A 57,671-nucleotide genomic window follows, 5' to 3' on the forward strand; every position below is an offset into this window, starting at 1 on the left:
GCTTCATCAAATGATTCTGATATCCATCAATATCAAATTCAGTTCTACAGCAGTTATAAATTTCCTAATAATATGCTTGGGTCTACATTCGCAGGCTATTCTTTCGGAAAAAATAATTTAAAAACTCACGATAGTTTTAATACTATCAAGGAAAAATTCAATAACAAAACATGGAATTTTGGTGGTGCTATTGGCTATCATTGGCAAAATACCGAAGAATTTGCAATGATTCCAAGTATTGGCTTAACTTATATTTATACCGAAAACAGTGCTCACAATGTTAGCTATGATAAGATCAACTTAGTCAAATATGGTCAAGCGACAAATTCTGCTCTATTGATGCCGCTTGATTTGACCACAACATATTCTTTCTTCAAAAATAAGGATAGTCAATTAACTTTAACGGGTCAAACCGGCTATACTTTTAATTTTAGTCGCAATAAATTTGATAGTGATATTACCCTTAATGGCATTAATGGATTATCTAAAATGCATAGCTATTCATCAAACAGAACGAAAAATCAATATAATTTAGGGGCTGGAATCAATTATCAATATCAGTTGATAAATTTAAATCTTGATTATCAATACTTTGGTCAAAGTAAAAAGAATAGTCATTATTTTACAGCAAGTGCTAAGATAGATTTCTAAAATTTCAAACTTAATTGTATTAAAGTTCGCAATATAAAACTATGGTGGTAAAATGTATCACCTTAGTTTTATATTAAATAATATCTTTCAATCGTTCTTGATATTCAGTATCATTCGTAAACTGCCTTTTAATGATAAAAACGTACATTTATCACTGATGTCTTTAATAAAAATTAGCTATTTACTTATTTACTCTTCTGATTTTAGCTCTTAACACTATTATCAAACATAAGGAATGCGTTATGACAATCTTTGAAGAAAAAGCATTAGCATTAAGTACAAAACTGCAGTGTAAATTTCATCATGCTTTAGATAATCAGCCTCAATATACCACTTTAGCCACGGATAAGGTTTTATTTAAGATCCAATACTGATGATAACCTTGCTTCTGAATCTATTTTACCGAATGCATTTGAATCCAAGTTTACTAACGTATTGATGAATAAGTCAACAATACAACCCATAGCCAAAAAATCATTAATTAAATCGATAGAGTATGAAATCTGTAAATAGCGTATTTAATTAATAATTTTTATCTCATCTGCATTCATATTCTTGAACCATCAACTTTATTGCTGAAGAATAAAATATGAAATTTATGATTAATCAATTAACGCTTAAAACTAAGCTTATCAGTTTGATTTGCGCTGTATTTATATTTTCAGTTGTTGTTCAATATATTTATATTATCTATGTGATAAACAAAGAGTATTTTTATCTGTCTTCTCAACGATTTAAAGATATTGCCGAATTAGTATCAACTAATCATAATCTCATTGATCAAGTCAGTAATCCCACGTCAGACAATTTACAAGCAATCCAACATTATACCGAACAAGTTCGCCAACTTTCTTTAGTCGATTTTATTGTCATTTTTAATATGCAAGGTGTACGGTATTCGCATCCCGATATAAATAAAATAAAAGAACCTAGAGTAGGTGGCAATGAACAAAAAACGTTACAAGAAGCGCCCCATCAATCCTCATCAACAAGAACATTTGACGATTCAATTAGCGCAATGAGTCCGATATTCAATGATAAACGTCAACAAATTGGTATGGTTTTAGTTGGACAAACACGCCAAAAAATTAATTATCTGGCTTCAAAGTCAAGCCAACCTATCGGGTTATCATTATTTGTATCCTTCACGTTAGCTGTTATTTTAGCTTGTTTGTTATCGCGTCATATTTCGAAACGATTGTATGGATTTAAACCTACCCAAATGGCTCAACTTTTTGAAGAACATAATGCCATTATTAGAACCGTCAAAGAAGGCATAGTGGTGATTAACCGAAATGGATTAATTTCACAAATTAATGATGAAGCCATTAGAATATTACATATGGATAAGAGTAAGGAAAACATTATTGGCAAATCTATTAGCACCCTGATTCCTAATACACGTTTAAATGAAGTTATGAACAAGGGGATTGCTGAATATGATTGTGAGCAAAATATTGATGGTGTGGTAATTTTGATTAATCGTATTCCATTATATGTAAAAAATAAATTAGTCGGGGCCATTGCTTCTTTTCGTGATATAACAGCAATACGCCAGTTAGCAGAGAAATTAAAAGACATTAATCGTGATGCCGACACATTACGTTCTCAATCACATGAATTTAGTAATAAATTGCATGTAATTTATGGGCTAGCATATCAAGATAATAAAAAAGAATTAGTCAATTATCTAGAAGGTATTATTGGCAATAAACAACCAGAATTAGATGAGATTAGTCAGTACATTAAAGACCCCATTATTGCTGGCTTTCTTAATAGTAAATTGAGTCGAATAAAAGAATTAGGGGTATCGTTAACTTTTAACATTAATGGAATGCTCGCCCCTATTTCTAATCACTTAGTCATTCATAGTTTAATCACTATTCTTGGCAATCTAATCGATAATAGTTTAGATGCCGTTCATAGTTTAGCTGATAAAAAAATAGAGATAAATTTTACTGTCCAAAACGGCTATTTTTACATCGAAATCATTGATAACGGGATAGGTATTTCTGAAAAAGAGGTAAAGTATATCTTTCAAAAAGGCTATTCAACCAAAGGAGATAATCGTGGTATGGGATTATATTTGGTTTTATCTTGTGTTAATGAACTTGGCGGTAATATTCAGTTATTCAATCTTGGTAAGAAAAAAGGAACATGCTTTAAAATATCACTGCCATTAGCAGTCCTTTATCGAGAAGTATCATAATTGTAATGACCTGATAATTCATAAATATGTCTCATGAAAATGAAATTAAATAACATATAAGTTACCTAATTGTAGTTAACCACAATTAGGCTTTAACATTTATTATTTATCTAACGTGATTTCATCCAACGATAAACTAAAACTTGGCACAAATATTTCTAAAAAATAATTCATTTCAGGACTTCCACGTTCAGACAATGTCTTTTTCAAACGCTGCTCAGCCAATCTAAACTCATTATTACCGGCACTAAGCTCTTCAATCGTCTTAAGATAAGCACATAACGCATCAGCCTGTTTGACAATGTTTTTTTCTGTTTCATCATAAAAGTCATCATCAATGAGCGTTCTAAAATCATCTTGTAACTCTTGCGGTAACATATTAATTAGCTTGTTTTGTGCAATTTTTTCAATCTTTTTGTATTCTGTTGTAATTTGAGGATTATAGTATTTTGTCGGTGTAGGAAGGTCTCCAGTAATCACTTCAGATGCATCATGATACATAGCTAATAAAGCGATTCTTTCAGGATTAACTTTTCCATCAAAATGTTTGTTTTTGATGATTGCTAACGCATGTGCAACAAAAGCAACTTGAAGACTATGCTCAGATACATTTTCTGTTCTGACATTGCGCATTAACGGCCAACGATTAATTAATTTTAATCGTGAAAGATGAGCAAAAAAATGACTTTTATTCATATCATCATCTCATGAGTTATAAAAACAAAAACGCTCCCATTAAAAAATGGAAGCGTTTAAATTCATTTTTAAAACAAATTGTTAAGCTAAAACAAGCTGTTTTGTACCCAATGCGAGCGGAACAGTTTGATCATCAGCAAATGTAACATATTCCCATGCACTTTGTTTAGCTAACAACGCTTGTAATAATTGATTATTTAATGCGTGTCCTGATTTGTAACAAATCACTTCACCTATCATGTTGTGACCACTCATATACAGATCGCCGATAGTATCTAGCATTTTATGGCGAACAAACTCATCCTCAAATCGTAAACCATCTTCATTGAGAACTTTATAATCATCCACCACAATGGCACAATCTAAACTACCACCTAAGCACAAACCTTTAGATTGTAATGCTTCGATATCTCGCATAAAACCAAACGTTCTTGCACGGCTAATCTGACGAATGAAAGATTCAGATGAAAAATCCAACTGATAACGTTGAGAACTATTATCAATTGCTGGGTGATGGAAATCGATTGTAAAATCCAATCTGAATCCACTATATGGTCTCACTTCAGCCCATTTATCCCCATTTTCAACACGTACCGTCTCTTTGATGCGTAAAAACTTTTTAAGCGCATTTTGTTCAACAATGCCAGCATCAAGCAGCAAATAGACAAACGGGCTTGCGCTACCATCCATAATAGGAATTTCTGGTGCATTAACCTCAATAATAATATTATCAATACCCAGTCCTGCTAATGCTGAATTGATGTGCTCAACCGTCGAAATACGCACATTATCTTCATTAACCAGACAGGTACAAAGCATTGTATCGCGAACCGATTTAGCATCCACAGGAAAATCAACATAAGGATTCAAATCAGTTCGACGATATATAACACCCGTATTTTCAGGAGCAGGACGCAACGTCAAAGTAACTTTTTTGCCAGTATGTAAACCGACACCAGTTGCTTGAATTGTCTTTTTTAATGTTCTTTGTTTCATTAGCACCTACTGTTTTTTTATTTGTTTCTATTGAACTATGACAATAAAAAATCAAATAAGTTCACTTTTAATTCGCTTGTTTACGAATAAAAGCAGGAATATCTAAAATCTTATTTTCTTCAAGCGGAGAAATTGCTTGTTCATTCACTACTTTAGCTAATTTCTCTTCTTGTTGACCCAAATTGTTATTTTGGCTAAACAAAGAGTTTTGTTGAATTGGTTTGGTTATTTTCGCTTCAGGACGTTTATCCATACCAATACCCGTTGCAACCACAGTAACACGAATTTCATCTGACATATCTGGATCGAAAGTTGTACCAACAACTACTGTTGCATTATCAGAAGCAAAAGCTCTTACCGTGCTACCCACTGTTTCAAACTCTTCCAAACCAAGATCTAAACCAGCGGTTACATTAACTAATACACCACGCGCACCAGATAAGTCGATGTCTTCAAGTAGTGGACTTGAAATAGCCATTTCAGCCGCCTCTTCAGCTCGATTATCGCCACTTGCACGTCCAGAACCCATCATAGCATATCCCATCTCTGACATCACTGTTCTAACGTCAGCAAAGTCAACATTGATATGTCCTGGTTTGGTGATTAATTCTGCGATACCTTGCACAGCACCTTTTAATACGCCATTTGCTGCGGCAAATGCATCTAATAGTTTAACACCACGACCTAAAACTTTTAACAATTTATCATTTGGTATAGTAATAAGTGAATCGACGTGTTTTGCTAACTCAGCGATGCCTTGTTCAGCAAAAGCCATACGCTTTTTACCTTCAAATCCAAATGGTTTAGTCACAACAGCAACCGTCAAAATACCCAATTCTTTAGCAATTTCGGCAACAACTGGAGCAGCGCCCGTACCTGTGCCACCGCCCATACCAGCGGCAATAAACACCATATCAGCACCTTCAATTGCACTGCGGATGACCTCACGATCTTCCTCGGCAGAGTTTCTACCCACTTCCGGATTAGCACCTGCACCAAGACCTTTAGTCACATTCGTGCCGATTTGGATAGTTTGACCTACCTTAATTCTTTTCAATGCTTGCGCATCAGTATTTGCCGCAAAAAATTCAACACCTTCAATATGCTCAGCAATCATATGTTCGACAGCATTACCACCGCCACCACCGACACCAATAACTTTAATGACTGCTGCTGGTTCATCATCTGCAACCATAGGCTCAAACATAACTTATCTCCAAATATACGATCTAAGGACATTGTACATATAACCGCCAACAATGTCCACGAAGTTCTTGAAATATATTAGCTAAAATTCTTTTTTAAACCAACCGGTCAATCGTTTAGCTATCCCTTTTAATGATGACTTATGATTATCTTTGCCATCATCACTTAATAAACTTTGTTTCCCGTAATGTAATAATCCTACTGTCGTTGAACAATAAGGCTTTTGTACATAATCAGTTAATCCTGAAATATTTAACGGCTGTCCTACACGAACTTGATTTTGAAAAACTTTTTCAGCACACTCCACCATTCCTTTTATTTGTGCTGCACCACCAGTTAATACTATACCTGCAGCTAATTGATATTTTACATTTTGTTTTTTCAATTCATCTTGTAATGATAATAATTCTTTTTGTACTAACGATAATAATTCTGAATAGCGAGGTTCAATTACGTCAGCCAGTGTTTGACGTTGTAAAGAACGAGACGGTCGACCACCGACACTTGGCACATCAATAACTTCATCTTTACCGATTAATGAACCAACAGCACATCCATAACGAATTTTGATATTTTCTGCATCCATTGGAGGAGCACCAAATGCATAAGCGATATCACTCGTCACGACATTTCCTGCATAAGGGATGACAACTGAATGGCGTAATGCTCCGCCTGTGTAAACTGTCACATCCATCGTTCCACCCCCGATATCAATGATACAAACCCCTAACTCTTTTTCATCATCAGTTAATACTGCATAGCTTGATGCTAACCCCGAAAAAATAAGCTGATCAACTTTCAATCCACAACGTTCAACTGCTTTTACTATATTCCTTGCCATATCATTATGACAAGTGACTAAATGCACTTTCGCCTTCATCCGAACGCCAGATAATCCTATTGGATTTTTAATTCCTTCTTGCAAGTCAATGGAATATTCTTGCGCAATTACATGTAATATTCTGTGTTCATCTAGTATTCTTACTGATTTGGCAGTATGAACAACATTCTCAACATCTTCGGCAGTCACTTCTTCATCGGCAATTGGCACCATGCCTATCTCATTTTGACAACGTATGTGTTTGCCAGAAAGACTTAAATAAACAGAGGAAATCTGGCAATCAGCCATCAATTCAGCTTGATCAATTGCACGTTGGATTGATTTAACTACAGACTCAAGATCGTTTACACCACCTTTATCAACCCCCTTTGATGGGCAATGTCCAACGCCGATGATATTGACAATACCATCGGGAAGAACTTCGCCAACAAGAGCGAGTACTTTTGATGTACCTACTTCTAGTCCAACCACCAATTTTTTTTCTGTTGCTTTCATATTTCAGCCTTAAATTATTCCCTACTGAGCCATTTTTTCTCTTTGTACTGAAATGCCATTCTCATAACGTAAATCAGCGACCGTTATTCTTTCATCAGCTGGTATTCTTGATTGAATTTCAGGAAATAATTTGATAAATCGTTGATAACGTTGTTCGATATGTTCGTTACCTAACATCAATTTTATTTCATGATTTTCTTCACAAAAATCGGCTATACACTGTTTCACCATTAGCTGCCAAGCATTTCGCTCATCAGCTATCGCAGATTGAATATGCAAAGCTAATTGATTACTAGCTAATTTTTTTGAAAGATCATCTAATTTATAATACGTTTCTAATACTGGTTTTGCTTTACCTTCCGGACCATAAAGTCTGGGTAATTTTAACTCGCCAATACGATCTAGCGGCACACTAAATACATTTCCATTTTTATCTAGTAAAAATAAATCATTCCAATAAAAGACCGGTTTGTACTCTTCGACATAAACAATTAATTTATCTGGCCATTGCTTACGTACACTAACCTGCTTTACCCACGGAAATCTTAATATTTCTTGTTGTATATCATTTACATCTTGACCAATATAAGTATTAGGTAACCCTAATCCCAGAATCGCTTGTCTAAGGTCATCTTCGGTCGTATAAGTGTATTCGCCACTAAAATTTAATTGTGACAATACCATCTGCTCTGGATCATCCATCCAATTTTTAACACTTTGAATGACCCAAACGCTAATAACAATAATTGTTAGTAGAAACAAAAAGCCAATCAACTGCTCTTTGCTACTAAAAATAAGCAAGCGCCTAGTTTTTAGGTTTTCCCTTCTATGAGCGGCTTGCCGAATTTGTTTCATAAAATAAGGCCAGTTATATTGTTGCTGAATTCAAGATTCGACTAACAAGCTCTTTAAATGACCAGCCATATTGTTTTGCAGCCATGGGAACTAAACTATGATCTGTCATTCCTGGTGCGGTATTAACTTCTAACAAATAAGGGATTTGATTAGCATCAAACATAATATCAACTCGTCCCCAACCTCGGCAGCCAACCGCTTTATAAGCATCAAGTGCTAACTTACGGATCTCTTGCTCTTTTTCATCAGATAATCCACTTGGGCAAAAATACTGCGTAGAATCTGACAAATATTTTGCATCGTAATCATAAAACTTTGTCGCCGGTTTGATATGAATTGACGGTAAAACGTCTTCTCCAACAATAGCAACGGTAAATTCTGGGCCAGATAAAAATGATTCAACCATAACAGAATTATCATATTTAAAAGCATGTTCGAGAGCTGTCTTAAGCTCATTAGCGTGATTAACTCGCGTCATTCCTACACTTGAACCTTCATGACTTGGTTTTACAAATAAAGGAAGCCCAAGCTTTTGCACAATGGCATCAGTATCAATTGAGCAGCTCTTTTCTACCATAACATAATCAGCAACTGGTAAACCTAGCGCTTTCCAAACTAATTTAGTTTTTAACTTGTCCATAGTTAGTGCAGACGATAAAACATCACTACCGGTATAAGGAATATTTTGATAAGTCAAAATTGCTTGAACAATACCATCTTCACCACCACGACCATGAAGAATGACAAATGCTTTAGTAAAGCCATCTTCTTTTAAGTTGGTAATTGGTTGATCTTTAGTATCTATAAGATGGGCATCAACTCCACTAGCCAATAATCCTGCTAGTACAGCTTGACCTGATTTAAGCGATACTTCCCGCTCTGCAGATGTTCCACCATACAATACCGCAACTTTATCAATCATTATAGACCTTCTCCTGAAAAAATTTGAGCATCGGCTAACTGACGTGCAATACGACCTACACTACCCGCGCCTTGAGTTAATAACAGATCTCCACCTTTTAAAATTTCTTTCATCATTTCAGGTAAGAGATCTAAATCTGAAACATAAATCGGATCCACTTTGCCCCGATTACGAATTGAACGGCACAAAGAACGACTATCTGCTCCGGCAATCGGTTGCTCACCAGCAGAATAGACGTCTAACATTACAAGCGCATCAACCTGAGATAGCACTTGAGCAAAATCATCAAATAAATCACGAGTACGTGTATATCGATGAGGTTGGAATAGCATAACTAAACGACGATCCGGCCAACCATTTTTAGCCGCTTGTATCGTTGCATTAACTTCACTTGGATGATGACCATAGTCATCAACCATCATAATGTCTTTACCATTAGCATGCGGAAAAACGCCTAGTAAATCAAAACGCCGACTTGTACCAGCAAATTTTGCCAATGCATTAATGATCGATTGATCATCTATGCCATCTTCAGTCGCTGCAATAATTGCGGCCGCTGAATTTAAAGCATTATGTTTACCGGGTGCATTTAATTCGATTTCTAAATCATTACGATCTGGACGACACACAGTGTAGTAACTGACGCCTCGTTCTTGGCGATAATTTTTAATTACCACATCCGCTTCTTCACTAAAACCGTAAGTAATAATTTTACGTCCAACAATCGGTAATAATTCACGATTAATTGGATCGTCATAACACATCACCGCTAGACCATAAAAAGGTAAATTACGCAAAAAAGAGATAAATGTTTGTTTAAGATTTTCCACACTACCTTGATAGGTGTCCATATGGTCTGGTTCAATATTGGTAACAATAGAAACCATAGGTTGTAAGTGTAAAAATGAAGCATCACTTTCATCTGCTTCAGCAATAAAATAACGGCTACTACCTAATTTAGCATGCGTGCCTGCCGCTTTAACTAAACCGCCATTAACGAACGTTGGATCAAGTTTCGCTTCGGCATAAATAGCGGTGACCATGGCGGTTGTCGTTGTTTTACCATGTGTACCCGCAATAGCGATACCATATCGGAAACGCATAAGCTCGGCTAACATTTCAGCCCGCTGAATAACAGGAATACGAGCTTCCCGCGCTGCTACAACTTCAATATTATCTTGTGAAATTGCGGAAGAGATTACGACAACGCTTGAATTAATCACATTTTCAGCTGCATGACCAATCACAATTTTCGCACCTAATTTTTTTAGATGCTCAGTAACAGCATTTTCTGCAATATCTGAGCCACTAATTTCGTAACCTTCATTAGCAAGAACTTCAGCAATTCCTCCCATACCTGCGCCACCAATACCCACAAAATGGATATGTTTGACACGTTTCATTTGAGGAATAATTGCTCTTAATTCTGCTAATTCCTTTGTATTCACAATCTAACTCCTAAATATTCTGTAGTTGAGTATTTTGTTTATTTTTTATTGAGCTTTTTTAATTTTGTAAAATTCTAATTATGCATTTAAAGCTATTATTATCTAAACATTGATCTAACCTGCAACATCTTGACACGATTATTACATAAAGTTATATCAAAAACTAATTATTTTATCACTGATTTTATCGTATCCGCCACTCTTTCGGTAGAATTTGTACTAGATAGACTTTTCGCCTTAACCGCCATTTCGATTAATTTATCTCTATTTAAATTTCTTAACACACTCATCAATGATTCGCTATTAAAGTCAGGTTGTTCAATAATCTTTGCAGCATCAATATCTGAAAGCGATTTAGCATTCCAAAATTGTTGGCGATCTTTATGCATAAAAGGGACAAAAATCGCACCAATGCCGACAACTTCGATTTCACTTACCGTTAATGCCCCACTGCGACAAATCACAATATCCGCCCAACGATAGGCTTCTGCTACATCAGTAATAAATTCAGTCACTTTATTTTTTGTCATATCACAATCTTGATAGGCTCGCATAACAGGTTCTAGCATGCCTTTTCCTGTTTGATGCCAAACAACAAATTTATCGGATAATTTTGTCATTACCTGAGGAACAACATCATTGAGTACTTTTGCCCCTTGACTTCCGCCCATTACTAAAACTCTAATTGGTTCTTGACGATTTTCAAAACGTTCGTTAGGTTCAGCAATAGTTAATAAATCGTCACGAACAGGATTTCCTACTACTTCAGCTTTTGGAAAAGCTGTCGGAAATGCTTGTAAAACTTTAGTTGCAATTTTTGCAAGCCACTTATTAGTTAACCCTGCTACACCATTTTGCTCATGTAATACGACAGGAATTCCTAATGTCTTCGCTGCAATGCCACCCGGCCCAGACACATACCCTCCCATACCCAATACCACATCCGGTTGATAAGTTTTTAAGATTTTTCTGGCTTGTAGAACCGCTTTTAAGATTTTATAAGGTGCTTTTAGCATTGCACCAATTCCTTTACCGCGTAGACCTGATATTTCTATAAAATCAATCTCGATACCATTTTCAGGGACTAAATGCGCTTCCATTCGATCTGCTGTGCCAAGCCATCTGACTTGCCAGCCTTGTTTCATTAAATAATGCGCAACGGCAATACCTGGAAAAACATGTCCACCTGTACCACCTGCCATAACTAATAATTTTTTCATTACTTTATTGACCTTATTCTTGCTTGGGCTTGTTGTTGTCTAAATTCAAAATCGATTCTAAGTAGGATCGCCACAGCCACACTCATTACAATTAAACTCGATCCACCATAGCTAATGAAAGGTAACGTTAATCCCTTAGTAGGTAACATTCCAGATGTTACCCCCACATTAACAAAGGTTTGAAAACCAAACCAAATACCGATTTGGCAAGCTAAATAGCCAGAAAATTGTAATCCTTCATTTAATGCTCGATACCCAATCGCCAATCCCTTAAAAGCCAGAGAAAAAAGTAATGTCAGCAGGAAAATGACGCCAAGATAACCAAATTCTTCCGAAATAATAGCGAAAATAAAATCGGTATGGCGTTCAGGTAAATAACCTAATTTCAGAATCGAGTTACCCATTCCTTGCCCAGCAAATCCTCCATTACCAATTGCTATTAATGAATTCACTAACTGGTAACCTACACCATTAGCATCTTCCCAAGGATTAAGAAATGTTAATAACCGTTTTAAACGGTATGACTCAAATAATATTAAACTGACAACCGCTGCAACACCTGTCGATAAAATAGCGATAAATTGCCACAACTTTGCACCAGCGATAAATAGAATTCCGATAGTAACAATAAATAATACAATTACTGTGCCTAGATCGGGTTGAAGTAATAGCAAAATGGAAAGCACAGCCATAACGACCATTGGCTTAAAAAAACCCCAAAATCCATTTTGTACTTCATCTGACTTTCGAGTCAAATAACTTGCTAAAAAGACAAATAAAGCCAATTTAGCAAGCTCTGCCGGTTGAAAGTTAAAAACGCCTAGCGGAATCCATCTTGCAGCGCCATTAATGGAAGACCCCACGCCTAAAACAGCAACAAGCATGATAATTGTCATAATGAGTAATACTGTTCCAAATTGCTGCCAACGTTTCATTGGGATCGATAAGGTTATACACATTAAAACAAGTGAAATACCCAGCTGTATGAGTTCACGCTGAGTATAGAAAAAAGGATTATTATCATTCGATGACATTGATGCTGATGTCACCATAACTAATCCGAATATCATCAATCCAAATACCGTCCAAAGCAATTGATTATCAAAAGGGACGTGAGGATTAACTTGCTTTTTTATAGCCAACGAAATCATTTTTCACTCCTTTGCGCATATTGTTTAGCCAGAAGTGCAAATTGATTTCCTCGCTCTATATAGTTTTTAAATTGGTCTAAACTTGCACAAGCTGGTGAGAGTAAAACAATATCGTTAGCCTCTACTTTTTGAGCGATTATTTGCATAGCCTCAGCTAATGTCGCAGTCATTGTTGTGATGTTGGGTGCTAATTTTGCTAATAACTCACGATCTCGACCAAAACAAAAAATCTCAAGATGACTATTTTTTAAATATGGAATTAATGGAGAAAAATCAGCTGATTTTCCATCACCACCAAGCAATAAAAATAATTTTCCATGACATACGACACTTTTTAAAGCAGCTTCCGTACTACCTACATTGGTTGCTTTAGAATCATTAATCCATTTGACCCCATTTTGTTCCAAAACTAATTCAAAACGATGAGGTAAACCATGAAAGTTGGCTATTGTTGCTAAACTAGATTGTCGTGATATTGATAATTTATCTGCAATAGCTAATGCTGCTAACGCATTGAGATAATTGTGGCTTCCCGTTAGTTTCATTGTGTTAGTCGATAAAACGGGCTTTTCCTGCGCAATCAAATGTGCATAATCATCATCCAGATGATAATCGCCTGAATGTAAGCCAAATAACACATTATGACTATCTTTTTCTTTTGGAAAAGTTAGTTTATCATCATGATTTACTACACAGTATTTTGCATTCACATAAATTCGTTGTTTAGCCTCTACATATTGTTTGAGTCCTAAAGGATACCTATCCATATGATCTTCTGAGATATTCAAAATCGTTGCAACGGTTGCATGCAAACTGTGCGTGGTTTCAAGCTGAAAGCTAGACAGCTCAAGTACGTACACATCGCAATCTTGAGCCAGTAAAGATAGTGCAGGTTGACCTATATTGCCACCGACACCCACTTTGATACCTGCAGACTTAACAATTTCACCAACTAATGTCGTCACCGTCGTTTTGCCATTAGCGCCTGTGATTGCCACAATCTTTTTATTAGGTAGTTGATTAACTTCACGACAAAAAAGCTCTATATCGCCAATGATTTCGATACCTTTATCGGCAGCTTGTTTGAGTTCAGGGGTTGATAAAGCGATACCAGGGCTAACAATTATTAAATCAGCATCGAATAGCCAATCGACATTTAAATCGCCTAAATGATAGGCAACTCGTTGATCCAGTTGTTCTAATCCTGAAGGTAATAAACGAGTATCAATTACTTTAGGAATAACATTTTGCGCAAGAAAATAGTCAACACAAGAAAGCCCTGTGACACCTAACCCAATGATAACAACATTTTTACCCTGATAGCGAATCATGATTCAATCCTGATTTAATTTAATTAACGTAATTTCAAGGTTAATAAACCAATTAAGACGAGCATTAACGAAATAATCCAAAAACGTACAATAACTCGAGGTTCTGGCCACCCTTTTAATTCATAATGATGATGAATTGGAGCCATTCTAAAAATTCGTTTGCCACGCAATTTAAATGAACCTACTTGTAAAATGACAGATAGGGTTTCAATAACAAATATTCCCCCCATAATGAGTAATAAAAATTCTTGGCGTAAAAGTACGGCGATAATTCCAAGTACTCCACCTAAAGCCAATGAACCGACATCACCCATAAATACCATAGCGGGATAAGTGTTAAACCATAAAAAACCAAGCCCTGCACCAATGATAGCAGTACAGACAATCATTAATTCACCACTAAATTTGATATAAGGTATATGCAAATATTCTGCAATAATTGTATTCCCTGTCGCCCACGATACCAGCGCTAAGCCCGCTGCCACAAATACCGTTGGCATAATTGCAAGTCCATCAAGTCCATCCGTTAAATTAACAGCATTACCTGACCCAACAATCACAACATAAGTGAGTAAAATAAATACTAATCCCAACTGAGGCATGACATCTTTAAAAAAAGGGACAACCAACACGGTTACTGAGCTATCTTTTCCATATACATAAAGGCCAAAGGCAACAATAAATGCAATAACAGATTGCCAAAAATATTTCCATCTAGCGATAAGACCTGCCGTGTTTTTTCGAATAACTTTTAAGTAGTCATCAGTAAAGCCAATAATGGCATAACCAATCAGGACAAATAACGCCACCCAAACATAAGGATTACGTAAATCTGCCCAAAGAAATACTGATAACGAAATCGACGCAACGATTAGCGTCCCGCCCATTGTTGGCGTTCCTTTTTTGCTTAAATGGGATTCCGGTCCATCATTACGTATTACTTGTCCAATTTGTAATTTTTGTAACCAATCAATGACTTTTTGCCCCATTATTAACGATATCGTTAGCGAGGTTAATAGACCCAAAATAGCTCTTACGGTTAAATAAGAAAATACATTAAAAAAGGTAAAATATTTCACTAAATATTCTGATATCCAAACCAACATAATTTTAATCCTAATTTATTTTTTGTTGTTTAATTAGTTCTATAACGTCTTCCATTTTAGCACTGCGAGAACCTTTAACTAGCATGGTTAAGGTTGGATACTGACGCAATAACGTTATAAGGTAATCTGCTGCATCTTGTTTATTATAAAAATGATGACCGACTTCACTTGCTTGGCTAATGAATTGGCTCAATTTACCGACACTGACAACACAATCAAGTTTTTGTTGTTTAGCTAATGTGCCAATTTGTTGATGATATTTTTGAGCGTCTTGCCCTAATTCACCCATATCGCCAACGACGAAAACTTTATAGCCCGATTGTTTTGCCAGAACATTAATTGCAGCAGACATTGAACCCACATTGGCGTTATAAGTGTCATCCAAAATTAATTGATTTTGGTTTAATTTAATCGGGAAAAGCCTTCCTTTAACTGACTTTAATGTTGATAATCCTTGTTGAATGCAATCTAAGCTTGCTCCGACAGAAATCGCTAAAGCTGAAGCTGCAATTGCATTTGAAACATTGTGTAACCCTATTAATGGTAATTGGATTTCGCATTCACCAAACGGTGTATGTAATTTAAATGTGGTCACATCTGCCATTTTAATATGACTTGCATAGAAATTGGCTAATGGATTCTCTAATGAAAAAGTCCAAACAGCTTTATCTGTTAATTGCTCAAACCATTTATCTGAACAGCTATCTAAATTGATGATAGCAATACCATCTTTAGTCAATCCTTCAAAAATTTCACCTTTCGCTGTAGCGACACCTTCAAGTGAACCAAAACCTTCAATATGCGCTTCTGCAATATTATTAATTAATGCTGTTTGTGGATGAACTAACTGAGTTGTATAAGCAATTTCACCAATATGATTAGCACCTAGTTCTATCACAGCAAATTGATCATCTTTTGTTAATCTCAATAGTGTTAATGGTACGCCAATGTCATTATTGTAATTACCTTGAGTATAAAGCGTTGTTCCACAATTTTGTAGAATGGCTGCCGTCATTTCTTTAACTGACGTTTTACCCGATGAGCCGGTCAAGGCAACAATTTTAGCGGAACTTTGTTGACGAATAAAACCGGCAATTTGCCCCAACGCTTGACGTGTGTCTTTAACCACTATTTGTGGAATAGAATTATCCTCAATTGGGTGATTTACGATTACGGCAACGGCACCATCTTTAATTGCTTGTTCGGCAAAATGATGACCATCAAAATTCTCACCAACAAGTGCAATAAAAAGCGATTGTTTTGTAATTTTACGTGTATCAGTACTAATAACATCAATCATAAAATTACCGTCATGAATATTTAATAATTCACCGTCTACAATTGTTCTGATTTGCTTAATATTTAATGGAATCATGATTGATTCTCTACCCCTAAAAGCTGTTTCACTGTTTCTTGGTCTGAATAGTGATGTTTCGTGTGACCCACGATTTGGTAATCTTCATGACCTTTACCCGCAATTAATATCACATCATTTGGTTTAGCTTCTGCGAGTGCTTTTTTGATTGCTTGTACTCTGTCAGTAATAATCTGAACATTTGAATTATTGATGATACCTTTCTGAATATCATCAATAATTTTTGTTTCATCTTCTGTTCGTGGGTTATCATTCGTCAAAATAATTTTGTCAGCATATTGCGCAGCGATTTCTCCCATTAAAGGTCTTTTGCCTACATCTCTATCACCACCGCAACCAAAAATAACCCATAATGCACCCTTACAGTGAATACGACTTGCTTGGAGTGCTTTTTGTAAAGCATCTGGCGTGTGAGCATAATCCACAATAAATGTCGGGCTATTATTGGCATGTAAAACCTCCATTCGCCCACAAATAGGTTTGAGAAATGAAGCCATATTCACAACAGCGAAAAATGGGAAATCAAGCGTTAATAGCGTCGCTACACATAATAATAAATTTGAGACATTAAACTCACCCAGTAAACGACTGTGTATAATGGTATCGCCCCAACTAGAATGCATATGAATTTTGGCACCCTTATCATGATATTCAATCATCGACACACCAACATAAGGTATATTTAAGTTTTTTAATTTACTTAACGATTTGGGTTGGCACGATACGGCTGTTACCTGAGAAAGCTTTTCAATCCAACGTTTCCCATAATTATCATCATAATTAATAATTGCTTTGCCTGCACTTTCTACTTGTCTTTCTTTATCATTAGGCGTAAATAACGACCATTTTGACTTAGCGTATTTACCCATTGTTTTGTGATAATCAAGATGATCTCGACTTAAATTAGTAAAAACTGTTGCAGCAAACGTAACACCTTTGACACGATTCATCACTAAACCATGCGAAGAAATTTCCATGGAAACCACTTTGACATGTTTTTTAACAAAATCGGCTAAATATGTTTGAATTTCAACGGATGAAGCCGTTGTATTGTTTGACGGTTGAAGATGATTATAGATCCCATTTCCAATCGTTCCTAAAAGTGCAACTTTCTGATTTAACAGATTAACGCATTGGGCAGTAAGCTGAGTGACTGTCGTTTTACCATTAGTACCTGTCACACCAATAACAGATAATTTTTTAGAAGGTGAATGGTAAAAATGATCGGCAATGCTAGAAAGTTTTTTAGATAGTTGAAAAACTTTAACCTGAGGAATATTTCTTTTTCCATGCTTGATATAATTGATACGTAAATCATCAGATTTTCTATTTGTTTCAATTAATATAGTCACCGCACCAGCTTCTAAAGCTTGAGGAATGAATGATTTACCATCAACGACATTTCCCTTGATAGCGACAAACACATCATTTTTATTGACCATACGGCTATCAATACATATATGATTGAGCGAAAAATCTTTGATCGCTTGATCTTTGTTTCCACCTAATAAACTAAATAAAGTTTTAAATGTGCATGTAGCCATTAATACCACCTATCAATAAATAATCATTTGGCCATCAACTTGGCGATCTGGTTTGACATTCATAGTTCTTAAAACTCCCCCCATAATTCGGCTGAAAACAGGTGCTGATACAGAGCCACCGTAATACTGACCCGCTTTAGGATTATCAATCACAACAACCAGAGAATATTTTGGTGCTGTTGCTGGCGCAATGCCTGCTGTATAGGCTAAATATTGATTAACATAGCGCCCACCAGATAATTTTTTTGCCGTACCAGTTTTAACAGCAACACTATAGCCTGGTACAGAAGCTTTTGTACCACCACCAGTGACAGCAACAGCTTCCATTAATTGGACAACCGTTTTAGCAATTTTTTCGGGTACAACTCGTTCACCTTGCACTGGTTCAGTGACTTTTAATATCGAAACAGGTCGATAAATCCCATAATTCCCGATAGTTGCGTACGCTCTTGCTAATTGTAATGGCGTGACACTTAAACCATAACCAAAAGAAAAGGTAGCTCGTTCAATATCCGCCCATTTTCGCGCTCTATCTGCTGCAATTGAACCACTGACTTCACCGCCTAAACCCAGTGATGTGGGTTGTCCCAACCCGAAACGACTATAATATTCAACTAGTTCGGCGGGTTGCATTTGTAATGCGAGTTTACTGACACCAACATTACTTGATTTTTCTAAAATTCCTGCCAAATTCAGGGATTTTTGATATGACACATCTTTGATTTCATAGCGATTGACATAAAAAGGTCTGGTATCAACTATCGTATTAAGATCTGCAATCTTTTTTTCTAAAGCGGCCATTACAACCAGCGGTTTTACGGTCGAACCCGGTTCAAATGCATCAGTAACCGCACGATTTCGCAATGAATTATAATTAATTGATGATCGATTATTTGGGTTATACGATGGACTTGTTGCCATCGCTAAAATCTCCCCTGTATGAACATCAACTAAGACCGCAGTACCACTGTCAGCTTTGTTAAACTCAACAGCCTGACTAAGCTCGCTGTAAACCAAAGACTGTAAGCGTTCATCAATACTCAATACTAGATCCGATGCCTTTTCACTCTCAGTGCGCTCTAATTCCTCAATGACGCGTCCAAATCTATCTCGTCTTATTATTCGTTGACCCGATTCACCGGTTAACCATTTGTTATAACTTTTTTCAATCCCTTCTGAGCCTTTCTCATTATGGTTTTCATCGGTATCCGTTAAACCGATTAATTGGGCAATACTTTCAGCTGCCGGGTAAAAACGCTTCGAGGTCTTAGCAAATGCAACTCCCGGTAACTTTAACTTTTTCAAATAATCCGATATTGTTGGCGTAACTTGTCTGGATAAATAAACAAATCGCATCGATGGATTACTTAATTTTTGCTCCAGTATGGCTATTGGTATATTTAATGCTTTTGCTAATCCTTGCCATCTTGCATCATTCGTATTCACGCCACCTTTTTGAATAACTAATTTTGGATCAGCCCAAACATCATACATCGGTACACTCACGGCCAATGCTCGCCCGTTACGATCAGTTATCATAGCCCTTGGTGCATCCATATCCTGACGACGTAAAGAACGTTTATTACCTTCAGCAATCAGTTTATCAGGATGAATGATTTGTAAAATTGCCATTTGAATAATAAGCGCAATAATGGCAGCAATAATTAAACTGTAGACAACATAAAATCGCCCGGGTGCAAAAAACTGCTTTTTACTATTCAATTTATTAGTTTTAACCGCTTTCTTGTTTTTAGTGAGAATTTTCATTATTTACTCTTTATCACTATCACGGTTTCATTTTCAGGAGTCACGTAAGACATCCCTAGTTGATTTTTAGCTTTAGCTTCTACGCGTTTTGGATCGGCAAGTACATTTTCTTCGATAACTAAATTACGCCATTCACTTTCTAATACATCTTGCTCTAACATAAGTTGCTCACGTTCAAATAACTGCTTGCGAACTTGTTGCGTTGTAATTAGTACTGCACCAGCTGATACGACAATCATTAACAATAGAAATAAGGACATTTTTTGATGACCAAATAAATCACCAATAATTAAGCCAAACAAGCTTTTATTCGGTTTTCTTTGACTATCTACTTCAACGTAGATATTGTCTTGATAACTTTCACTGTTTGGGTTAGTGTTCATTTTTCTTTTCTGCTATCCTCAGTATTGCGCTTCGAGCACGTGGATTATGATCAATTTCATTAGGACTTGGTTTAACTTTTCCAAGTGACTTTAATTTAGCGCTGCCATATTGTTTTATTTGTTGCTCTGTTAGTGGCAATCCCGCTGGTAAAACAGGACCTTTACTTTGTTTATTTATAAACTGTTTCACAATTCTATCTTCTAAAGAATGAAAGCTAATCACAGCAAGTCTTCCTTCATTCGCAAGAATTGACAGACTATTATTTAACGCATGTTCTACTTCTTCTAATTCGCTATTAATATAGATACGAATTGCCTGAAAGCTACGTGTTGCAGGATGTTTATTTTTATCTTTTCTTGGTGTCGCTTTTTCAATGATATTCGCCAATTCCAATGTTCGGGTTATAGGCGAAACTTTATTCTGTTCAACAATTGCTTTTGCGATTCGTTTCGCAAATTTTTCTTCGCCAAAAGTTTTTAACACCCAAGCTATATCATCTTCATCACTTTTAAGTAACCATTCACTTGCGGTCAAACCCTGATGAATATTCATACGCATATCGAGAGGGCCATCACGCATAAAAGAAAAACCCCGTTCAGGGTCATCCAGTTGTGGCGAAGACACCCCCAAATCTAATAAAAAACCATCTATCTGACCTAATAGACTTAAATTATCAATGTATTGATATACATTGGAAAATTCTCCTCGAATAAAAGTAAATCTAGGGTCAACAATTTTTTTTGCTGCTAATTCAGCTCGTTCATCACGGTCAATAGCGATTAATCTACCTTGTTCGCCAAGTTGTTCAAGTATGAGACGTGAATGTCCACCTCGTCCAAAGGTTCCATCAACATAGATGCCATCTTTTTTAATATTTAGTGCGTCTATCGCTTCGTTCAATAAAACTGTAGTATGTTGATAATCCATCAATTTTTACTCATATTAAATTGTTAAACTTTTCAAATTACTGGATAAGTTTTCCATATCGGTTGGCAAAGCGGCAATGTCCTCACCAATTTGTTGATACCATATTCCTTCATCCCAGATTTCAAATTTATTGGATTGTCCAACAAACATTGTCAGTTTTTCTAGCTTAGCGTAGGTACGTAACGTTTGTGGTAATAATATTCGACCGGAATTATCCATTGAACACTCGGTTGCATAACCTAATAATAGGCGTTTGATCCTTCGTTCCGCTTCGACAATAGAGGATAAAGTCGAAAGTTGTTGTTCAATCATTTTCCACTCAGTCATCGAATAAAGGGCAAGACAAGGATGATATAAACCAATTGTGCATACCATGCCTTCAGACAATAATTCCCGATAGCGAGTGGGGATAGCCATTCGCCCTTTACTATCGATATTGACTGAAATTGCACCACTAAACATTCAAGCGCCCTTATTCATGAAAATTTTGCTAATTTTTATTTGTTATAAATCAAAATATTAAATAATTTGTACTTTATTACCACTTTATCCCACTTTTTACCACAAAAATTTACAAAATAATAGATATTTAATTAATTAATTTTTTAATAATTGCAGTTGGATTTTTTCATTAGCGTGTTGCGAATTAACTATCGGTTTTATATTAAGTTAATTAAAAAAGGTCATCACTCTGTAAAATTTAAGATTATTTGAATGTTCAACTAAACTTATCTTTGCTAACCAAGATTATTAACATGTATAAAATGTAAACATTGCAGATATTAAGAAAGGTAAAACAGTATTGATGACAATAAACAGATAACAACTTTGATTAAAAAATTAAATTCACAGCAACTAGTTGTGTATTAATTTCATTAAAATCAAAGTAATATTAAAGATAGATATTTGCCAACCTGTTGGTTGGCAAACAAAAATTAATTAGCGAGGAGCCCAAAATCCTATCACATTAACGTTGTCTTGCTGTATAACTGCCCTTATTGGCATCTGGTTAAAATCGGTACCTTGTTCAGCTTGTTCTAACACATTAATTTTACTTTCACCGACTAAATGTAAGTAAATATTTTTACTACTTAATATGATAGGCAGTGTTAGAGTGATACGGTCAAGTGGTGCCGTTAAGGGTGTCATACCAATCACTTTTCGATTTGAGTGCATATCCAAGCCCAATTTTAAATTATCAGCTCCCGGAAACAGCGAGGCAGTATGACCATCTTCACCCATTCCCAAGATCAAAACATCAAAAGGCATCGGTACTTTATCTAAAAGCTGTTCTGTAACTTCAGCGCCATCAAACGGATTATCACAACTATTTTTTAAACCAACAAAATTAGCAAGTTTTGCTTTATTTTGTAATAAATAAGTCATGACTAATTTTTCATTACTGGCATCATCCGTATCATCGACCCATCTATCATCAACCAAAGTGATATAAACGCGATTCCATGCTAAGTCTTGTTGACTAAGCAAAGTAAATAAAGGAATAGGCGTTTTACCACCCGAAACCGCAATAGATGCATGACCTTTTTGTTCAATAGCCTGCTTAAGATCATTCACTATACGAGCAGTGAGTTCTTCATTTAAAACCTGACTATTTGCATATCTATTAAGTGTAAACATATTGATGTTCCTTTATTCAAATTCGTGCCAAGAATGCCCATCTTTTGTAATTAAAGCAACAGAAGCAACCGGTCCCCAAGTACCAGCTTGGTAAGTTTTCGGCGGCTCTTTTTCCGAATTCCAAGCATTAATAATAGAGTCTACCCATTTCCAAGCCGCTTCTACTTCATCACGATGAACAAACAATGCTTGGCGACCTCGCATTACTTCAAGCAATAGTCGTTCATAAGCATCGGCACTATGCTGTTGAAAAGCCTCATTAAAGCTTAAATCAAGTTTAGTCGTTTGTAAATTATGTGTGCTATCTAAACCCGGTACTTTATTCAAAATTTCAATGTCCAAGCCTTCATCAGGTTGCAAGCGAATGGTTAATTTATTTTGTGGTAATGCAGGATAAGATTCACTAAATATATTCAAAGGCAATGATTTAAAATAAACCACGACTTCCGCACATTTGCTCGCTAAGCGTTTTCCTGTACGTAAATAGAAAGGCACACCAGCCCAACGCCAATTGTCAATATCAACTCGAATAGCAACAAATGTTTCTGTGCTGCTTTCTTTATTAGCGCCATCTTCTTCTAGATAACCTGGTACGTTTATTCCATTAACAAATCCTGATGTATATTGACCACGAACAACTTTATCATGAAGGTTTGTCTTATCAATAGGTCTTAGCGCATTGAGCACCGCTATTTTTTCATTACGCAAACTTTCATCTTTCAAATTAGCCGGTGGAGACATCGCAATCATTGTCAAAATTTGTAACAAATGATTTTGAACCATATCACGCATTTGACCAGCTTTATCAAAGTAACCCCATCGACCTTCAATGCCAACTTGTTCAGCAACGGTAATTTCGACATGATCGATAGAATTACGGTTCCATAAAGAGGCAAAAACCGGATTAGCAAAACGTAAAGCTAAAAGGTTTAAAACCGATTCTTTTCCTAAATAATGGTCGATACGATAAACCTGCGATTCATCGAAAAATTGTGCAACAGAATCATTAATATCACGAGATGATTGCAAATCCGTACCAAGGGGTTTTTCCATTACAATTCGATTGTGTTTTTGGTTTAATCCAGCGTGCGCTAAACCTTTACAAATTGTACCGAAAGTCCCCGGATGCATTGCAAAATAAAAAATTGCTGTACGATTCTGCTCGAGTTTATTTTTTAAATCGTTGAAACCAGCGATATCATTAACATCTAACTTATGAAAATTAAGACGTTGGCTAAATCGTTGCCAAATATCTTCATCTAATGGTTCTGACATAAATGTTGTAAGTGCTTCTTTAGCCACTTCACTGTAAGCAGATTTATCCCAATCTGCACGACCAACCCCTAATATTTTGGTTTCTTCAGGCAGTTTTCCATACTTTTCTAATTGATATAAAGATGGTAATAATTTACGCCTTGTCAAATCCCCTTTAGCGCCAAAAATGACTAAATTGCAAACTGGGACATCAGACATGGTTTTCTCCTAACTAAAATGATATCAATATGTTTTATTCTATTATGTTGAGTTGTCAGTGTCACCCAGTTAATGCTATAAATCATAACAATAGGCATTTGCCTAATTTAATCTAACACAAAAACAAAAAGGTCACCGTCTGGGTGACCTTTTGTTAGAAGCATTATTGGATGATACACCAATGCGTGAATCTAAACGCGCACAAAGTCCATATGAACTAATTTAGGCTTGAATGGATGACGTTGTACAGCTTGTACTTTTGCTTTAACCGCTTTACCGTCAACTTCAATAGTGAGCACTTCAGAATAAAATTCTGGTTTTTCTTGCATATTGAAAATATGGTTGTGATCAAGCACAACAGATATTGCAGGTTCAGTTCCACCATAAATAATAGCTGGGAATTGACCAGCGTGACGCAGGCGGCGGCTCGCACCCTTACCATGCTCTTTTCTAACTTCTGCTTTTAATGTAAACATGTTTATTTCTCTATGTTATTTAAATAAAAAACCAATTACAGGCGACCCAGTAGTTGGTTATGAAATTGGCGCTTTAAAAAGCTTGAGGATTATAAAGCGTTATGCTTGTAAACGCAAACAATTAATCAATTGGTCAATAGAATTGATTGCGTTTAAACATAACTCGCTATACAAAATTAGACCAGTTTAATTTTAAAGCCATATGACGTTTTTTGTGTTGGTGATAATTTAAGTGTTTGATTAATACACGCACTTTCAACACACACCATCTTTTTATATTCTTGGTCATCAAAATCAGCCATCGCTTTAGCTTTATCTGTCCATGGATTCCATGTAACAACATCACTAGCATTAATGTTTGTGAGCTCAATTGTTCGACAAGTATCATTTATGGTTAGGGTGTTTTCAGCATGGGTATAAATACGATCGACTTCTTGATTAAAGGTTAATTGTCCATTAATTGTTGGTTTATTTTCAACAGACAAACGATCTTGATAAGTATCACCTAACCCTTTAACAGTCACATCGTCGATATCACTAATACCCAAATAAGTATGTAATGCACTTGTTGCCTCAAAATCACCTTGACAACTTAATGTAACTTCACAGCTCTTGCCGACATGAATCGTTAACCAAATTTTAAAAGGTTTGGCAAAATAGGATTCAGTTTGGGGATTATTCGTTAATGACAAGATGATATCGACACCATTAGCATCTTCCTTGCATGAGTCTAACGTCCATTCAACAATACGAGCAAAACCGTGTGAAGGATTACCTAATTGCCCAAACCAAGGCCAACAAATGGGTACACCGCCACGAATAGCCGTTCCTTTTTTAAAAAAGGTTTTTTCACTTAACCAAATAACTGGGGACGTTTCGGTTGAAGGTTGCCAAAATAATAAATGCGCACCTTGTAGTGATATCGCTGCCGTGCATGTTTTATGGTTAACCGTTAAAATGGGTAATTCACCAAAATGCGATTGTTTTACTGAAGGGCTTATTGACGCTGCTGACAAACCATTATCCAAGATATCGTTAACAATACTCATACTTTCTCCTACAAAAATAGCCTAATCGATAATTAATATCGAAAATTAATCGTGATTGTACGCTCTTTACACGAAATTTAAAAATACCAAAATAGTAAAAAAAGCTTTTTTTCATGAATTGAAGTAAAATAGTGCAACATTTATATAACCATTCATCAACCGCTATTAAGTTTCAGGATAGGCAGATGTTTTCATATAAAATTCCACTTAGCTTATATATACATATGCCTTGGTGTGTACAAAAATGTCCTTATTGTGATTTCAATTCTCATACCATCAAAAAAACACCTGATTATCGTGCTTATATTGATCATTTGATTAAAGATTTACAGCAAGATATAGCTCTTTGTCCTGAACGCTCGATCCATTCGATTTTTATCGGCGGTGGTACGCCAAGTTTATTTTCAGCCGAATTGATTGATCATCTGTTAACCAAAATTAATGAACTAATTCCAATTGAAAAACAGGCCGAAATCACCATCGAAGCTAATCCAAATTCTGTTGATGCAGAAAGATTTACAGGCTATCAACAAGCAGGAATAAATCGTATTTCAATTGGAGTTCAAAGTTTTCAAACTGATAAACTCATCAGATTAGGACGCGTTCACAATCCCCAAGAAGCAATCAATGCCGGGAAATTAGCACATAAACTAAAATTGGACAGTTTTAATTTAGATCTAATGCATGGACTTCCCAATCAAAGTTTAGATGATGCCTTGTTTGATCTTAAACAAGCCATAGCCATTAATCCTCCCCATTTATCTTGGTATCAATTAACCATTGAGCCTAATACACTTTTTGGATCTAAACCACCTGTCCTTCCTGATGATGATAAACTTTGGGAAATTTATCAAGTTGGACACCAATTGTTAACTCAACATGGTTATCAACAATATGAAACGTCGGCTTATGCAAAACCGGAATTGAAATGCCAGCATAATTTAAATTATTGGCGATTTGGTGACTATTTAGGGATTGGGTGTGGTGCACATGGTAAAATAACCCAACCTAATGGGGACATTATTCGTACCGTAAAAACACGTCATCCCAAAGGGTATCTTGAAGGGCGTTATATCGAAAAATTTTATACCGTACCAAAGGAAGATCTTGCATTCGAATTTTTTATGAATCGTTTTAGATTATTTGAAGTGACACCTAAAATTGAATTTGAGCAACGGACTTTTTTACCTTTACAAACAATTGACAGGCAAATTAATTTAGCAATTGAAAAAAATTACCTTACTGAGGATAAAGAATATTGGAAAATAACTGAACAAGGAAAATTATTTTTAAATTCTTTACTTGAGATTTTTTTATAACTATTTAGTTGATTTATAATAATTATTTTGAATTTTACGCAAATTTAACATTATAAATACAAACATTTTAGAAAAAAATTTACATCGAGTTACATACATTTACTAAAAAATAGTGCATAATATATCCGACAATGTATTTATTTCATTGTTTTCCTATTCCTTATGTTTTCCCAATAACCTAGTTATTGGGACTTTTTTTATCTGCCACCCGCATTAAAAAAGTTTACGATATTTAATTAACTTTGGAATTAAAAATAAATCTTTCTAATTCTGTTAAGGTAGAGGTGCCTTCCATTGGACCTTTTTGTGAAACGGCTAATGCACCACTTGCATTTGCATATTGCAAAGCTTTTTCAACACTAAATCCCGCAAGCATTAAACTGACAAATGTTGCTGCAAAACAATCTCCTGCGCCTGTTGGATCGATTGATTGCGTTGTAAAACTATCGACATGAATCTTTTTAATCGTATTTTGTTCATCATAACCATAATAAGTTGACCCCTTCGCTCCACATTTCACAACAATATGTTTGATCCCTTTTTGAAGCAATTTTATTATGGTTTCTTGTTCGTTTTCATTATTATGGTCGGCAAAATAATTCACTTCACTTTCACTAGGTAAAAAGATATCAGTATATTCCATGATATAACCAAAAGATTGCTCCATCTCTTGAATATTAAACATTTCTTTGCGTAAATTTGGGTCGAAAGAAATAGTTCCTCCTTTTCGTTTGATGATATCTAATGCTTTGCGCACTGCATCAATTGCTCGAAACGAATACAACGATGAGCCCATAACATGTAAATGAGTACAATCTTTCAACAAGTTTTCGTTGATATGGTTGAATGAAAGAAGACCGCAGGCACTATTAGGAATATTGAAAATAAAATCTCTTTCATTAGAATTGCGGTATGATACGAAGGCGCTACCCGTATTAGCTTTATTATGAAAAGTGATGCCATCCGTCATGACACCATCTTGTTTAAGCCGATTAACACACATTTTGCCAAAGGTATCTTTACCAACACAGCTAAAAAACACGACCGGAAACCCTAACTTTGCCACTTGGTCAGCAAATATAGCTGGCGCACCACTCGGAAAAGGGCCTATAAATTCGCCTGTTTGATCAAAACGCTGATTTTGTTCCTTTGCTAAAAATTCAACTAGTAGCTCCCCGATAGAACAAATCTTAAAATTCACATTATGCTCCTAATTCATTTTGGTAAATGACACTAAATTTATTTGCGGCAAATTGTTTGAAACTAGAATCTAATAATTGCTGATGATATTCGGTTACAGCCGGTCGGGATAAGATCATCACATCCATATTTTTTAGCTTTCCAATGCTATGATCATCATTATAAACAACACGCTGAGGTAAAATACCAATGATGTGATGAGCTTTTTTGATTAATTGTTGATATATACTGATTTGCTCAGTATCTTCAATTATTATTTGGTTATCATGATTAATGGCGGTTAATTCAACAATAAAATGTGAAATCGAATAATCATTTAAAATTGAATCGCTGATATCATTATGCAAAATATTATTTTTTAATAATACACCACCAGTAAGCACAATATTAGCATCGGTGAACTCTTTCGCTAATTGTGCATTATTAATATCATTCATGATTAATTTTAATGATTTTTTAACATGCAAATAGGGAATAAGCTTTCTTGTAAGTCTGCCATGACTTAAAAAAATGGTATCGCCATCATTAATATAATTTAAGCAATTCTTCACTAAATCAATATCATAAATATCATCAACAGGTAATGAATTATTCGCCGCTACAATATGCGTTTTATTATTTGTACCTTCTGGTGACAAATAAATTGCCCCACCAAAAGAACGCTTTAAATATCCTTGTTGTTCTAAATAGGTTAAATCTTGACGAATAGTAACAGTTGAAACTTGAAGCATGTATGATAACTCTTCAACTTTAATTTCACCTTTTTTTCTTACTATTTCCGCAATATCCAATCTACGTTTCAAAAGGGCTGAAGACACTTTAGCCAATTTTAATGTCCTGTATTACATAAAACGAATTAAGATTAATGATAATAGAATTTATCATACAAGTGGTCAACAATAATTAGTAAGTTATGTTTTATCGAAGATACCACATCTTAACATTATCAAAATCACAGGGTTACATGTTAACCATTTAAATTTATCTTTATCAATTTAAATTACTTTTACTGTTGAATAAATGTTCAGTTTTGTGATCCAACTCACGGTAATGACACTGGCATAACTTTCGTTTTGCAATCATAATTTAATAAAAATACTTTCATTTTAAAATTTAGTTCTGGTTGCAAATCAATTTAAGGGGTTGTCATATGTCGATCATTTCAAGTCATAATATGTTAAAAAAAGCACAGCATGAACATTATGCCGTTCCAGCTTTTAACATACATAATTTAGAAACCATGCAAGTTATTGTTGAAACGGTTGCCGAATTACAGTCCCCTGTAATATTAGCCGGTACGCCTGGTACATACTGTTATGCCGGTACAGAAAATATTATTGCCATTGCCGAAGCGCTATCTAAAAAACACAAAGTACCGTTAGCCATCCATCTCGATCATCATGAAGAATATCATGATATCGTTGAAAAAATTAATTCAGGGATACGCTCAGTCATGATTGATGGTTCGCATTTCTCTTTTGAAGAAAATATTGCGTTAGTAAAACGCGTTGTTGATTATGCTCACCGCTATGATGTGAGTGTTGAAGCTGAATTAGGTAGGCTTGGTGGCGTTGAAGATGATCTTGTGGTGGATGCTAAAGATGCTTTATATACCAATCCTAAACAAGCAGTTGAATTTATTGAACGAACAGGAATTGATTCACTTGCCATTGCAATTGGGACTGCTCACGGTCTGTATAAATCAGAACCTAAATTAGATTTTGATCGACTTTCTGAAATTCGTTCTATGGTTGATATCCCACTGGTATTACATGGCGCTTCAGGTGTTCCAGACAAAGATGTTCGTGAATGCATTCAACGTGGTATTTGCAAAGTCAATGTTGCAACGGAACTCAAAATCGCCTTTTCTGATGCGCTAAAACACTATTTTATCGAAAATCCAAATGCCAATGATCCTCGACATTACATGAAACCAGCAAAAGCAGCAATGAAAGAAGTGGTTAAAAAAATCATTACAACATGTGGATGTGCCGGTAAACTCTAAGAGGTCAATCCTATGATCTATACTTTAACACTTAATACGGCAATTGATATGAATATCCGTTGCCAAGGTCTTAATCCCAATTCAGTGAATCGTACTTTACATACAGAATATAGTCCCAATGGTAAAGCCGTTAACGTTTCAATTGTTTTGAAAAAGTTTAATAGACCAACATGTGCATTGGGCTTTTTTGGTGGATTTTCAGGAAAATATATTATTGATGAACTCACCAAAATGCAGATTGAAATCAAACCTTGTTTTATCGATGATATCACTCGCATTAACGTTTTTATTAATGATGGACAAAATGAATATAAGTTAGTGGGGAAAGGGCCTTTTGTGCCAGATAAAAAGAAAGCTGAAATGCTAAACATCATTGATTCTCTCGATCACAATAGCTATTTAGTCATCAGTGGTAGCCTACCTAAAAACATCGAGCCTGAATATTATCAATCTGTTTTAGATATATGCCAAACCAAAAATATTCAAGTTATTTTAGATATTAGTCATCCTAAACTCGCTCAATTACTTACTTATAAACCGCTATTAATCAAACCAAATAATGATGAACTGAAAGACATTTTTGGATTAGAAACCCAATCAACGGAACAAGTCATTGCATCGTTATCAACGGTACATTCACTTGGTGCTCAAAATATTTTATTAACTATGGGGGAAAAAGGTCTTTACTTTTCAGATGGTCAGCATGTTTGGTTTTGTAATGCCGTACCAATCAATTTGATCAGTTCTGCTTGTGCAGGCGATGCGTCAGTTGCTGCATTTCTTAGTGAATGGCTACCAACACAAGAACACGTTGAAAAAGCAATGAAAAAAGCCTCTGCAACAGGGGCTAATGTTGCAGAATCAGATGGATTAGGTCTACTCGATAAAATCAGTACCTATATGGAGAAACTTGTAGTTACCCAAATTAAATAAAGGGGGCGTTATGAAGAAGATACTTGCTGTAACAGGCTGCCCAACCGGTATCGCACATACCTATATGGCAGAAGAAGCGCTAAAATCAGCTGCGCAAAAAGCAGGAATTGAAATTAAAGTAGAAACCAATGGTGCAAGTGGTGTTGATAATGCAATTACCGAAACTGATATGGCAAATGCCATTGGGGTGATTATTGCGGCAGATAAAGATGTTAATCCTGATCGCTTTAATGGTTTACCAGTTATTGAAGTTCCCGTTAAAGAGGGTATACACAAAGCTGTAGCATTAATAGAGCAGATTACTTCAGGGACAGTTCCTATTCGTAAAGGCGTACAGAATAGTGTTAATAATGCGAGTTTAAACCAAGTGGAAGTCAAAGAATCGATTGGACGCCAGCTCTATAAACACTTAATGAGTGGTGTGTCAAACATGCTGCCTTTCGTTGTCGCTGGTGGTGTACTCATAGCTTTATCATTTTTATGGGGTATTTATTCCGCAGATCCTAATAATGAACAATATAATGAATTTGCAGCAATGCTTAAACAAATCGGTGGAAAAGCATTTGACATTATGGTGCCTATTTTCACCGCTTTTATAGCCAATTCCATTGCAGGTAAGCAAGGGATGGTTGCTGGTTTTGTAGGTGGATTAATGGCTACGGCTACTGGAGCAGGTTTTTTAGGCGGTATTCTCGCTGGATTTGCTGCTGGTTATCTGATGCTGTATCTCAAAAAATGGTTAGATCATCTACCTCGCTCTTTCGAAGGACTGAAATCAATTTTTATTATGCCATTAATCGGTGTATTTGTTATTGGTGCAGGGATGTATTATCTCGGTAAACCCATCGCCATAGCGAATAACACAATGGCTGTATGGCTTGGTTCATTACAACATACTAATCCAATTTTACTCGGTATTGTCATTGGCGCTATGTGTTCCTTTGATTTTGGTGGCCCTATTAATAAAGCAGCTTATGTAACAGGTACTATGTTATTGGGTGAAGGAAATTACTATTTTATGGCTGGGGTTTCAGCTGCTTGCATTGCACCGCCTTTTGTTATCGCCTTTTCGACGACCATTTTCCGTCAAAAAGCCTTTACAGAAGAAGAACGTGCTGCGGGTATTGTCAATTATGTTCTCGGTTCCACACATATTACCGAAGGCGCAATTCCATTTGCGGCAAAAGATCCTTTGCGCGTCATTCCAATCATGATGTTATCGTCTACCATTGCATCCGTATTGACATTTCTATGCCAGATTCAAGTGCCTGCTCCACATGGCGGCTTTTTAGTACTGCCACTGGTAAATAAACCATTTTTATGGGTAGCTTGCATTTTTATTGGTGCGCTGGTTGGCGCTGTGTTACTGGGTTTACTGCGTATGCATGAGAAAAGAAAATCAAAATCGATAACAATGCGTTAATTAATTAACAATTAGTTAGACATTAAACAATTATTCAGGATAAATTTTAAACAGGAACACCATATGAATAATTTAACCTTATCAATCAATGATATCTCGATTTTAAATGGTAACTATTCCAAACAAGAAGCCATTAAGTTAGTCGCTGAAAGTATGATAGCATCCAATTTAGTCACCAATGACTATACTCAAGCAATGTATGATAGAGATGCGCAAATATCGACTTTTTTAGGTAATGGTATTGCCATTCCTCATGGTACTACCGATAAACGTGATAGCGTATTAAAAACAGGTTTGAAGATTATCTATTTTCCGAAAGGCATTCACTGGGATGAAGATGATAATATTCCTTATGTTGTCGTAGGCATTGCAGCAAAAGCTAATGAGCATCTAAATATACTGCGTCAACTTACTCGAGCGGTGATTGCTGAAAATACCTTAGCACGCATACATGCCGTTCAAACTCCCGAAGAGTTATTGGCTATTTTACAAGGGTAATTAATATTTATCCTCCTATGAGTGTGAATCACCTTAGCTCATAGGAGATAATCACAATCTAGTGGAATTGTGATAACTATTGAGTGCCATAAATTTGCATTTATCAGACTTGCAAATAGTCACTATAACTTGCATCTTTGTAAACATATTTAAATGAATATTGGAAATGAAGACTATTTTCGTTTAAGAATAACTCTCAAATCTTCGTCAATCATTTCAACTGACTCAAAGTGAAATTGTGGTGCGAATGCAAGTTTTTGCAGATTGGGCAATATACACATATTTAACGCATTATGTCCCAATAATTTAGGGGCATAATAGATAACAAGTTCATCCACTAAATCTTGTTCAATTAATGCACCTGCCAGATGAGCGCCAGCTTCAACCCAAACCGTATTCATCTGTTTTTCAGCCAATAGCGAAAATAATTTAGATAAATCTATTTGCTTGCAATGCGTTGGTTCAATAATTATTTTGATATTTGGCTTTTCTATGGGAGTATCGTTTTTTCGTATCACCCATGTTTCACCAGATTGATTAAAAATATTTTCAGTTCCTGTTAACTCATCTTGACTGTCGATAATGACTCGAATTGGTTGTCTAACATCTTCTAATGAATATATTTTTTGTACGTCATCCGGCAATTCATTATATCTAACCGTTAAACTTGCATTATCTGCTTGTACCGTCGCCCGAGTACTTAAAATACAACTGGCTTGAGCACGAAACTGTTGTACATCTTCTCTTGCCTTGTTTGAAGTTATCCACTTGCTTTCACCCGATGCCATGGCGATTTTTCCGTCTAACGAAGCCGCCAGTTTAAGTTGGACAAAAGGCAAGCCTGTGCGCATGCGTTTTAAAAAACCTTTATTAATCGCTTCTGCTTGGTCAGCTAAAACCCCTTGGGTTACCTCAATACCAGCATCTTGTAAACGTTTAATGCCCTTACCTGAAACATTAGGGTTGGGATCTTGCATGGCGATAACGACACGTTTAACCCCTGATTGAATTAATGCATCGGCACAAGGTGGCGTTCGACCAAAATGACTACAAGGCTCTAAAGTAACATAAGCGGTTGCACCTTTTGCTTGTTGTCCCGCCATTTGTAGGGCATAAACTTCTGCATGTGGTTGACCCGCTTTTTGATGATAACCAGTACCAATAACTTGATTATCTTTAACGATGACACACCCGACATTAGGATTAGGCGTTGTCGTGAAACGACCCAGTTTTGCAAGCTCAATCGCTTGATGCATGTAAACGTGATCTTGCTCAGAAATTGTTGTCATATTATTGATTATTTTTGTTGTAATTTAGCAATTTCATTACTAAATTGTTCAATATCATCAAAACTAAAATAGACAGAAGCAAAACGAATATAAGCAATTTTATCTAAATTTTTAAGCTCCTCTATGACATAGTCACCGATTAATTTTGCAGGAACTTCTCGCTCACCCGTTGCTCTCAGTTTAGACTTAATACGTGTGATGGCATCTTCAATAGCATCAAAACTAACAGGACGCTTTTCAAGTGCACGCTTAATGCCATTACGGAGCTTTTCTTCGTTAAATGGTTCACGAACTTTATTGCTTTTGATGACATTAGGCATGATTAATTCAGCAACTTCAAATGTGGTGAAACGTTCATTACATTCCACACATTGACGACGGCGACGGACTTGGTAGCCTTCTCCAACCAAACGAGAATCAATGACTTTAGTATCTTCAGCATTACAAAACGGACAGTACATAAAACATCTCTATAATGACATAATATACATTACAATATCTGAAAATGTTAATTTAAACAAGGTTTACCTTAATAAAGTCAATTTGTTTTTGAAAATTAGCCTGAACACTTAAATATCCAGCCAAACAGACCGTCGCCAATTCAGCGACGGAAAGCGAATTACCAATCTAACTGAATCAAAAAATCACGTAATTTGACAAAATCATCAGGCATATTATGCGAAAGTAACGGCATATCTGCACGTTCAGCTAATGCTTTAGGTAATGGAATGGTTCGCCCCAAAATATCTTCAACCACTTCTTTGAATTTTGCAGGGTGTGCAGTACCTAAAAATAATCCATATTCACCGGTTTGCAGTTGGTCACGAAGCGCACGATAAGCAATAGCGCCATGCGGTTCAGATAAATAACCTTTTTTATCCAGTTCACGAACGGCTTGTTTAGAAACTTCATCGGAAATAGCGGCATGTCCAAGTGTTTTTAAAACCCAACCTTCACGGTGATAAATTTCTTCTATACGTGGCCAGTTATTAGGTTGGCTCACATCCATTGCATTAGATAGCGTGGCAATAGTAGGATGAGGTTCCCATTTGCCCGTCTCTAAATAACGAGGAACGGTATCATTAGCATTAGTCGCGGCTATAAAGCGTTTGATCGGTAACCCCATCGTCTTGGCTAATAATCCGGCAGTTAAGTCACCAAAATTACCACTTGGCACCGAAATGACCAACTGTTCTCGTTGCTTTGGCGTGAGCTGGGCATAGGCTTCAAAATAGTAACAAATTTGGGCGAGTAACCGGCTAATATTAATTGAATTTGCTGAATTTAAACCAATTGCTGTCTTTAACTCTTCATCATCAAAGGCTTTTTTAACCAAAGCTTGGCAGGCATCAAAATCACTTTGAATAGCAATAGTATGAATATTATCGCCCAATGTACAAAAGAGTTTTTCTTGTAGAGGGCTGATTTTTCCTTGTGGATATAAAATTACCACCCGAATATTAGGTAGATGATAGAAAGCATGGGCAACGGCAGCACCAGTATCACCCGACGTTGCCGTTAAAATAGTGATTTTATCATCGGCAGCCACTTGAACTAATGCTTGCGCCATAAAGCGCCCACCAAAATCTTTAAAGGCAAGTGTTGGGCCGTGATATAACTCTAAAGTACCAATATCATTTTCAACTACTTTGACTGGCGCAGGAAATTGAAAGGCATTATTAACTAAACGTTGCATATCTTGATGACTGATTTCATCGCCAATAAATGCGGATAAGATTTTGGCACTTCGCGTTACAAAATCGAGTTTTAATAATGATTCAATTTCGTTTGCAGAAAATTTTGGCAATATTTCTGGAAAAAAAAGCCCTTGGTTTCGTCCTAATCCTTGCTTAACGGCCTGAGCAAAGCTAACTTGCTGAGCGTGATCTTTTAAATTATACAATTTCATGATATTTTCCGATAATCTTTATGCTTTAATTGGTTACACTTTTTGACAACCTTTTTAGCGGTTAGTCAGTCATAAATTAGAATAGGTTTAAGTTTAACTCACGTTTCAAAAATGGATAAACTTAAATTACTCTTGCCCCTTGTTGATCAATTTTACAAATATGCGTAAACCCATCACTATTTTGTAAATAGCGACTTTTAAGAAGTAGTTCGATTTGCTGCGCAGTCTCTAATTTATCCGCAATAACAAACATGGTTGGTCCAGAACCTGAAATGCCTGAAGCTAATGCACCAAGTTGTTTTACACGTTGCTGTGTTTCATCAAAGTTTGGTAACAACTGTTTGCGATAAGGTTCAGCAATATTATCGATCAGCATGGCAGCGGCTAATTTAGATTGCTGGGTATAACAGGCATGCACAAAGCCGCCTACATAACGACCATGAGCGACACAATCTGATTTTTGATATTGTGCAGGTAAAATAGCCCGTGCTTCAGCCGTAGAGACTTTGATACCTGGATAAGCCATAACCCAATACCAATCTTCAAAATGAGGAATAGATTCACTGATTATGCCCATTTCATCTAGAATCAGTTGCATGCCACCTAAATAGCAAGGCGCAACGTTATCATAATGCACACTACCCGAAATTCGTCCTTCCAGTTCACCCATCATTTTAAGCATTTCAATTTGATTAAAAGGTTGACCAAAATACTCATTTAAGGCGACAAACGCCCCCACGACTGAACACGCACTTGAACCTAAACCAGAACCAATAGGCATATTTTTTTCAAGTGTGATACTAACCGGTAACGTTTTACCCATTGCTTTACAAAAACGCTGCCAACATTGATAAACAATGTTGTATTTAGGGTCTCGTGGCAATTTTTTAACAAACTGCCCTTTACTAACCAGTTTAAATTCAGTTGATGATTCAACAGTGATACAATCACCCAGCATCGTTCCACTTATTGGGCTAATTGCTGCACCTAAAATATCAAATCCCACACTGATATTCGCCATTGATGCAGGAGCATATACTGTTATGGATTGATGTGTCATTTAACCTCCGATTTTTCCTGATGTTGTACGCAAAATATCGGCAAACACACCCGCTGCAGTGACATCATTACCTGCACCATAACCTCGCAAGACTAATGGGATTGGCTGATAGTAGCGAGTATAAAATGCTAATGCATTTTCACCATTTTTAACTTTATAAAGTGGGTCTTCACTATCGACGGCTTCAATTTTAACACTACATTGTCCGCCCTCAATGCTGCCTACATAACGCAATACTTTCCCTTCTTGTATCGCTTTTTCAGATTTTGCTTTAAATTCAGCATCCAATTGCGGTAATTTTGTCATAAACTTTTCGATACTTCCTTGCGCATATTCTTTAGGTAAGACCGATTCCACTTTGATCTGATCTAACTCAAGTTGTAATCCTGCTTCACGGGCTAAGATTAATAGTTTTCGAGCAACATCTGTCCCTGATAAATCATCTCTTGGATCAGGTTCAGTAAAGCCTTTCTCTTTTGCTAGCTTTGTCGCCTCTGATAACGACATGCCTTCATCGAGTTTACCGAAAATAAAAGAAAGCGAACCCGACAAAATACCCGAAAATTTAATGAGTTCATCACCGGCATTGAGTAAATTTTGTAGATTTTCAATAACGGGTAATCCAGCACCCACATTGGTATCATATTGGAACTTACGTTTACTTTTTTCGGCTTCTTGTCGTAAACGTAAATAATAAGCCATTGAACTGGTATTCGCTTTCTTATTAGGGGTAACCACATGGAAACCATTGGCTAAAAAGTCTGCATATTTATCAGCCACTTCACTACTAGAAGTACAATCAACCAAAATTGGATTGAGAAGACGATTATTTTTAGCAAATTCAATTATGCTTTCTAAGGTATAAGGAATGTCAGATTGTTTAATCTGTTCTCGCCAATTTTTTAGATCAATGCCATCACGATTTAATAAACTGTGTTTAGAATTAAACAGACCGCAGACCCGCAGATCAATCTGTTTATTTTTAAGCCATTTTTGTTGGCGTCCTATCTGATCAACCAGTGCTCCCCCTACACCACCAACACCAACGACAAAGACATCTAACATTTTGTCGGTGCCAAATAGCATTTGATGAGTAACACGCACCCCCATTACGGCGACATCATTATCCACAACGACCGAAATTGAGCGTTCAGATGAACCTTGAGCAATAGCCACAATATTAATATTGGCTCGCGCCAAAGCAGTAAAGAAATTAGCTGATAGACCTCGTAGCGTGCGCATACCATCACCAACCACCGAGATAATAGCAAGCTTATCAATTACTTCAATCGGTTCCAGTAATCCATCTTTTAATTCTAAATAAAATTCATCATTTAATGCTTCTTTAGCTCGATATAATTCTGTTTGAGGAATACAAAAGCTAATACTATATTCAGATGAAGATTGTGTAATGAGTACTACCGAAATACCGGCATAAGACATGGCAGCAAAGACCCGTGCCGACATGCCGACCATTCCTTTCAAACCAGGGCCAGATACATTAATCATAGCCATGTTATTGAGATTAGTTATGCCTTTTACTGGTGTTGTTGAGTCAACGACATTGGCACCGATCAATGTTCCCGGCGCATCAGGATTATTGGTATTTTTGATAAGACAAGGTATTTGAAACTGAGCAATAGGTAAAATAGTTCTTGGATGAAGCACTTTGGCACCAAAATAAGATAGCTCCATGGCTTCTTGATAAGACATAGTCTTGAGTAATTTAGCATCCGGTACAATACGAGGATCACAAGTATAAACGCCATCGACATCCGTCCAAATCTCGCAACAACTAGCTTGCAAACAAGCCGCTAATACGGAAGCGGAATAGTCAGAGCCATTACGCCCAAGCACAACGAGTTCCCCTTTATCATTTCCGGCGGTAAAACCAGGCATCAATATTATATGGTCTTCAGGGATATGCATATCACTAATTCGATGTGTGGATTGAGCAATATCAACTGTTGATTCCAAGTAGTCACCTTCTGCAATTAACATTGCCACTGGATCAATAACCGTGACTAAATGCCCTTTTGCTTTAAGCAGTGCTTGCATAATGGCAATAGAGAGTTTTTCACCTCGACAAATGATAGAAGCATTGATGCTATCGGGGCATTGTCCTAATAAACGAATACCTTCAAGTAGCTGTTTGACATGATTTAACTCATTTAATGCAAAATGTTTCATGGCTTCGTAAGCAAAATTTGGTTGTGCTTTTGAAAGACCTTCTAACAAATCCGCAAAGATTTTTTCCGCTTCATAAAGGTTATTTCTAATATCTTGCCCATCAACCGTTTTCTCAACCATCGCTACTAAATGGTTAGTGATTTTTGCCGGCGCCGATAATACTGTCGCTGTTTGCTCTTGTTTAGCATTATTCTCAATAATTTCTGCTACTCGCAAAAAACGTTCTGCATTAGCGACAGATGTTCCTCCAAATTTTAATACTTTCATATCACACCCACCCTTACTATCCTAAGTTATGTCATTGACCATCCAAAATACCATTGAGCCAAAACGTCTGATAAAAACTCATTGCAGTTAAATAAGATTTTTTTCTTATCTTGCCTGAAGTCGTTTCATTTTATAAGAAATTTTGAACCTCATATCTTCAATACAAAATAAAAACCCGCCTTTTTTGGCGGGTTTTCTTATATTTTTTAGAAAAATATCAACCCGCCCTAGATCGCATAATGGTGCCTAAGGTGATAATAATGCCTGTGATTGTCATTATTATGTTCATGATATTCCCTACTCTGTTTTTATTGCTATACAAAATAAAACAGCCCGACATTTTCATGTCGGGCTGCTATATCAAAATACTTTTTTGCTATTTTCGTATTCATTAACCACTTTGTTCAATGCTTGATATATGCTTTGTGCATCTTGTTTTTTCAATGCTTCATCAAGGATATTTAAATACGATAACATCAATTTTTGATTATCTTCGGCAAACTGGGGTGATACTTCCTGATCTTCATACAACATGACATAAGTTCGCGCAAACCCAAAAATCAAAAAATACACGGCAGCATTTTTTGGATCGTCTTGAATTAATGAGCGCATAGCTTTACGCAGTTTGACATAACTATCTGTGCCCGGCAAACTTGTCGCAAATGTTTTTGTTACTTCAGAGAAAGTCATTGCCATAAACCTTAATCAAAATTATAGGATAAAAGAATAGCAATCCATTAGCTTAAGTGCAAGTCTATTTTGTTTACTAAACTTAATTTTTTACTATTCTAAAAACAATTAATTTATTTTGTTTTTACTCTTTAAATACTGATAATCCTGCTTGAGCTTGAGCCACAGGCATAATTTCAATCGAAGTCACATTAAAATGTGGTGGTGTATTGACTAACCATGAAATGGTATTGGCAATATCGTCAGGTGTAATATAATCCACACCTTTATAAACAGCAGCGGCTTGTTCATTATTACCATGAAATCGCACATTAGAAAATTCAGTTCCGCCACATAATCCCGGTTCAATATTGGTCACTCTAATTTTTTTACCCAGTAGATCTGTTCGTAAATTGGCACTAAATTGTTTTACAAAAGCTTTAGATGCACCGTACACATTACCACCTTTATAGGCATAACTCCCCGCAACCGATCCAAGATTAATGATATAACCAAAATTACGTTCAACCATTCCCGGTAAGATTTGATGAGTTAAATGCACTAACCCAATAATATTTGTTTCAATCATGGTTTCCCAATCGTCATAATTAGCTTGATAGGCAGGTTCCATCCCTAACGCCAAGCCAGCATTATTAATGAGGATATCAATGGGTTGAAATTCTTTAGGAAGTTGTAACAATAGGGATTCTACCGCATCATTTTTGGTCACATCTAAAACCAATGGTAAAAAATTGCACCCCAGTTCGCTGGCAAGACTTTTTAATTTATCTTCTCGCCTAGCAGTTCCGATAACTTTGTAACCATCAGCAATCAACTTACGACACGTTGCTTGACCAAAACCTGAAGATGCCCCTGTCACTAATGCAATATTCATCGTAAATCTCCTTATTGATTAATTTATACCTTTGAGTATAGCCCTGAAAACGTCAACATGCCTTATCAAAAAATGGCAAAGTAGTCATGTTACACTCATCTAACTTAAGAAATAAGAATCGGTAGTATTTTATAGTAACGTATAAAGAATAAAAAACCCGCTATTTAAGCGGGTTGATCATTAACTTTTCCTTTGGCGGTTTGTTCAGCGGGTTCTTCATCTTTTAATGGAACAATCAAAGTATCAATATGCGTATTATTGATAAGTTGACGAGCGGAAGACATTAATTTACTCCAGAAATCTTGATGATGACCACATACAACAAGATCGACGTTGAATTCATGAATAGCTTCAATCAATACCTGACCAAACTCCCCATTACCTGATAATGTATGAGCAATAGGATAACCAGCATCATCGGCTAATTTATTTAAAGCAATATGGGCATCTTCGGTAATTTTATCCTTCATATCATTCATATTAATATCAACTAAACCTGTGTAAAGATCAGAATAATTAATACCAACATGAATCAATGAGACTTGAGCATTATAAGGTCTTGCCATCGATACCGCTTTTTCAACAAGCACTTCACTTTCAGGTGATAAATCCACTGCGACTAATATATGTTTATAAGCCATTGTTCTTTACTCCTTTCTTTTTTGGCGCTCAGATTAAAAGTAAAATTAATATCTTCTTTTTTACTACTAAATTAATTTTTGAGCAAGCCAAAAAAGTGATCCAGATAGCAAAATTGAAATTGGCAATGTTAAAACCCAAGTTAATGCAATATTTTTTATCGTTTTGCTTTGTACCCCACCACCATCAACAATCATGGTACCGGCAACCGATGAAGAAAGAACCTGTGTTGTTGATACAGGCATTCCTGTATAACTGGCGATACCAATTGATAATGCGGTTGTAATTTGCGCTGACACACCTTGTGCATAAGTCATCCCTTTTTTACCAATCTTTTCTCCAATGGTGATTGCAACACGTCGCCAACCAATCATAGTGCCTAATGCCAGTGCTGAGGCAACAGCAATAATAATCCAAACAGGTGCATACTCAACGGTTTTGAGTAAATCATTATTTAAAGATTTTAAATATTGTTTATCTTCGGTGGAAACATTAGGTTGTTTTGCAACATGCGATACGGTATCGGATAAACAAAGTAAAATACGTCTTGCTTGTGAACGTTGATCGACCGTTAATGCTTCATAATCATTAAGTTTATTAAATAATGAATTAGCAATACCGATCGTCATAAATGAACGAGAGTAGTCGCAGTGATATTGATTAATATCGGTTGTTGGAATTGTTGAATCGATAGCTGGTTGATGACCAATTACGCTGGTTAAATCTTTTTGATGTGAAACAAAATACTCTTCAATATTGTGAATTGCATTACGCGTATTAGTGATGTCATAAGTAGATGCACTCATATTCACAATAAAGCCTGCTGGTGCAATTCCCATTAAAACTAACATTAACAAACCAATCCCTTTTTGCCCATCATTCGCACCATGTGAAAAGCTAACACCTGCTGCTGATATAATTAACATGATACGGATCCAAAAAGGAGGTTTCTTTTTACCATAGAGCTTTTCACGCTGTTCTGGCGTCATAAAAATACGTTCTCTTTTTTTACTGCTTTTTTTACTTTGACCTTTACGAGTCCAATATTTACGCAATAAAAATATCATTAAACCCGCAATGATTAACCCAACCAGAGGGGAAACAATTAATGACAGGAAAATTTGAATCATTTTAGGAATATTAAGCGCTTCAATAATTGAAGTATCCATGATAAATGCGTTAGCAAGCGCAACCCCAATAATTGAACCAATTAAGGTGTGCGAACTTGATGCAGGAATACCGACATACCATGTCCCTAAATTCCAAATAATGGCAGCAAATAAAATTGAAAAAACCATTGCCAGTCCATGCGCTGAACTAACATTGAGTAATAAATCGGTTGGTAAAAGGTGAACGATTGCGTAAGCAACACTTAACCCACCCAAAAGTACACCAAAAAAATTAAACACGCCAGCCATAAAAACAGCGAGTTGTTCTTTCAATGCTCTTGTATAAATAACAGTTGCCACAGCATTAGCTGTGTCATGAAATCCATTAATTGCTTCGTAAAAAAGAACAAAAAGCAATGCAAAGACTAATAATATAATTGTTGAAAATTCTAAATCAGCAAATAGATGAAACATAATATATCTTTCTGTAGTTAATGGCGGCTCTATTATCCTTGAGAATAAGGCAATGAGCAAAATAATTTTTATATTTTTCGCTTCGCATAACGAGCGGCTAAAAAGGCACAAATCATCAATTGAATTTGGTGAAAAATCATTAAAGGTAAAATCATTATTCCCATAATCGAGATAGGAAAAATAACACTTGCCATAGGAATACCACTAGCAAGACTCTTTTTTGACCCACAAAATACAATGGTGATTTCATCTTCTTTATTAAAGCCCAATAATCTTGCGCTATAAGTAGTGAACAATAATACAAGAATTAATAATAAAATAGAAAAAAAGATAACAGTCAATAGCGATAACACGCCAACTTGAGACCAAATTCCATTTACGACAGCGTCACTAAATGCCACATAAACCACTAAAAGAATAGATAAACGATCCGTTTTAGAAATGATATTTTTATATTTGTCTACCCATTTGCCAATATACCGTCTGGATAAATGACCAATAATAAAGGGTAACATTAATTTGAGCATAATTGAGCTAATGGCATCCATGATATTCATGGATGCAACAGCCTGTGTATGCATCAATAAACCAACTAATACAGGCGTGATAAAGACACCTAATAAAGTGGATGCTGAAGCACTACAAATGGCCGCAGCGACATTACCTTTTGCAATTGATGTGAAAGCTATAGCGGATTGAACGGTGGCAGGTAGAACGCAAAGGTAGACAAATCCTAAATAAAGATTTTCAGAGAGGAACGTTGGCACCAATAATTGCATCATGACGCCCAAAATCGGAAAAACCACAAAAGTGGTGATAAAAATCAGCAAATGTAATCGCCAATTTTTAATGCCAACAACGATTGCTTGAAAAGAAAGCTTTGCACCATGCATAAAAAACAGTAAACCAATGGCGAAGGTGGTCAAATGTTCGAATGCAGTTTTGATTTCACCTTTACAAGGAAACAAGCTTGCAGTCAGCACAACGCAAATCAGAATTAATAAAAATGGATCTATCTTAAAACGTTGTAATATATTCATAATTAACAGTTTACACGTTAAAAAAATCGCCACAATTGTGGCGATATAGTTACAAATAAAAAAGACTATTCTAAAAAGCTACGTAACACGTCTGAACGGCTAGGATGACGCAATTTACGCAGTGCTTTGGCTTCAATTTGACGAATACGTTCACGTGTTACATCAAACTGTTTACCAACTTCTTCAAGCGTATGATCGGTATTCATATCAATACCAAACCGCATACGTAATACTTTTGCTTCACGTGGGGTTAATCCAGAAAGAATATCACGTGTTGCGCTACGTAAACTTTCAGATGTTGCCGCATCTAATGGTTGCTCAAGAGCCGTATCCTCGATAAAGTCCCCTAAATGTGAATCTTCATCATCACCGACTGGGGTTTCCATTGAGATTGGTTCTTTGGCAATCTTAAGTACTTTACGTATTTTGTCTTCAGGCATTTGCATGCGCTCTGACAACTCTTCTGGCGTAGGTTCACGACCGATTTCTTGTAACATTTGACGTGAAATACGATTCAATTTATTAATCGTTTCAATCATATGTACTGGAATACGGATAGTTCTTGCCTGATCCGCAATCGAACGAGTAATCGCTTGTCTGATCCACCAAGTTGCATAGGTTGAAAATTTATAACCACGACGATATTCAAACTTATCAACTGCTTTCATCAAACCAATATTACCTTCTTGGATAAGATCTAAGAACTGTAAACCACGGTTTGTATATTTTTTAGCAATAGAAATCACTAAACGTAAGTTTGCTTCAACCATTTCTTTCTTGGCACGACGAGCTTTTGCCTCACCAATAGACATACGACGATTAATATCTTTAATCTGTTCGATAGAAAGATTAGTTTCCGTTTCAATTTTTTGAAGCGATTCAATTTGTGCAGCAACTTGCTCTTCAAACTCTTTTAAATTAGCGGCAAAAGCCCCTTTTGAGCTTGATGCTTTAGTAAACCAGTTCATGTTATTTTCATTACCCGTAAAATAGGTCATAAACTGTTTTTTCGGCATTTTACTTTGTTCGACACAAATCTTCATAATGACACGTTCATGTGCTCTTACACGATCCATCATGCTTCGCATATTGTTGACTAGAATGTCGAACTGTTTACCAACCAAACGAAATTGCTTAAATATTTCAGATAAATTTTCGATCTCTTTTTGTGCTTTTTTGTGAGCTCGTCCGTATTTTTTGATCGCTTCTGATGTTTTATCGTGTTGCTCTTTTAATTCAGCAAATTTAGCACGTGCAACTTCAGGATCGATAGAGACATCATCGTCTGCTGAAGAATCGCTATCTTCATCTTCGCTTTCATCATCACTGTCATCAAGTTCGATGTCAGCTTCACTTTCTTCCAAATCTTCAGGAAGTGCATCACCTGATCCTTCAGCATTAGGATCAACAAAACCAGTGATTAGGTCGGATAATCGTACCTCACCACTTTCGGTTAAATTATATTGTTCTAAAAGATATGTAATTGCTTCTGGATATTCTGATACCGACGTTTGAACTTGGTTAATCCCATCTTCAATACGTTTGGCTATATCAATTTCGCCTTCACGAGTTAGTAGTTCAACTGCCCCCATTTCACGCATATACATACGGACGGGATCGGTTGTTCTACCAATTTCTGACTCAACATTTGATAATACCAATGCCGTTGCTGCTTCAACGGCTTCTTCATCAGGGACATTGTCTGAAAGTAATAAGTCATCAGAATCTGGGGCTTCTTCAAGCACTTGAATCCCCATGTCATTAATCATTTGGATTATATCTTCAATCTGATCTGAATCAATAATCTCTTCAGGCAAGTGATCGTTGACATCAGCATAGGTTAAATATCCTAACTCCTTACCTCGAATGATTAGGAGTTTAAGCTGTGATTGAGAATTTTGCTCCATAAAGGTATCCACATTAAAGTTGTTCGGTCATGTATATTATATATGTAAAACGCGGTAAAATTTGGTTCTACATATACCCAATATTTAGTCTTTTTTCGATAAAACAAGTATAAGTGTCGCTAATTCTTTTTTCTCTGCGGTACTTAAGCCGGAGACTCTCTCTTTTGCGATCAGTTCATCTTGCCGTTGGGCGAGTATATTATCATATAACTCTTTTAACGTATGCGAAAAAATTGACTCTATTTGATTGTCTTGATAATGGTGCTCCCATATTGCTAACCGATTTAGTTGCTTATAAAACGGTTTATCAATATATTCAGTTAAGATCTGTGCAGTAGTTATATTTGGGTAATGTTGGCATAATTCAAGTAGTTCAATAAAAATTTCAATACCCGCCATTTTCACTTGACTGATAGCTTTAATATCGGTGACTAGCTTAGCAAGATAAGGGTACTGAATTAATAAGCCGATTAAAATACGCATAGTAGTAAGTTTTACCTGAGACACAGGCGTATTAACCACCGTGTTTGTATCGTTTTTAGTGCGACTTGCACGCAATAATTGCTCAAGCTGAGACACATCAAGTAAACCCAAATATTTACCTAATTGTTGCAACAAGTTTAAACGGAATGCTTTTGCTTTTACTTGATCAATTAAAGGTAAAGCGAGTGAACTTAATTTAGATTTTCCTTCAGGCGTTTTTAAATCAACTTGTTTCAAAAGTTCATCAAATAAAAACTTAGATAAATTTGGTGCCGTTTGTAAATAGGACTCAAATCCATCTTTACCTATTTTTCGAACCAAACTATCCGGATCTTCATCTTGTGGTAAAAAAGCAAAAGTTATCTCTTTACCGTCAATTAAGCAAGGTAATAAAACATTGAGTGCTCGCCAAGCTGCACTACGCCCGGCATTATCGCCGTCGTAACAAAATAGGACTGAATCTGTTGCTCTAAATAACAGCTTGATATGCTCTTCAGATGTCGCTGTACCAAGTGCCGCAACAGCATAATCTATCCCAAATTGGGCAAGCGAGACAACATCCATATATCCTTCAACCACCATCAGTTGTTTAGGATTACGATTCACTTCTTGTGCTTCATAAAGACCATACAACTGAAACCCCTTATGAAAAATAGGCGTTTCGGGTGAATTGATATATTTCGCATTATCATTGATAATCGTTCGCCCACCAAAGGCAATCACATTACCTTGTCTGTCACGAATCGGGAACATAATTCGACCACGAAAGCGGTCATATTGGTTACCATTATCATTCGTGACTAACATACCAGCTTGATTATAAAGCTCGGCTTCTGCTTTGCTTTTAACCACGTTTTGTAAGGTTAATCGCCACTCATTTGGCGCAAAACCAATTTTATACCGATTGATAATTTCGGCATTCAATCCGCGTTGTTCAAGGTATTGATTGGCATCTGTTGATGTTGGTTGGGCTAATTGTTGCTGATAAAAATGGGTAATTTTAGCCATTAACGTATATAAATCTCGGCGAATATTTCGAGATTCAATATGTTTGGATTGGTCGATTTGCTTGTTTTCACTATCGACATAAGGGACACGAATCCCTTGCATATTGGCTAGCTCTTCAATAGCTTCTGGAAATGATAAACGTTCATATTGCATCAAGAAAGTGACGACAGAACCCGTCGCGCCACAGCCAAAGCAATAATAGATCTGTTTTTTTTCGTTAAGCGAAAAAGAAGCCGTTTTTTCATCATGAAAAGGACAACAACCAAAATAGTTATTTCCCTGTTTTTTCATTTTAACACGTTTACTGATCACATCTAGAATGCTAGATCGAGCTATCAGTTCTAAAATAAAATCGCGAGGAATTTGACCTTTCATAATGAACGTTCAACCAATATTGGCATTTTAGAAAGACAACAAGCCGTACCTTGTGTACGGCTTGTAAGAATTCTTTATATTAAAAATATAACAAATTGATTTTTATATCAATTTAAATTTTAAGTATAAATAATCGCAAAAATATTAATATAAACGAGTGCGACGAGCGTTTTCTCTTTCTAATTTCTTAGCATGACGTTTAACAGCCGCTGCTTTAGCGCGTTTACGAATTGTCGTTGGTTTTTCGTAAAATTCACGGTTACGAACTTCAGCTAAAACTCCTGCTTTTTCGCAAGAACGTTTAAAACGACGTAATGCTACATCGAAAGGTTCATTTTCACGTACTTTAATTACTGGCATGTGCCTCTCACCTCAAAATTGGTTAATATCACAAAGGACTAAAAATTAGTGCGCAATTTTACCTCTAATCAACGTATGTTGTAAAGTAAAAATTTGATTTATTCTAATACAGCAAATTAATTTGCTAAACAGCTTTTGGCATCAGATAATTACTCTAATTTTAATAAGAAAAAATAAGCAGGAGCTTTTATGTCACCATTTATTACAGGTCAATATCCTAAGCGCCGACTCAGACGTAATCGGGCACAAGATTTTAGCCGACGTCTAATTGCAGAAAATAATTTAAGTGTTAATGACCTGATTTATCCGGTTTTTATTGTTGAAGGAAATCAGATTACTCAACCGGTTGCATCTATGCCAGGTGTAAACAGAATGAGCATTGATGTGTTATTGAAAGAAGCCGAACAAATTGTTCGATTAGGCATTCCGGTTTTATCTTTATTTCCCGCTATTGAACCTGAAAAAAAATCGCTTCTTGCAGAAGAAGCTTATAATGAAAATGGTTTAGTCCCAAAAGCCGTACGTGCATTAAAAAGAGAATTTCCTGAGCTTGGCATATTAACCGATGTAGCACTTGATCCTTATACGACGCATGGACAAGACGGTATTATTAATGAACATGGTTATGTTCTAAATGATGTTTCTGTCGAAACACTTGTTAAACAAGCCTTGATGCAAGCTCATGCTGGTGTTGATATTATCGCACCAAGCGATATGATGGATGGACGCATTGGCGCAATTCGTGACGAACTCGAAGCCCAAGGTTTTCATAATACGCAAATAATGGCTTATTCCGCCAAATATGCCTCGAGTTTTTATGGCCCTTTCCGAGATGCAGTCGGCTCAGCTAAAAATATAAAAGGTGGAAATAAAAAAACTTATCAACTTGACCCATCGAATAGCAATGAAGCCTTGCAAGAAATTTATCAAGATTTAAGTGAAGGTGCTGATATGGTCATGGTAAAACCCGGCATGCCTTATCTTGATATTATTCGCCGAGTGAAAGACACCTTTGCCGTTCCGACTTTTGCCTATCAAGTATCTGGGGAATATGCGATGTTAAAAGCAGCAATTGAAAATAATTGGTTAGATGAAAAATCAGCAATTATGGAATCATTACTTTGCTTTAAACGCGCTGGTGCAGATGGCATATTAAGCTATTTCTCTAAACAAGTTGCCGAATGGTTAAATAACACTTAACAAAATTAATTTTAGCCATTTATAAAATTGACATGCATAGATTTGCATGTCGATTTTTATCCGCCTCTTTATTTAAGATTTTGCTGAACATAAAATTAGTTAACCTATTATAAAATATCTAGATTTTAAAATCATCTTAATTGTTAATCGTCCATTAATTTAGTTTTCTTAAAATTTCAATATCGCGAAAAAATTTCTTAAAAAAACTTCAAAATTTACAAATCAGAATAATGTAAAAAAGTGTTAGCTCACCTACTTGTTAAGCTAAATATCTGATAATATTTGTGATAACAAGTGATTAGGGAGTAATAAATGATTTATGAATTAGTTCCATCTGAATTACACAATGATCTTAATAATTTTCTTCATAACTTAAGAAGAATAACTCTGCAACGTTTTGAAGCATGTCCATTTTGTGGTAAAAGCGATTTTTATTTGATTCGGACAAACCCGACCAACACTTATCGTTGTAAAGCATGCAATAAGTATTCTACCGCGGCGACGAATACTCCTTTCAATCGTTTGACACCATTTAATTGGTTAGAAATAATATTCACTTACCGTATAAAAAATAAAAGCTATCAATATATTGCCAAAAAATTAGCATGTTCACTTGAAAAAGTTATACGACGCGATCATGCAATCATTCAATATTTAAAAATAAATTATACTTGTTTATACAGGTGGTATACCGATAATAAACAAGCCAAAATCACCACAACCTTAGAAGAACAACATCAAGTCATGAACACCAAAATAATGGCATTACTCAATGAAAAAACACCTACTTGTCTCCATTGTGGATCATCAGAAACAATCAAAGTCGGAACACGAACATGCTATCGATGTAAACGTTGCCGACAAAGTTTTAATATTTTAGGTGATACCCAATTAAATAAATTACCTAGAGCAGACTTATGGTTACAATTTATCGATTTATTAGTATCAGGTGAAAATAATTTACAAATCGAAAAAAAGATGAATTTTAGCAGTAACACTGTCAGACGTTGGCGTTCTGCATGGTGTGACATGATGAAAAACTGGGATTGTAATGCATTAGCGGTATGGTGTAGCCGTCACTAAAATATGAATATTTTTAAGAAAACAAAATGAAAACGTTTAAACTTAAAAATATTCATTAAACCGATAAAACAACTTTAATCTTCACCAAATTTATCGTAATCACGACATAGCGCAATCGTATCTTCGATTAACCGTCTTGCTATTGTGCCATATTCTGGGATTTTAGGAAGATTGGAATAATGATACCAACCAGCATCAACTAATTCGTTTTTATCTATTTGTATCTCTCCGCTGTCATAATCAGCTAAATACGCCATCATTAGCGAATTAGGGAATGGCCACGGTTGTGATGCCACATAACGGATATTTTTTATTTGTATCTTGGATTCTTCGAAAACTTCCCGCTTAACGGCCATTTCCATTGTTTCGCCAATTTCAGTAAATCCCGCCAAGACAGTATATAAATCATCCTGATTATGACGAACATGCTTTGCAAGTAAAATTTTATTTTTGTCTCGAATAGCAACAATGATAGAAGGTGAGATTTGTGGATAATAACGCTCTTTACAGTTATCACACATACAACACCATTCCGTCTTACTGATATACATCTTGCTTCCACAATAGCCACAATACTTGTGAGAACGATAAAATTCAGATAATTGAACCGCTCTCCCTGCCATATGGAATAATGACTGATCGGCTTCATAGGTAAGCAAAGATCGAATTGAACTCATAGAGTTTTTCATTTGCTTGCAAATAAGCCAAGCCGTTTGTCCATTCCATTCACCGATTGGTTGTGCAAGCTCTTGAGTAAAACCCAGTTCGTTTGCTTGTCCAAACGGCACTTTACCATTCGGTAACCATAGACGCCCATTTTGACTAACAAACCAATATCCCTTTTCATCTCCGGTTAAATGTAATTGTTGCTGTATATTCATAATTAATACTCAAAAACAGATACGAAAAAGGAGGATTTTACTCCTCCTTCAAATTCTCATTATTTCTTTTTCTTTTCGTGAAGACCTTTTTTCTCTAATTCCCAATAGATAATACGTTGCTGCGCAATCGTAAATAAATTACTGACAATATAGTATAAAACTAAGCCAGATGGGAACCATAAGAAGAATACCGTAAAGATTAATGGCATATAGGTCATCAATTTTTGTTGTAATGGGTCTGTGACAGGTGTTGGTGACATCTTCTGAATTAAGAACATTGTCCCACCCATTAATAACGGTAAAATATAATATGGATCTTGTGCTGATAAGTCATGAATCCAAAGGGCAAATGGCGCATGACGGAGTTCGACACTATTACCTAACATATAGAATAATGACAAGAAAATTGGCATTTGAATCAACAGTGGTAAACAACCCCCTAACGGATTCACTTTTTCTTGCTTATAAAGCGCCATGGTTTCCATGCCCATTTTTTGTCGGTCATCACCATAACGCTCTTTTAACGCTTGTAAACGAGGTTGTAATAACTTCATTCTAGCCATTGAGCGATATTGCGCACGTGTTAATGGGAATAAAATACCACGAACGATAAACGTGATAGCAATGATTGCAATTCCCCAATTACCAACAAAACTTTGGATAAATTTCAATAAATAAAATAGAGGTTGAGATAAGAACCATAACCAACCATAATCCACAATTAAATCAAGATGTTTTGCTGTTTGCTTTAATTCGCTTTGAATTTCAGGCCCTAACCACAATTTTGCACTAATCGTTTGCGTACTGCCTGCTTGCACTGTCGTGGATTCACCTTTAAAACCAATGGTTGCTTGCGAATTCTTCGCTGCAGCTCGAGAATAGAATAAATTCTTCTGATCCTGTGTTGGAACCCAAGCCGATGCAAAATAGTGTTGCAACATCGCAACCCAGCCTGTTGTTGTTTCGATAGATAACGCTTTATTTTTAATATCATCAAAACTGTATTTGCTATAATTTGTATCAGCGCTAGAGTAAGCCGTACCACGGAAAGCACTTAGCCCTAATCCACCACCGCCTTCAGTCACGGCATCATGAGGTAACTCAATAGTCTGTTTTAACTGCCCATACATCGCAACTTCAACAGACGTTGAACTTTGGTTATCAATTGCGTACTCAACATCAATTGCATAACTGCCACGATGTAACACATAATATTTGGTGTATTTCACGCCATTGATTTGATAACTGAGCGGTACGCGCAGTTCATCTTGCCCGTCAGCTAACGTATATTCGGTCTGCGCTGTTTGATAAACAGGACGTTGAGAGTTTTGCGTCGCATTATCAGGGCCATCTTTACCGGTTAAACCACTTTCGGCAATATAAACATAATCAGGACGTGAGGTTAACAATTGAAAAGGTGTACCTGAATGGAGAGTCTGCTCATATTTTAATAATTGAGCCGCTTGCACATCACCGCCATAAGTATTAATGGTAAGTGAAAGAACATCTGATTTGACAATAATGCTCTTACCAAGCAGTGAAGCATCATTCGAATCATTATCACTAACATGTTGTGTCATTTGATTGGTAATAGGTGGTTTAGGGGCATGATCCTCTTCCCAAGCCTTCCAAATAAAAAACGATACAAAAAGTAAAGCAATAACTAAAATATTACGTTGAGATCCCATTAGTGTTTTTCTCTATTGTTTTTAATATTAGGAGGAACAAGATCTTCTCCTCCCTCATGTAAAGGGTGACATTTTAATACACGTTTCACTGTTAGCCAACCTCCTTTTAATAATCCAAAGCGTCTTAGCGCAATTATTGCATACTGAGAACACGTTGGGGTAAAGCGACATTTTGGACCAAATAAAGGGCTAATGACTTTTTGATAAACACGAATCATTAAAACAAAAATATTTATTATCAATAATTTACAAGCCATTACATGCTGTTTGATAATCAATAAAATTTTGTTCAAATTTGGTGTTTGCCGACAATTTTTTGGCATAGTTTATCTAATGTAGCGAAAAGTTGTTGATTATCTAATTCTATAACAGGTTGCTTCGCCATTAAAATAAAATCAATGTTAGGTAATTGATGTTGATGATGACGGAAATACTCTTTAGCAAGTCGTTTGATCCGATTACGCTCATGTGCTCGCTTAACCTGCTTTTTAGCTATAGCAAACCCCAAACGTGGATGCGATAACTGGTTTTTACGAGTAATTAGCGTAAGAAAAGGCGATCCCACTCGTGTGGACTCTTGAAAAACATAATTGAAATCAAAGGGAGTTAACAAGCGCAACTCCCGAGGAAAAGTGAGTTTAGTCACTCAACTTTAAATTAGCTAGAAACAGTTAAACGAGCACGGCCTTTAGCACGACGGCGAGCAAGAACTTGACGACCGTTTTTAGTAGCCATACGTGCACGGAAACCGTGAGTTCTGTTGCGTTTTAATACTGATGGTTGAAATGTGCGTTTCATGACGATTTATATCCAAATCTAATTTATCAACAAGTTGTAGAGTAAAAACTCCACAGCATTAATTAAAGAGGTCGGAATTATAGAGGCTATTTTATTTTTCGTCAATGAGATTTTAAAAGATAAATGATATAAAAATAACCTAAAATAGCCGTCACTGCCGTAAGTATCAGATATCATGTCACCCTTTAATTTCGAATAAATTAATCATTAAAAGTTAGAACTCGCTTACTTTTTTCACCGCCGACTTCACGTGCTAATTTAGGAACTAAATAACCCGATACCTGTTCAGATAACTGCTTCATTAATTGTTTAGCGTGCTTGTCTTCTACTAAAAAATGAGCGGCACCTTGTACTTTATCTAATAAATGTATGTAATAAGGCAAAATACCATTATCAAACAGCTTATTACTCAATTGTGCTAACGTCGTCACATTATCATTAATATTTTTCAATAACACACTTTGATTAAGAACGGTCACATTATGTTGCTTTAATTGATTAACCGCTTGTGACACATCATCATCAATTTCATTAGGATGATTAATATGCGTGACAACAACAATTTGTAAACGACTTTTAGCAAAAAGTCGACAAAGTGTAGCGGTAATACGAGAAGGAATCACTACCGCTAAACGGGTATGAATGCGTAGCCGCTTAACATGCTTAATTTTTTCTAATTCACTGATTAAATAATCCAACTCATGATCTTTAGCCATTAATGGATCACCACCAGATAATATGATTTCATCAAGTTCTGGATGATTCGCAATATAATCTAATGCAACCGTTAAATTTTTTTTATTACCCTGATTTTCATGATAAGGAAAATGTCGCCTAAAACAGTAACGGCAATTAATCGCACATGCCGTTTTAGTCATCAACAAGGCTCGATTGTGATATTTATGCAATAATCCCGGAATAGCGTTATCTTGTTCTAGCAACGGATCGGCACTAAAACCACTAACTTCAATCATTTCATTATCATTACAAAGCACTTGTAACAATAGCGGATCCGTATAGTCACCCTTCTTCATTCGATGAATAAAAGCCATAGGAACTCGAAGCGGAAACTGTTTTTTCGCTTGTTTCATTGATATAGAAATCGTATCTGGATCCAAATCTAAATAACAATAAAGTTGCTTGATATCGGTCACAACATTAGCAAGATCAAAAATCCAGTCATCTTTATTTGGTAGTTCAACTTTTTGCTGTATAATATGGCTCATTTTTGTAATTCAGAATGATAGTTGGAGCTTTTATGGCATCTTATAGTACTAATGAGTTTAAAGCCGGTCTTAAAATAATGCAAGATGGTGAGCCGTGCGTAATTGTTGAAAACGAATTTTATAAACCCGGAAAAGGGCAAGCAATTAACCGCGTTAAAATTAAAAAATTACTTTCTGGTAAAACCGTTGATAAAACGTTCAAATCAGGTGAATCAGTTGAAGCTGCCGATGTTGTCGATATGAATCTAACCTATTTATATACCGACGGTGAATTTTGGCACTTCATGAATAACGACACATTTGAACAATTATCTGCTGATGCGAAAGCAGTTGGAGATAACGCTAAATGGTTAGTTGATCAAGCAGAATGTATCTTAACATTATGGAACGGACAACCTATTGCCGTTACTCCACCTAACTTTGTTGAACTTGAAGTTATCGAAACAGATCCAGGTTTAAAAGGTGATACAGCAGGAACTGGCGGTAAACCAGCAACATTATCAACTGGTGCTGTTGTCCGTGTACCACTGTTTGTACAAATTGGTGAAGTACTTAAAGTTGATACACGTTCAGGCGAATACGTTTCACGTGTTAAATAAAATCGGTTAAGTATCTTAACGATTGAAAGAATATAGCGAGGCTTAAACAGTCTGGCTATATTCCAAACAACATTCAACAAAGCTATCTGTTAACATTGATAAAACAACTAAACTCTTTTTTCATTCTTCATTTCTAGTTTTTCAAACAACGACTAAATAGTTATTTAGCACCGATATAACCTAATTGTCGCCATGATTCATAAACTACCACCGCAACGGAGTTAGATAAATTCATGCTACGGCTATTGGCTAACATAGGAATGCGAATTTTATGATCTTGTGGAAGCACATCAAGTATAGAAGCTGGTAATCCCCGTGTTTCTGGGCCAAACATCAAAAAGTCATTGTGTTTATAACTGACTTCACTATGTGACTTTTGCCCTTTTGTGGTTAATGCATAAACTTGGGTGGCTAAATCAAGTTGGTTTGATTCTAAAAAATGATGAATATTTTTATAACGTTTTACATCGACAAACTCTTGATAATCCAATCCTGCACGCCTAAGTTTTTTATCATCCCAAAAGAATCCCATTGGTTCAATAATATGTAAATTAAAGCCCGTATTTGCACAAAGACGGATAATATTACCTGTATTAGCAGGAATTTCGGGTTCGAATAAAACAATATTTAATGGCGCTTTAGACACAACAATTCTCTTCTATTTTTTATTTTGAATAGGCAATACTATCACAACTCTTAGTCCCCCTAACGAACTTTTCTCTGCTTTAACTGTTCCGTGGTCTCGTGTAATCGCATTACAAACAATAGCTAAACCTAAACCTGTCCCACCTGATTCACGATCTCGTGCTTCGCTGGTACGATAAAAGGGTCTAAAGATCTGTTCTAATTCATTATCTGCCACCCCTAACCCATCATCGTCAATAGTAATAGTTAGGTGTTTATGATGAGCGACAAAATCCACCACAATTTTATGATTTGAATAACGAAAAGCATTGCGTATTACATTTTCAAGCGCACTACATAACGCCGCAGGATAACACAAAATAGTCTGATTGCTGGGTGGATTCATAATTAAGAAATCTTTTCCAATTTGTTCTGCTTCAAATGTGGCATTATCAAGCACTTGCTTAAATAACACATTAATACTATTTAATTCCCGAATCTCATTATTATCATATTGATGTCTGGCTAATGATAATAGATCACCAATCATGGCATCGAGTTTTAAGGCTTCATTATTAATACGAGTGACTTCTGTACCTTCGCCTTGCTTACGACGCAATAATGATGCGGCAAGCTGTAAACGTGTTAATGGTGTTCGTAATTCATGAGAGATATCGGAAAACAAACGTTGCTGAGATTCTTGCATTCGTTTCAGTTCCCGTAACATATGGTTAAAACTTGCACCTGTTGCTTTATACTC

At 36.0% G+C, this 57,671-nt stretch carries 55 protein-coding genes (2 of these 55 only partly in view); 11 read left to right on the top strand and 44 right to left on the bottom strand.

Features of this window, described 5'->3' with window-relative positions:
* The 3 genes from ACGH47_RS01815 to ACGH47_RS01825 all read left to right on the top strand — a co-directional run.
* A protein-coding gene (locus ACGH47_RS01815) for an autotransporter outer membrane beta-barrel domain-containing protein (protein ID WP_411622518.1) crosses the window boundary here: on the top strand, nucleotides 1-651 show its 3' portion. The gene continues 1,794 nt to the left of window position 1, outside the view; the window shows 651 of its 2,445 coding nt (coding positions 1,795-2,445); the start codon falls outside the window, past its left edge; the stop codon is at nucleotides 649-651.
* Between the two features lie 242 nt (nucleotides 652-893).
* A complete protein-coding gene (locus ACGH47_RS01820; RefSeq protein ID WP_411589918.1) occupies nucleotides 894-1,025 on the top strand; it encodes a hypothetical protein in 132 nt (43 codons plus the stop codon).
* A gap of 215 nt (nucleotides 1,026-1,240) precedes the next feature.
* Nucleotides 1,241-2,860: an ATP-binding protein gene (locus ACGH47_RS01825; protein ID WP_411622519.1), complete on the top strand. Its 1,620-nt coding sequence runs from the start codon at nucleotides 1,241-1,243 to the stop codon at nucleotides 2,858-2,860.
* Between the two features lie 102 nt (nucleotides 2,861-2,962).
* Here ACGH47_RS01825 and yfbR read toward each other — a convergent pair whose 3' ends face one another.
* The 21 genes from yfbR to ACGH47_RS01930 all read right to left on the bottom strand — a co-directional run bounded on the left by yfbR (nucleotide 2,963) and on the right by ACGH47_RS01930 (nucleotide 25,760).
* Nucleotides 2,963-3,556 carry a 5'-deoxynucleotidase gene (gene yfbR, locus ACGH47_RS01830; RefSeq protein ID WP_267352336.1) on the bottom strand — a complete coding sequence of 198 codons (594 nt, stop codon included), beginning with the start codon at nucleotides 3,554-3,556 and terminating at the stop codon, nucleotides 2,963-2,965.
* A gap of 81 nt (nucleotides 3,557-3,637) precedes the next feature.
* On the bottom strand, nucleotides 3,638-4,552 hold the full coding sequence (gene lpxC, locus ACGH47_RS01835; protein ID WP_267352337.1) for a UDP-3-O-acyl-N-acetylglucosamine deacetylase: 915 nt from the start codon (nucleotides 4,550-4,552) through the stop codon (nucleotides 3,638-3,640).
* Nucleotides 4,553-4,619: 67 nt separating this feature from the next.
* Nucleotides 4,620-5,759, bottom strand: coding sequence for a cell division protein FtsZ (ftsZ, locus tag ACGH47_RS01840; RefSeq protein WP_065558885.1), 1,140 nt, complete (start codon nucleotides 5,757-5,759; stop codon nucleotides 4,620-4,622).
* Nucleotides 5,760-5,840: 81 nt separating this feature from the next.
* Nucleotides 5,841-7,094: a cell division protein FtsA gene (gene ftsA / locus ACGH47_RS01845; protein WP_411622520.1), complete on the bottom strand. Its 1,254-nt coding sequence runs from the start codon at nucleotides 7,092-7,094 to the stop codon at nucleotides 5,841-5,843.
* Between the two features lie 21 nt (nucleotides 7,095-7,115).
* Nucleotides 7,116-7,949: an FtsQ-type POTRA domain-containing protein gene (locus tag ACGH47_RS01850; RefSeq protein WP_065558887.1), complete on the bottom strand. Its 834-nt coding sequence runs from the start codon at nucleotides 7,947-7,949 to the stop codon at nucleotides 7,116-7,118.
* A gap of 13 nt (nucleotides 7,950-7,962) precedes the next feature.
* On the bottom strand, nucleotides 7,963-8,871 hold the full coding sequence (locus tag ACGH47_RS01855; RefSeq protein ID WP_267352338.1) for a D-alanine--D-alanine ligase: 909 nt from the start codon (nucleotides 8,869-8,871) through the stop codon (nucleotides 7,963-7,965).
* A complete protein-coding gene (gene murC / locus ACGH47_RS01860; protein ID WP_411589921.1) occupies nucleotides 8,871-10,319 on the bottom strand; it encodes a UDP-N-acetylmuramate--L-alanine ligase in 1,449 nt (482 codons plus the stop codon). The genes ACGH47_RS01855 and murC overlap by 1 nt, the downstream gene beginning before the upstream one ends.
* Before the next feature lie 167 nt (nucleotides 10,320-10,486).
* Nucleotides 10,487-11,539 (bottom strand): undecaprenyldiphospho-muramoylpentapeptide beta-N-acetylglucosaminyltransferase, encoded by a 1,053-nt coding sequence (gene murG / locus ACGH47_RS01865; protein ID WP_411622522.1) that lies wholly within the window; start codon nucleotides 11,537-11,539, stop codon nucleotides 10,487-10,489.
* Nucleotides 11,539-12,690 carry a cell division protein FtsW gene (gene ftsW, locus ACGH47_RS01870; RefSeq protein WP_267352340.1) on the bottom strand — a complete coding sequence of 384 codons (1,152 nt, stop codon included), beginning with the start codon at nucleotides 12,688-12,690 and terminating at the stop codon, nucleotides 11,539-11,541. The genes murG and ftsW overlap by 1 nt, the downstream gene beginning before the upstream one ends.
* Nucleotides 12,687-14,021, bottom strand: a complete 1,335-nt coding sequence (gene murD, locus ACGH47_RS01875) for a UDP-N-acetylmuramoyl-L-alanine--D-glutamate ligase (protein WP_411622524.1) — start codon at nucleotides 14,019-14,021, stop codon at nucleotides 12,687-12,689. The genes ftsW and murD overlap by 4 nt, the downstream gene beginning before the upstream one ends.
* 23 nt (nucleotides 14,022-14,044) lie before the next feature.
* Nucleotides 14,045-15,127: a phospho-N-acetylmuramoyl-pentapeptide-transferase gene (mraY, locus tag ACGH47_RS01880; RefSeq protein WP_267352342.1), complete on the bottom strand. Its 1,083-nt coding sequence runs from the start codon at nucleotides 15,125-15,127 to the stop codon at nucleotides 14,045-14,047.
* Between the two features lie 10 nt (nucleotides 15,128-15,137).
* Entirely contained in the window at nucleotides 15,138-16,502 is a 1,365-nt protein-coding gene (gene murF, locus ACGH47_RS01885) for a UDP-N-acetylmuramoyl-tripeptide--D-alanyl-D-alanine ligase (protein WP_411622526.1), read from the bottom strand.
* Nucleotides 16,499-18,046, bottom strand: a complete 1,548-nt coding sequence (gene murE / locus ACGH47_RS01890) for a UDP-N-acetylmuramoyl-L-alanyl-D-glutamate--2,6-diaminopimelate ligase (RefSeq protein ID WP_411622528.1) — start codon at nucleotides 18,044-18,046, stop codon at nucleotides 16,499-16,501. The genes murF and murE overlap by 4 nt, the downstream gene beginning before the upstream one ends.
* Nucleotides 18,047-18,058: 12 nt before the next feature.
* Complete coding sequence (gene ftsI, locus ACGH47_RS01895) at nucleotides 18,059-19,813, bottom strand: peptidoglycan glycosyltransferase FtsI (protein WP_411622530.1); 1,755 nt, start codon at nucleotides 19,811-19,813, stop codon at nucleotides 18,059-18,061.
* The gene (gene ftsL / locus ACGH47_RS01900; protein ID WP_411622532.1) at nucleotides 19,813-20,196 is read right to left on the bottom strand and encodes a cell division protein FtsL; all 384 of its coding nucleotides are present in this window, start codon (nucleotides 20,194-20,196) and stop codon (nucleotides 19,813-19,815) included. The genes ftsI and ftsL overlap by 1 nt, the downstream gene beginning before the upstream one ends.
* Nucleotides 20,186-21,124 (bottom strand): 16S rRNA (cytosine(1402)-N(4))-methyltransferase RsmH, encoded by a 939-nt coding sequence (rsmH, locus tag ACGH47_RS01905; protein WP_411599052.1) that lies wholly within the window; start codon nucleotides 21,122-21,124, stop codon nucleotides 20,186-20,188. Before rsmH ends, ftsL begins: the two co-directional genes overlap by 11 nt.
* Nucleotides 21,125-21,139: 15 nt before the next feature.
* Nucleotides 21,140-21,586 carry a division/cell wall cluster transcriptional repressor MraZ gene (mraZ, locus tag ACGH47_RS01910; RefSeq protein ID WP_065558897.1) on the bottom strand — a complete coding sequence of 149 codons (447 nt, stop codon included), beginning with the start codon at nucleotides 21,584-21,586 and terminating at the stop codon, nucleotides 21,140-21,142.
* A 477-nt stretch (nucleotides 21,587-22,063) separates the two neighbouring features.
* Nucleotides 22,064-22,762: a 6-phosphogluconolactonase gene (gene pgl / locus ACGH47_RS01915; protein ID WP_267380874.1), complete on the bottom strand. Its 699-nt coding sequence runs from the start codon at nucleotides 22,760-22,762 to the stop codon at nucleotides 22,064-22,066.
* A gap of 12 nt (nucleotides 22,763-22,774) precedes the next feature.
* Nucleotides 22,775-24,235, bottom strand: a complete 1,461-nt coding sequence (gene zwf / locus ACGH47_RS01920; protein ID WP_267361429.1) for a glucose-6-phosphate dehydrogenase — start codon at nucleotides 24,233-24,235, stop codon at nucleotides 22,775-22,777.
* Between the two features lie 191 nt (nucleotides 24,236-24,426).
* On the bottom strand, nucleotides 24,427-24,711 hold the full coding sequence (gene rplY / locus ACGH47_RS01925; protein WP_065558900.1) for a 50S ribosomal protein L25: 285 nt from the start codon (nucleotides 24,709-24,711) through the stop codon (nucleotides 24,427-24,429).
* A 176-nt stretch (nucleotides 24,712-24,887) separates the two neighbouring features.
* Nucleotides 24,888-25,760: a D-hexose-6-phosphate mutarotase gene (locus tag ACGH47_RS01930; RefSeq protein ID WP_411622533.1), complete on the bottom strand. Its 873-nt coding sequence runs from the start codon at nucleotides 25,758-25,760 to the stop codon at nucleotides 24,888-24,890.
* A 185-nt stretch (nucleotides 25,761-25,945) separates the two neighbouring features.
* On the opposite strand from ACGH47_RS01930, the gene hemW reads away from it, so the two are divergent.
* Nucleotides 25,946-27,079 carry a radical SAM family heme chaperone HemW gene (gene hemW / locus ACGH47_RS01935; RefSeq protein WP_411622535.1) on the top strand — a complete coding sequence of 378 codons (1,134 nt, stop codon included), beginning with the start codon at nucleotides 25,946-25,948 and terminating at the stop codon, nucleotides 27,077-27,079.
* 232 nt (nucleotides 27,080-27,311) lie between these two features.
* Here the strand turns inward: hemW and ACGH47_RS01940 are convergent, their stop codons facing one another.
* Together ACGH47_RS01940 and ACGH47_RS01945 are read right to left on the bottom strand one after the other, a co-directional pair.
* Nucleotides 27,312-28,280 (bottom strand): sugar kinase, encoded by a 969-nt coding sequence (locus tag ACGH47_RS01940; protein ID WP_267380877.1) that lies wholly within the window; start codon nucleotides 28,278-28,280, stop codon nucleotides 27,312-27,314.
* A gap of 1 nt (nucleotide 28,281) precedes the next feature.
* The gene (locus ACGH47_RS01945) at nucleotides 28,282-29,097 is read right to left on the bottom strand and encodes a DeoR/GlpR family DNA-binding transcription regulator (RefSeq protein ID WP_411599116.1); all 816 of its coding nucleotides are present in this window, start codon (nucleotides 29,095-29,097) and stop codon (nucleotides 28,282-28,284) included.
* A gap of 332 nt (nucleotides 29,098-29,429) precedes the next feature.
* On the opposite strand from ACGH47_RS01945, the gene ACGH47_RS01950 reads away from it, so the two are divergent.
* The 4 genes from ACGH47_RS01950 to ACGH47_RS01965 all read left to right on the top strand — a co-directional run bounded on the left by ACGH47_RS01950 (nucleotide 29,430) and on the right by ACGH47_RS01965 (nucleotide 33,138).
* Complete coding sequence (locus ACGH47_RS01950) at nucleotides 29,430-30,284, top strand: tagatose bisphosphate family class II aldolase (RefSeq protein WP_411622536.1); 855 nt, start codon at nucleotides 29,430-29,432, stop codon at nucleotides 30,282-30,284.
* A 12-nt stretch (nucleotides 30,285-30,296) separates the two neighbouring features.
* Nucleotides 30,297-31,217: a 1-phosphofructokinase family hexose kinase gene (locus ACGH47_RS01955; RefSeq protein WP_411622537.1), complete on the top strand. Its 921-nt coding sequence runs from the start codon at nucleotides 30,297-30,299 to the stop codon at nucleotides 31,215-31,217.
* 10 nt (nucleotides 31,218-31,227) lie between these two features.
* Nucleotides 31,228-32,640: a PTS fructose transporter subunit IIC gene (locus ACGH47_RS01960; protein ID WP_411622539.1), complete on the top strand. Its 1,413-nt coding sequence runs from the start codon at nucleotides 31,228-31,230 to the stop codon at nucleotides 32,638-32,640.
* A gap of 63 nt (nucleotides 32,641-32,703) precedes the next feature.
* On the top strand, nucleotides 32,704-33,138 hold the full coding sequence (locus ACGH47_RS01965) for a PTS sugar transporter subunit IIA (RefSeq protein WP_411622541.1): 435 nt from the start codon (nucleotides 32,704-32,706) through the stop codon (nucleotides 33,136-33,138).
* A gap of 173 nt (nucleotides 33,139-33,311) precedes the next feature.
* On the opposite strand, the gene ribD is transcribed toward ACGH47_RS01965, so the two are convergent.
* The 13 genes from ribD to rpsU all read right to left on the bottom strand — a co-directional run bounded on the left by ribD (nucleotide 33,312) and on the right by rpsU (nucleotide 48,812).
* Nucleotides 33,312-34,427, bottom strand: a complete 1,116-nt coding sequence (gene ribD / locus ACGH47_RS01970) for a bifunctional diaminohydroxyphosphoribosylaminopyrimidine deaminase/5-amino-6-(5-phosphoribosylamino)uracil reductase RibD (protein WP_411622543.1) — start codon at nucleotides 34,425-34,427, stop codon at nucleotides 33,312-33,314.
* An 8-nt stretch (nucleotides 34,428-34,435) separates the two neighbouring features.
* Nucleotides 34,436-34,888, bottom strand: coding sequence for a transcriptional regulator NrdR (gene nrdR / locus ACGH47_RS01975; RefSeq protein ID WP_065558910.1), 453 nt, complete (start codon nucleotides 34,886-34,888; stop codon nucleotides 34,436-34,438).
* 158 nt (nucleotides 34,889-35,046) lie between these two features.
* Complete coding sequence (gene thrC, locus ACGH47_RS01980) at nucleotides 35,047-36,336, bottom strand: threonine synthase (protein ID WP_411622544.1); 1,290 nt, start codon at nucleotides 36,334-36,336, stop codon at nucleotides 35,047-35,049.
* A gap of 121 nt (nucleotides 36,337-36,457) precedes the next feature.
* A complete protein-coding gene (thrB, locus tag ACGH47_RS01985) occupies nucleotides 36,458-37,396 on the bottom strand; it encodes a homoserine kinase (protein ID WP_411605001.1) in 939 nt (312 codons plus the stop codon).
* Nucleotides 37,397-39,853, bottom strand: coding sequence for a bifunctional aspartate kinase/homoserine dehydrogenase I (gene thrA, locus ACGH47_RS01990; protein WP_411622546.1), 2,457 nt, complete (start codon nucleotides 39,851-39,853; stop codon nucleotides 37,397-37,399).
* Nucleotides 39,854-40,213: 360 nt separating this feature from the next.
* A complete protein-coding gene (locus ACGH47_RS01995; RefSeq protein ID WP_065558914.1) occupies nucleotides 40,214-40,543 on the bottom strand; it encodes a hypothetical protein in 330 nt (109 codons plus the stop codon).
* A 124-nt stretch (nucleotides 40,544-40,667) separates the two neighbouring features.
* The gene (locus tag ACGH47_RS02000) at nucleotides 40,668-41,417 is read right to left on the bottom strand and encodes an SDR family oxidoreductase (RefSeq protein WP_267380884.1); all 750 of its coding nucleotides are present in this window, start codon (nucleotides 41,415-41,417) and stop codon (nucleotides 40,668-40,670) included.
* Between the two features lie 164 nt (nucleotides 41,418-41,581).
* Nucleotides 41,582-42,058, bottom strand: coding sequence for a universal stress protein UspA (gene uspA / locus ACGH47_RS02005; protein ID WP_065558916.1), 477 nt, complete (start codon nucleotides 42,056-42,058; stop codon nucleotides 41,582-41,584).
* A gap of 66 nt (nucleotides 42,059-42,124) precedes the next feature.
* On the bottom strand, nucleotides 42,125-43,639 hold the full coding sequence (gene pitA, locus ACGH47_RS02010) for an inorganic phosphate transporter PitA (RefSeq protein ID WP_267380885.1): 1,515 nt from the start codon (nucleotides 43,637-43,639) through the stop codon (nucleotides 42,125-42,127).
* A 68-nt stretch (nucleotides 43,640-43,707) separates the two neighbouring features.
* Nucleotides 43,708-44,679, bottom strand: coding sequence for a bile acid:sodium symporter family protein (locus tag ACGH47_RS02015; RefSeq protein ID WP_411622547.1), 972 nt, complete (start codon nucleotides 44,677-44,679; stop codon nucleotides 43,708-43,710).
* 65 nt (nucleotides 44,680-44,744) lie between these two features.
* Nucleotides 44,745-46,586, bottom strand: coding sequence for an RNA polymerase sigma factor RpoD (gene rpoD / locus ACGH47_RS02020; protein WP_411622549.1), 1,842 nt, complete (start codon nucleotides 46,584-46,586; stop codon nucleotides 44,745-44,747).
* Between the two features lie 84 nt (nucleotides 46,587-46,670).
* Complete coding sequence (dnaG, locus tag ACGH47_RS02025; RefSeq protein WP_267361398.1) at nucleotides 46,671-48,452, bottom strand: DNA primase; 1,782 nt, start codon at nucleotides 48,450-48,452, stop codon at nucleotides 46,671-46,673.
* Between the two features lie 144 nt (nucleotides 48,453-48,596).
* On the bottom strand, nucleotides 48,597-48,812 hold the full coding sequence (gene rpsU, locus ACGH47_RS02030) for a 30S ribosomal protein S21 (protein ID WP_034882800.1): 216 nt from the start codon (nucleotides 48,810-48,812) through the stop codon (nucleotides 48,597-48,599).
* A gap of 189 nt (nucleotides 48,813-49,001) precedes the next feature.
* On the opposite strand from rpsU, the gene hemB reads away from it, so the two are divergent.
* The gene (gene hemB, locus ACGH47_RS02035; protein ID WP_411622550.1) at nucleotides 49,002-50,012 is read left to right on the top strand and encodes a porphobilinogen synthase; all 1,011 of its coding nucleotides are present in this window, start codon (nucleotides 49,002-49,004) and stop codon (nucleotides 50,010-50,012) included.
* 312 nt (nucleotides 50,013-50,324) lie between these two features.
* A complete protein-coding gene (locus tag ACGH47_RS02040) occupies nucleotides 50,325-51,095 on the top strand; it encodes a hypothetical protein (protein ID WP_267352367.1) in 771 nt (256 codons plus the stop codon).
* A gap of 74 nt (nucleotides 51,096-51,169) precedes the next feature.
* On the opposite strand, the gene nudC is transcribed toward ACGH47_RS02040, so the two are convergent.
* The 6 genes from nudC to epmB form a co-directional block, all read right to left on the bottom strand.
* A complete protein-coding gene (gene nudC, locus ACGH47_RS02045; protein WP_267352368.1) occupies nucleotides 51,170-51,976 on the bottom strand; it encodes an NAD(+) diphosphatase in 807 nt (268 codons plus the stop codon).
* Nucleotides 51,977-52,035: 59 nt separating this feature from the next.
* The gene (yidC, locus tag ACGH47_RS02050; protein WP_267380889.1) at nucleotides 52,036-53,664 is read right to left on the bottom strand and encodes a membrane protein insertase YidC; all 1,629 of its coding nucleotides are present in this window, start codon (nucleotides 53,662-53,664) and stop codon (nucleotides 52,036-52,038) included.
* The gene (gene yidD / locus ACGH47_RS02055; RefSeq protein WP_267352429.1) at nucleotides 53,664-53,921 is read right to left on the bottom strand and encodes a membrane protein insertion efficiency factor YidD; all 258 of its coding nucleotides are present in this window, start codon (nucleotides 53,919-53,921) and stop codon (nucleotides 53,664-53,666) included. Before yidD ends, yidC begins: the two co-directional genes overlap by 1 nt.
* 32 nt (nucleotides 53,922-53,953) lie before the next feature.
* Complete coding sequence (rnpA, locus tag ACGH47_RS02060; RefSeq protein ID WP_411622552.1) at nucleotides 53,954-54,310, bottom strand: ribonuclease P protein component; 357 nt, start codon at nucleotides 54,308-54,310, stop codon at nucleotides 53,954-53,956.
* A gap of 11 nt (nucleotides 54,311-54,321) precedes the next feature.
* A complete protein-coding gene (gene rpmH / locus ACGH47_RS02065; protein ID WP_039105005.1) occupies nucleotides 54,322-54,462 on the bottom strand; it encodes a 50S ribosomal protein L34 in 141 nt (46 codons plus the stop codon).
* A gap of 200 nt (nucleotides 54,463-54,662) precedes the next feature.
* A complete protein-coding gene (gene epmB, locus ACGH47_RS02070; protein ID WP_267380890.1) occupies nucleotides 54,663-55,688 on the bottom strand; it encodes an EF-P beta-lysylation protein EpmB in 1,026 nt (341 codons plus the stop codon).
* Between the two features lie 32 nt (nucleotides 55,689-55,720).
* On the opposite strand from epmB, the gene efp reads away from it, so the two are divergent.
* Complete coding sequence (gene efp / locus ACGH47_RS02075) at nucleotides 55,721-56,287, top strand: elongation factor P (protein ID WP_034882790.1); 567 nt, start codon at nucleotides 55,721-55,723, stop codon at nucleotides 56,285-56,287.
* A 160-nt stretch (nucleotides 56,288-56,447) separates the two neighbouring features.
* Here efp and trmL read toward each other — a convergent pair whose 3' ends face one another.
* Entirely contained in the window at nucleotides 56,448-56,933 is a 486-nt protein-coding gene (gene trmL, locus ACGH47_RS02080) for a tRNA (uridine(34)/cytosine(34)/5-carboxymethylaminomethyluridine(34)-2'-O)-methyltransferase TrmL (protein WP_267352371.1), read from the bottom strand.
* A 12-nt stretch (nucleotides 56,934-56,945) separates the two neighbouring features.
* A protein-coding gene (gene cpxA / locus ACGH47_RS02085; RefSeq protein WP_411622553.1) for an envelope stress sensor histidine kinase CpxA crosses the window boundary here: on the bottom strand, nucleotides 56,946-57,671 show its 3' portion. 657 nt of this gene lie beyond the right edge of the window; only the last 726 of its 1,383 coding nucleotides appear in the window; the start codon falls outside the window, past its right edge — the gene reads right to left on this strand; it ends in the stop codon at nucleotides 56,946-56,948.

The sequence above is a fragment of the Gilliamella sp. CG16 genome (assembly GCF_046635785.1).
Classification (GTDB): domain Bacteria; phylum Pseudomonadota; class Gammaproteobacteria; order Enterobacterales; family Orbaceae; genus Gilliamella; species Gilliamella apicola_I.

Coding starts and splice junctions, on each gene's coding strand:
- ACGH47_RS01820 (WP_411589918.1), top strand. CDS start 894: ATGACAATCTTTGAAGAAAAAGCATTAGCATTAAGTACAAAACTGCAG.
- ACGH47_RS01825 (WP_411622519.1), top strand. CDS start 1,241: ATGAAATTTATGATTAATCAATTAACGCTTAAAACTAAGCTTATCAGT.
- yfbR (WP_267352336.1), bottom strand. CDS start 3,556: ATGAATAAAAGTCATTTTTTTGCTCATCTTTCACGATTAAAATTAATT.
- lpxC (WP_267352337.1), bottom strand. CDS start 4,552: ATGAAACAAAGAACATTAAAAAAGACAATTCAAGCAACTGGTGTCGGT.
- ftsZ (WP_065558885.1), bottom strand. CDS start 5,759: ATGTTTGAGCCTATGGTTGCAGATGATGAACCAGCAGCAGTCATTAAA.
- ftsA (WP_411622520.1), bottom strand. CDS start 7,094: ATGAAAGCAACAGAAAAAAAATTGGTGGTTGGACTAGAAGTAGGTACA.
- ACGH47_RS01850 (WP_065558887.1), bottom strand. CDS start 7,949: ATGAAACAAATTCGGCAAGCCGCTCATAGAAGGGAAAACCTAAAAACT.
- ACGH47_RS01855 (WP_267352338.1), bottom strand. CDS start 8,871: ATGATTGATAAAGTTGCGGTATTGTATGGTGGAACATCTGCAGAGCGG.
- murG (WP_411622522.1), bottom strand. CDS start 11,539: ATGAAAAAATTATTAGTTATGGCAGGTGGTACAGGTGGACATGTTTTT.
- ftsW (WP_267352340.1), bottom strand. CDS start 12,690: ATGATTTCGTTGGCTATAAAAAAGCAAGTTAATCCTCACGTCCCTTTT.
- murD (WP_411622524.1), bottom strand. CDS start 14,021: ATGATTCGCTATCAGGGTAAAAATGTTGTTATCATTGGGTTAGGTGTC.
- mraY (WP_267352342.1), bottom strand. CDS start 15,127: ATGTTGGTTTGGATATCAGAATATTTAGTGAAATATTTTACCTTTTTT.
- murF (WP_411622526.1), bottom strand. CDS start 16,502: ATGATTCCATTAAATATTAAGCAAATCAGAACAATTGTAGACGGTGAA.
- murE (WP_411622528.1), bottom strand. CDS start 18,046: ATGGCTACATGCACATTTAAAACTTTATTTAGTTTATTAGGTGGAAAC.
- ftsI (WP_411622530.1), bottom strand. CDS start 19,813: ATGAAAATTCTCACTAAAAACAAGAAAGCGGTTAAAACTAATAAATTG.
- ftsL (WP_411622532.1), bottom strand. CDS start 20,196: ATGAACACTAACCCAAACAGTGAAAGTTATCAAGACAATATCTACGTT.
- rsmH (WP_411599052.1), bottom strand. CDS start 21,124: ATGGATTATCAACATACTACAGTTTTATTGAACGAAGCGATAGACGCA.
- mraZ (WP_065558897.1), bottom strand. CDS start 21,586: ATGTTTAGTGGTGCAATTTCAGTCAATATCGATAGTAAAGGGCGAATG.
- pgl (WP_267380874.1), bottom strand. CDS start 22,762: ATGTTTACACTTAATAGATATGCAAATAGTCAGGTTTTAAATGAAGAA.
- zwf (WP_267361429.1), bottom strand. CDS start 24,235: ATGTCTGATGTCCCAGTTTGCAATTTAGTCATTTTTGGCGCTAAAGGG.
- rplY (WP_065558900.1), bottom strand. CDS start 24,711: ATGTTTACATTAAAAGCAGAAGTTAGAAAAGAGCATGGTAAGGGTGCG.
- ACGH47_RS01930 (WP_411622533.1), bottom strand. CDS start 25,760: ATGAGTATTGTTAACGATATCTTGGATAATGGTTTGTCAGCAGCGTCA.
- hemW (WP_411622535.1), top strand. CDS start 25,946: ATGTTTTCATATAAAATTCCACTTAGCTTATATATACATATGCCTTGG.
- ACGH47_RS01950 (WP_411622536.1), top strand. CDS start 29,430: ATGTCGATCATTTCAAGTCATAATATGTTAAAAAAAGCACAGCATGAA.
- ACGH47_RS01955 (WP_411622537.1), top strand. CDS start 30,297: ATGATCTATACTTTAACACTTAATACGGCAATTGATATGAATATCCGT.
- ACGH47_RS01960 (WP_411622539.1), top strand. CDS start 31,228: ATGAAGAAGATACTTGCTGTAACAGGCTGCCCAACCGGTATCGCACAT.
- ACGH47_RS01965 (WP_411622541.1), top strand. CDS start 32,704: ATGAATAATTTAACCTTATCAATCAATGATATCTCGATTTTAAATGGT.
- ribD (WP_411622543.1), bottom strand. CDS start 34,427: ATGACAACAATTTCTGAGCAAGATCACGTTTACATGCATCAAGCGATT.
- nrdR (WP_065558910.1), bottom strand. CDS start 34,888: ATGTACTGTCCGTTTTGTAATGCTGAAGATACTAAAGTCATTGATTCT.
- thrC (WP_411622544.1), bottom strand. CDS start 36,336: ATGAAATTGTATAATTTAAAAGATCACGCTCAGCAAGTTAGCTTTGCT.
- thrB (WP_411605001.1), bottom strand. CDS start 37,396: ATGACACATCAATCCATAACAGTATATGCTCCTGCATCAATGGCGAAT.
- thrA (WP_411622546.1), bottom strand. CDS start 39,853: ATGAAAGTATTAAAATTTGGAGGAACATCTGTCGCTAATGCAGAACGT.
- ACGH47_RS01995 (WP_065558914.1), bottom strand. CDS start 40,543: ATGACTTTCTCTGAAGTAACAAAAACATTTGCGACAAGTTTGCCGGGC.
- ACGH47_RS02000 (WP_267380884.1), bottom strand. CDS start 41,417: ATGAATATTGCATTAGTGACAGGGGCATCTTCAGGTTTTGGTCAAGCA.
- uspA (WP_065558916.1), bottom strand. CDS start 42,058: ATGGCTTATAAACATATATTAGTCGCAGTGGATTTATCACCTGAAAGT.
- pitA (WP_267380885.1), bottom strand. CDS start 43,639: ATGTTTCATCTATTTGCTGATTTAGAATTTTCAACAATTATATTATTA.
- ACGH47_RS02015 (WP_411622547.1), bottom strand. CDS start 44,679: ATGAATATATTACAACGTTTTAAGATAGATCCATTTTTATTAATTCTG.
- rpoD (WP_411622549.1), bottom strand. CDS start 46,586: ATGGAGCAAAATTCTCAATCACAGCTTAAACTCCTAATCATTCGAGGT.
- dnaG (WP_267361398.1), bottom strand. CDS start 48,452: ATGAAAGGTCAAATTCCTCGCGATTTTATTTTAGAACTGATAGCTCGA.
- rpsU (WP_034882800.1), bottom strand. CDS start 48,812: ATGCCAGTAATTAAAGTACGTGAAAATGAACCTTTCGATGTAGCATTA.
- hemB (WP_411622550.1), top strand. CDS start 49,002: ATGTCACCATTTATTACAGGTCAATATCCTAAGCGCCGACTCAGACGT.
- ACGH47_RS02040 (WP_267352367.1), top strand. CDS start 50,325: ATGATTTATGAATTAGTTCCATCTGAATTACACAATGATCTTAATAAT.
- nudC (WP_267352368.1), bottom strand. CDS start 51,976: ATGAATATACAGCAACAATTACATTTAACCGGAGATGAAAAGGGATAT.
- yidC (WP_267380889.1), bottom strand. CDS start 53,664: ATGGGATCTCAACGTAATATTTTAGTTATTGCTTTACTTTTTGTATCG.
- yidD (WP_267352429.1), bottom strand. CDS start 53,921: ATGGCTTGTAAATTATTGATAATAAATATTTTTGTTTTAATGATTCGT.
- rpmH (WP_039105005.1), bottom strand. CDS start 54,462: ATGAAACGCACATTTCAACCATCAGTATTAAAACGCAACAGAACTCAC.
- epmB (WP_267380890.1), bottom strand. CDS start 55,688: ATGAGCCATATTATACAGCAAAAAGTTGAACTACCAAATAAAGATGAC.
- efp (WP_034882790.1), top strand. CDS start 55,721: ATGGCATCTTATAGTACTAATGAGTTTAAAGCCGGTCTTAAAATAATG.